The sequence below is a fragment of the Nonomuraea sp. NPDC005983 genome, from assembly GCF_040614375.1.
GTDB lineage: Bacteria > Actinomycetota > Actinomycetes > Streptosporangiales > Streptosporangiaceae > Nonomuraea.
In genome coordinates this window covers 55,737-97,550 of record NZ_JBEXUP010000014.1, presented here as the reverse complement: position 1 = coordinate 97,550, position 41,814 = coordinate 55,737, and the positions used below count along the sequence as shown (strand labels likewise).

37 protein-coding genes and 1 pseudogene (1 of these 38 cut by a window edge) are annotated in these 41,814 nt (G+C 71.9%); 18 read left to right on the top strand and 20 right to left on the bottom strand.

From position 1 onward, the window contains the following. The 4 genes and pseudogenes from ABZ297_RS09840 to ABZ297_RS09825 all read left to right on the top strand — a co-directional run. Positions 1 to 777 (top strand): M56 family metallopeptidase (locus ABZ297_RS09840; protein WP_355342243.1); only part of this gene is annotated, 777 nt, incomplete at its 5' end. A gap of 84 nt (positions 778 to 861) precedes the next feature. Next, complete coding sequence (locus ABZ297_RS09835; RefSeq protein WP_355342240.1) at positions 862 to 1,581, top strand: thioredoxin domain-containing protein; 720 nt, start codon at positions 862 to 864, stop codon at positions 1,579 to 1,581. Next, positions 1,562 to 2,113, top strand: a complete 552-nt coding sequence (locus ABZ297_RS09830) for a vitamin K epoxide reductase family protein (protein WP_355342237.1) — start codon at positions 1,562 to 1,564, stop codon at positions 2,111 to 2,113. The genes ABZ297_RS09835 and ABZ297_RS09830 overlap by 20 nt, the downstream gene beginning before the upstream one ends. After that, positions 2,041 to 3,180: pseudogene (locus tag ABZ297_RS09825) on the top strand (FAD-binding oxidoreductase); the annotation flags it as partial. The gene ABZ297_RS09830 and the pseudogene ABZ297_RS09825, both read left to right, overlap by 73 nt. Positions 3,181 to 3,263: 83 nt before the next feature. Here ABZ297_RS09825 and ABZ297_RS09820 read toward each other — a convergent pair. Continuing rightward, positions 3,264 to 3,677 carry a hypothetical protein gene (locus ABZ297_RS09820; RefSeq protein WP_355342234.1) on the bottom strand — a complete coding sequence of 138 codons (414 nt, stop codon included), beginning with the start codon at positions 3,675 to 3,677 and terminating at the stop codon, positions 3,264 to 3,266. A 128-nt stretch (positions 3,678 to 3,805) separates the two neighbouring features. Here ABZ297_RS09820 and ABZ297_RS09815 point away from each other — a divergent pair, with 128 nt between their 5' ends. Together ABZ297_RS09815 and ABZ297_RS09810 are read left to right on the top strand one after the other, a co-directional pair. Further along, on the top strand, positions 3,806 to 5,302 hold the full coding sequence (locus ABZ297_RS09815) for a metallophosphoesterase (protein ID WP_355342231.1): 1,497 nt from the start codon (positions 3,806 to 3,808) through the stop codon (positions 5,300 to 5,302). A gap of 20 nt (positions 5,303 to 5,322) precedes the next feature. Next, complete coding sequence (locus tag ABZ297_RS09810; RefSeq protein ID WP_355342228.1) at positions 5,323 to 6,909, top strand: bifunctional 3'-5' exonuclease/DNA polymerase; 1,587 nt, start codon at positions 5,323 to 5,325, stop codon at positions 6,907 to 6,909. 73 nt (positions 6,910 to 6,982) lie between these two features. Here ABZ297_RS09810 and ABZ297_RS09805 read toward each other — a convergent pair whose 3' ends face one another. From ABZ297_RS09805 to ABZ297_RS09780, 6 genes are all read right to left on the bottom strand, one after another. Next, positions 6,983 to 8,251: an MFS transporter gene (locus tag ABZ297_RS09805; protein ID WP_355342225.1), complete on the bottom strand. Its 1,269-nt coding sequence runs from the start codon at positions 8,249 to 8,251 to the stop codon at positions 6,983 to 6,985. 263 nt (positions 8,252 to 8,514) lie between these two features. After that, positions 8,515 to 8,793 carry an MOSC N-terminal beta barrel domain-containing protein gene (locus tag ABZ297_RS09800; RefSeq protein ID WP_355342222.1) on the bottom strand — a complete coding sequence of 93 codons (279 nt, stop codon included), beginning with the start codon at positions 8,791 to 8,793 and terminating at the stop codon, positions 8,515 to 8,517. A gap of 55 nt (positions 8,794 to 8,848) precedes the next feature. Continuing rightward, entirely contained in the window at positions 8,849 to 10,999 is a 2,151-nt protein-coding gene (locus tag ABZ297_RS09795) for a protein kinase (protein WP_355342219.1), read from the bottom strand. Between the two features lie 148 nt (positions 11,000 to 11,147). Next, entirely contained in the window at positions 11,148 to 12,551 is a 1,404-nt protein-coding gene (locus ABZ297_RS09790; protein ID WP_355342216.1) for a DUF1116 domain-containing protein, read from the bottom strand. After that, entirely contained in the window at positions 12,548 to 13,870 is a 1,323-nt protein-coding gene (locus ABZ297_RS09785; protein WP_355342213.1) for an FdrA family protein, read from the bottom strand. Before ABZ297_RS09785 ends, ABZ297_RS09790 begins: the two co-directional genes overlap by 4 nt. Before the next feature lie 145 nt (positions 13,871 to 14,015). Further along, the gene (locus tag ABZ297_RS09780; RefSeq protein ID WP_355342210.1) at positions 14,016 to 14,990 is read right to left on the bottom strand and encodes a DUF2877 domain-containing protein; all 975 of its coding nucleotides are present in this window, start codon (positions 14,988 to 14,990) and stop codon (positions 14,016 to 14,018) included. Positions 14,991 to 15,120: 130 nt separating this feature from the next. Between ABZ297_RS09780 and ABZ297_RS09775 the strand changes: the two genes are divergently transcribed. The 8 genes from ABZ297_RS09775 to ABZ297_RS09740 all read left to right on the top strand — a co-directional run bounded on the left by ABZ297_RS09775 (position 15,121) and on the right by ABZ297_RS09740 (position 24,482). After that, entirely contained in the window at positions 15,121 to 16,809 is a 1,689-nt protein-coding gene (locus tag ABZ297_RS09775) for a PucR family transcriptional regulator ligand-binding domain-containing protein (RefSeq protein ID WP_355342207.1), read from the top strand. Between the two features lie 11 nt (positions 16,810 to 16,820). After that, positions 16,821 to 17,030, top strand: a complete 210-nt coding sequence (locus ABZ297_RS09770; protein ID WP_355342204.1) for an RNA-binding S4 domain-containing protein — start codon at positions 16,821 to 16,823, stop codon at positions 17,028 to 17,030. Between the two features lie 470 nt (positions 17,031 to 17,500). Next, positions 17,501 to 18,880 (top strand): solute carrier family 23 protein, encoded by a 1,380-nt coding sequence (locus tag ABZ297_RS09765; protein WP_355342201.1) that lies wholly within the window; start codon positions 17,501 to 17,503, stop codon positions 18,878 to 18,880. Then, positions 18,877 to 19,794 (top strand): FAD binding domain-containing protein, encoded by a 918-nt coding sequence (locus ABZ297_RS09760; protein ID WP_355342198.1) that lies wholly within the window; start codon positions 18,877 to 18,879, stop codon positions 19,792 to 19,794. The genes ABZ297_RS09765 and ABZ297_RS09760 overlap by 4 nt, the downstream gene beginning before the upstream one ends. 13 nt (positions 19,795 to 19,807) lie before the next feature. Beyond that, a complete protein-coding gene (locus tag ABZ297_RS09755; RefSeq protein ID WP_355342195.1) occupies positions 19,808 to 20,449 on the top strand; it encodes a (2Fe-2S)-binding protein in 642 nt (213 codons plus the stop codon). Continuing rightward, the gene (cutA, locus tag ABZ297_RS09750) at positions 20,446 to 22,794 is read left to right on the top strand and encodes an aerobic carbon-monoxide dehydrogenase large subunit (RefSeq protein WP_355342192.1); all 2,349 of its coding nucleotides are present in this window, start codon (positions 20,446 to 20,448) and stop codon (positions 22,792 to 22,794) included. The genes ABZ297_RS09755 and cutA overlap by 4 nt, the downstream gene beginning before the upstream one ends. Positions 22,795 to 22,893: 99 nt before the next feature. Beyond that, positions 22,894 to 23,952 carry a leucine-rich repeat domain-containing protein gene (locus tag ABZ297_RS09745; protein WP_355342189.1) on the top strand — a complete coding sequence of 353 codons (1,059 nt, stop codon included), beginning with the start codon at positions 22,894 to 22,896 and terminating at the stop codon, positions 23,950 to 23,952. A 92-nt stretch (positions 23,953 to 24,044) separates the two neighbouring features. Further along, the gene (locus ABZ297_RS09740) at positions 24,045 to 24,482 is read left to right on the top strand and encodes a hypothetical protein (RefSeq protein WP_355342186.1); all 438 of its coding nucleotides are present in this window, start codon (positions 24,045 to 24,047) and stop codon (positions 24,480 to 24,482) included. 50 nt (positions 24,483 to 24,532) lie between these two features. Here ABZ297_RS09740 and ABZ297_RS09735 read toward each other — a convergent pair whose 3' ends face one another. The 6 genes from ABZ297_RS09735 to ABZ297_RS09710 all read right to left on the bottom strand — a co-directional run bounded on the left by ABZ297_RS09735 (position 24,533) and on the right by ABZ297_RS09710 (position 30,798). Continuing rightward, the gene (locus ABZ297_RS09735; protein ID WP_355342183.1) at positions 24,533 to 25,468 is read right to left on the bottom strand and encodes a hypothetical protein; all 936 of its coding nucleotides are present in this window, start codon (positions 25,466 to 25,468) and stop codon (positions 24,533 to 24,535) included. Next, positions 25,465 to 26,931, bottom strand: coding sequence for a PQQ-dependent sugar dehydrogenase (locus ABZ297_RS09730; RefSeq protein ID WP_355342180.1), 1,467 nt, complete (start codon positions 26,929 to 26,931; stop codon positions 25,465 to 25,467). The genes ABZ297_RS09735 and ABZ297_RS09730 overlap by 4 nt, the downstream gene beginning before the upstream one ends. Before the next feature lie 128 nt (positions 26,932 to 27,059). Continuing rightward, entirely contained in the window at positions 27,060 to 28,112 is a 1,053-nt protein-coding gene (locus ABZ297_RS09725) for a calcium-binding protein (RefSeq protein WP_355342177.1), read from the bottom strand. Between the two features lie 21 nt (positions 28,113 to 28,133). After that, positions 28,134 to 28,928, bottom strand: coding sequence for an ABC transporter ATP-binding protein (locus ABZ297_RS09720; protein ID WP_355342174.1), 795 nt, complete (start codon positions 28,926 to 28,928; stop codon positions 28,134 to 28,136). 2 nt (positions 28,929 to 28,930) lie between these two features. Then, positions 28,931 to 29,950, bottom strand: a complete 1,020-nt coding sequence (locus tag ABZ297_RS09715; protein WP_355342171.1) for an ABC transporter substrate-binding protein — start codon at positions 29,948 to 29,950, stop codon at positions 28,931 to 28,933. Positions 29,951 to 29,958: 8 nt separating this feature from the next. Next, complete coding sequence (locus ABZ297_RS09710) at positions 29,959 to 30,798, bottom strand: ABC transporter permease (protein WP_355342168.1); 840 nt, start codon at positions 30,796 to 30,798, stop codon at positions 29,959 to 29,961. A gap of 136 nt (positions 30,799 to 30,934) precedes the next feature. Here ABZ297_RS09710 and ABZ297_RS09705 point away from each other — a divergent pair, with 136 nt between their 5' ends. Further along, positions 30,935 to 31,951, top strand: coding sequence for a LacI family DNA-binding transcriptional regulator (locus ABZ297_RS09705; protein WP_355342165.1), 1,017 nt, complete (start codon positions 30,935 to 30,937; stop codon positions 31,949 to 31,951). A gap of 6 nt (positions 31,952 to 31,957) precedes the next feature. Here the strand turns inward: ABZ297_RS09705 and ABZ297_RS09700 are convergent, their stop codons facing one another. From ABZ297_RS09700 to ABZ297_RS09675, 6 genes are all read right to left on the bottom strand, one after another. Next, the gene (locus ABZ297_RS09700) at positions 31,958 to 32,236 is read right to left on the bottom strand and encodes a hypothetical protein (RefSeq protein ID WP_355342162.1); all 279 of its coding nucleotides are present in this window, start codon (positions 32,234 to 32,236) and stop codon (positions 31,958 to 31,960) included. 64 nt (positions 32,237 to 32,300) lie between these two features. Next, entirely contained in the window at positions 32,301 to 33,782 is a 1,482-nt protein-coding gene (fumC, locus tag ABZ297_RS09695; protein ID WP_355342159.1) for a class II fumarate hydratase, read from the bottom strand. 2 nt (positions 33,783 to 33,784) lie between these two features. Further along, positions 33,785 to 35,515: an NAD-dependent malic enzyme gene (locus ABZ297_RS09690; RefSeq protein WP_355342156.1), complete on the bottom strand. Its 1,731-nt coding sequence runs from the start codon at positions 35,513 to 35,515 to the stop codon at positions 33,785 to 33,787. 150 nt (positions 35,516 to 35,665) lie between these two features. Next, positions 35,666 to 36,547, bottom strand: a complete 882-nt coding sequence (cydB, locus tag ABZ297_RS09685) for a cytochrome d ubiquinol oxidase subunit II (RefSeq protein ID WP_355342153.1) — start codon at positions 36,545 to 36,547, stop codon at positions 35,666 to 35,668. A gap of 10 nt (positions 36,548 to 36,557) precedes the next feature. Then, positions 36,558 to 37,901 (bottom strand): cytochrome ubiquinol oxidase subunit I, encoded by a 1,344-nt coding sequence (locus ABZ297_RS09680; protein ID WP_355342150.1) that lies wholly within the window; start codon positions 37,899 to 37,901, stop codon positions 36,558 to 36,560. A 266-nt stretch (positions 37,902 to 38,167) separates the two neighbouring features. Continuing rightward, complete coding sequence (locus ABZ297_RS09675; RefSeq protein ID WP_355342147.1) at positions 38,168 to 39,136, bottom strand: polysaccharide deacetylase family protein; 969 nt, start codon at positions 39,134 to 39,136, stop codon at positions 38,168 to 38,170. 110 nt (positions 39,137 to 39,246) lie between these two features. Between ABZ297_RS09675 and ABZ297_RS09670 the strand changes: the two genes are divergently transcribed. The 3 genes from ABZ297_RS09670 (at position 39,247) to ABZ297_RS09660 (ending at position 41,724) form a co-directional block, all read left to right on the top strand. Further along, the gene (locus ABZ297_RS09670; protein ID WP_355342144.1) at positions 39,247 to 39,963 is read left to right on the top strand and encodes a carbon monoxide dehydrogenase subunit G; all 717 of its coding nucleotides are present in this window, start codon (positions 39,247 to 39,249) and stop codon (positions 39,961 to 39,963) included. A 54-nt stretch (positions 39,964 to 40,017) separates the two neighbouring features. Continuing rightward, positions 40,018 to 40,914, top strand: coding sequence for a hypothetical protein (locus ABZ297_RS09665; protein ID WP_355342141.1), 897 nt, complete (start codon positions 40,018 to 40,020; stop codon positions 40,912 to 40,914). 129 nt (positions 40,915 to 41,043) lie between these two features. After that, positions 41,044 to 41,724, top strand: coding sequence for a DsbA family oxidoreductase (locus tag ABZ297_RS09660; protein WP_355342138.1), 681 nt, complete (start codon positions 41,044 to 41,046; stop codon positions 41,722 to 41,724). A gap of 44 nt (positions 41,725 to 41,768) precedes the next feature. Here the strand turns inward: ABZ297_RS09660 and ABZ297_RS09655 are convergent, their stop codons facing one another. Then, positions 41,769 to 41,814: the 3' end of a helix-turn-helix transcriptional regulator gene (locus ABZ297_RS09655; RefSeq protein ID WP_355342136.1), read on the bottom strand. It continues 254 nt past the right edge of the window; the window shows 46 of its 300 coding nt (coding positions 255–300); the start codon falls outside the window, past its right edge — the gene reads right to left on this strand; its stop codon occupies positions 41,769 to 41,771.

Below are 41,814 nucleotides of genomic sequence, written 5' to 3'. Positions count from 1 at the left end.
GGCCTGGTCGCGGCCGCGACGCCGCTGGCGGCGGCGTTCCCGCACGGCATGCACACGCTCGGGCACCAGGTCGTCGACGGGCGCGGGCTGGCCGGGCTCGGCCCCGCCCACGTCGCCGCGCTGGCCTGGTCGGTCGGCCTGATCGCCTGGCTGCTTGTCCACACTGTCCGCACCGCGGCCACGACCGTCTCCGAGCAGCGGCGCCAGCGGCTTCTGGTGGACGTCCTCGCCGACCGCTCCGCGGAGCACGACGCCTTCGTGCTGCCGAGCCGGGAGCCGGTGGCCTACTGCGTTCCCGGCCCCGAGGCCCGGATCGTGCTGAGCCGCGGCACCCTCGACCTGTTGAGCGGGCGGGAGCTGGCGGCGGTCCTCGCACACGAGCGCGCGCACGCGCACGGGCGGCACGACCTGCTCCTGCTGCCGTTCGTCGCGCTCGCGCGGGCCTTCCCCTGGCTGCCCGTCGCGCGGGCGGCGAGGCAGGCCGTGCCCGTCCTGCTGGAGATGCTCGCCGACGACCGGGCCCGCCGCGACCACGGTGACCGTGTGCTGGCGAGCGCCATCGTACGCATGATCACACCGTCGTCCGGCCCGTCGGCGGCGACGCCGGGGCTGGCCGACTCCGGGGTGGTGCAACGCGTGGAGCGGCTCCTGGGCGCGCCGGTCGCGGCGCCCCGATGGGTGCCCGCGGCCGCCTACTCCACCTCGGGGCTGCTGATGAGCGGGCCGGTAGCCGTCCTCACGGCCCCGCTGGTGTGCGGCCTCGTCTGGCCCGGCTGACAGCGGTTCACCGCGATCCCGGTATGACCACGCGCCCAACTTCTACGCTGTGTAGAATTTGGGCCGCCCTACCGAGGAGAGGTCGTGTCGGAACAACAGCAACGCGCCCAGGCCCGGCGTGCCAAGATCGAGGCCCTGCAGGCCCAGGACCAAGCCCAGGACAAGCGCAGGCGCGGCATCGCCCTGTCGCTGTCGGCGATCGGGGCGTTCGTCGTCGTGCTCGCCGCCGTGCTCGTCGTCGCCAAGGTCGGCTCGACCACCGACGAAGGCGGCGCCCAGGTCGTCCGCCCCGACAGCCACCGCCTCCAGACGGCCGCCGACGGGAAGGTCACCCTCGTGGAGTTCCTCGACTTCGAGTGCGAGGCATGCGGCGCGGCCTTCCCCGTGATCGAGCAGCTGCGCGAGCAGTACACCGGCAGGGTCACCTTCGTGGCGCGCTACTTCCCCATCGCCAGCCACTTCAACGCCGAACGCGCCGCCCGCGCGGTCGAGGCCTCCGCCCAGCAGGGCAAATTCGAGGCCATGTACCAGCGGATGTATCAGTCGCAGAAGCGCTGGGCGGAGAAGAAGACGCCGGCCGACGAGCTGTTCCGGTCCTTCGCCCAAAGTCTCGGCCTGGACATGGCCACCTGGGAGAAGGCCTACCAGGCGCCCGCCACCCTGACGCGCATCAACAAGGACGTCGCCGACGGCAAGGCGCTCGGCGTCGAGGGAACCCCCACCTTCTTCCTCAACGGCAAGAAGATCCAGCCCCGCTCCACCGACGACATCAAGGCGGCCATCGATGCTGCGCTCGCCGGCTGACAGCGCCGCGCCGGCGGCCGAACCGGTCGACGAGCGCGGCTTTCCCCGGCTGCTGCCGCGGTTGATGCTGGTCGGCGGCCTGATCGGGCTGGCGGCGGCGTTCGTCCTCGCGGTCGAGAAGATCGCGCTGCTGAAGAACCCCGGCTACGTGCCCAGTTGCAGCATCAACCCGGTGCTGTCGTGCGGCTCCGTGATGACCACCCCGCAGGCGGAGGTGTTCGGCTTCCCCAACCCCTTGCTGGGCATCGCCGCCTTCGCCGTGGTGACGACGGTCGGGGCGGCCCTGCTGGCCCGAGCCGAGTTCCCGCGCTGGTTCTGGCTCGGCCTGCAGGCCGGGGTCACCGCCGGGGTGGTGTTCGTGCACTGGCTGATCTACCAGAGCCTCTACGTCATCGGGGCGCTCTGCCCGTACTGCATGATCGTCTGGACGGTGACCACGGGCTCGCGGCCTCCCGCGCCGGACTGGACGGGGTCGTCGCGCTCGACCTCCAGCGCCTGGACCGGCTCCTGTCGCTCGACACCGAGTCGATGACCGCCACGTTCGAGCCCGGACTGCGCGCACCCGACGCCGAACGGCTGCTCGGCGAGCACGGGCTGACCCTGGGGCACTTCCCGCAGTCCTACGAGTACGCCACGCTGGGCGGTTTCGCCGCCGCCAGGTCCAGCGGGCAGGCTTCGGCCGGGTACGGGCGCTTCGACGACCTGGTCGTGGCCCTGACCGTCGCCACCCCCGAGGGCACCCTGGAACTGGGGCGCGCGCCCAGGTCCGGGGCCGGGCCCGACCTGCGCCAGCTCATCCTCGGCTCCGAGGGCGCGTTCGGGGTCATCACCTCGCTGCGGCTGCGGCTGCGGGTGCGGCGCGCGCCCGCCGAGCGGGTGTACGAAGGGTGGCGGTTCGGGTCGTTCCAGGAGGGTTCGGCCGCGCTGCGGGCGCTCGCCCAGGACGGCCCGCTACCCACCGTGCTGCGGCTCTCGGACGAGACCGAGACCATGATCGGGCTCGCCAGGCCGGACGCCATCGGCGGCGGCGACACCGGCTGCCTGGTGATCGCGGGCCACGAGGGCGCGTCCGTGGCGGGGCGGCGCGAGCAGGCGGCGGCCGTGCTGGAGCGGCTCGGCGGAGTCCCGCTCGGCCCCGAGCCGGGCGCGGCGTGGGAGCACGGTCGCTTCTCCGCCCCCTACCTGCGCGACTCGCTGCTCGCCGTAGGGGCGACCGTCGAGACGCTGGAGACGGCCGGTTTCTGGAGCAACCTGCCCAGGCTGTACGACGCGGTACGGCTCGCACTGCTCGGGGCGCTCGGGTCGCCGCTGGTCATGTGCCACATCTCGCACGTCTACGAGACAGGGGCGTCGCTGTACTTCACCGTGGTGACCGCCCAGGACGAAGACCCCGTCGCGCAGTGGGCACGCGCCAAGGAGGCGGTGAACGCGGCCATCGTCGAGGCCGGGGGGACCATCTCGCACCACCACGGCGTCGGCCGCGACCACAGGCAGGCGTACGCGGCCGAGGTGGGGCCGCTCGGCGTGGAGATCCTGCGAGCGGTCAAGGCGCGGCTCGACCCGGCGGGCATCCTGAACCCCGGCGTGCTGGTGCCCTGAGGCGCCCGCCGCCTCTGTGCCCCCTGTGCCCCCTGTGCCCGCGTGCTCCCCGTGCTCCCTGTGCTCCCCGTGCCCCCGCGTGGCTAGCCGGGTGGGTCCACCGCCTTCGCCGCCTCCGTGGCGGCCTCGGCGGCCTCGCCGAACCTCTGCAGCGCCTCGTACACCTCCGCCAGCGTCGACAGGCAGGTGACCAGCGGCGCGCCGCGCGCGGGGCGGGCGAGCGCGACCGCCTCCAGCGCGAGCGGCAGCGCCTCCTCCGCGCGCCTGCGCCTCAGCAGCAGCCTGGCCGTGGTGCGCAGCGACCGGACGAGCAGCTGCGTGTGCTCGGCCGGGTCGCGCGCCGCCAGATCCCTGCTGAGGGACACCGCCTTCATCGCGTTCTTCATGGCGCCCTGCCCCCAGCGCGGCTGGGTCTGGGCGTACGCGAGCAGGCCCTCGACCTGCTCCACCCCCGTGGTGCTCCGCCGGGTCGCATCATCCGATCCGTTACGGGCCATAGCAGCCCCCTTCGCGGCGACAACCGCTTGCTTGGGGCGTGAGGCTACACCATGGTGAACCTTCTGTGTTCCTAACGGTACGGAGCGTTCATGGTGTGTGCGCCGAAGATCGCGGCCAAGATAGGGACATGGTGGAAGTAACGGCTGAGCGCGGAAAGCAGCTTTCGTCCCGGGTGTCGGAGGAGGGAGCAGGCTGGTCCTGCACGCAGATCGGCACGTTCGCCCAGCTCAGACCCGGCAGGAAGGGCTTCACCTGGTTCAACGCGCGCACGCTCTGGAGATCGCGCAACGAGATCCTCTCCGGTCTGTTCGGTGACCCGTCCGGGCAGGTGCGCCGGCGGTGGGTGGCCGAGCAGGAGGCGCGCGGCGCCGACCCCGGCTTCCGCATCCGCCCCGACGTCGGCGACAGCTTCGACTTCCTGCTGCTCGGCGACACGGGCGAGGGCGACGCCTCCCAGTACGCGGTCGTGCCCGGCCTGCTCAAGGTGGGCGATGGCACGTCCTTCGCGGTCATCGCCAGCGACGTGCTGTACCCGGCGGGCTCGGGCAACGAGTACGGCGACAAGTTCTTCCGCCCCTACCAGGACTACGACGCGCCCATCTACGCGGTCCCCGGCAACCACGACTGGTACGACGGGCTCGGCGGCTTCATGCGCGTCTTCTGCGACGCCCCGCCGCTCAGGCCGAAGCCCGAGCGCGGCTTACGCGGCCTGCTGTGGCGCAAGCCCGAGCCCATCGACGAGCGGCGGCTGGCCGAGGCGCGCAAGCTCAGGAGCCGGCCGTCACAGCAGGCCACGGAGCAGGCCGCGCAGCCGGGGCCGTACTGGGTGATCGAGTCGGACAGCCTGCTCGTCGTCGGCGTCGACACCGGCATCAAAGGGACGATCGACCGTCAGCAGGCCGACTGGCTGCGGCGCGTCTCGCGCGACCCGCGCCCGAAGATCCTGGTCACCGGCAAGCCGATCTACACGCGCAACGAGTACAAGCCGTCCCCCCTGGAAGGCGGCGGCACGATCGACGACATCATCCGCGACCCCGCGCACCGCTACGTGGCCGCCATCGGCGGCGACGTGCACAACTACCAGCGCTACCCGGTCAAGGTCGGCGACCGGGTGATCCAGTACATCGTCTCGGGCGGCGGCGGCGCGTTCATGCACGCCACCCACACCATCCAGCGCGTGGACGTGGCGGGCGTGCACGAGGACGACTTCAGGTGCTACCCGCTGCGCGGCGACTCCCTGTCGTTCTACAGCCAGCTCTACGCCAAGCGGCTGCGGATGAAGTGGATCTACCTCACCCCCGACGAGGCCTCCTGCATCATGTCGGAGCAGATCGGCAACGACCCGGTCCGGCCGCTCGGCCAGGTGAGGATCACCCGCCGGATGCGGTGGGCGGCGCGGCTGCTCGGCTCCTGGCCGATGCCGTTCAGGCTGCCCGTCGCGACGGTCTTCCACCGCTACCTGTCGGAGCTGTCCGACTGGGACACCCCGCCGTTCTTCAAGCAGTTCCTGCACCTGTCGGTCACCCCGGAGACGCTCAAGGTGCGCTGCTTCGCCGCCACCGGCTGCCGGACCCAGGAGCTCGACCCTCCGCTGGAGGACGAGGTCAGCATCAGTTTGTCGTAGCCGTTTGGCACGCTTGGGGCGTGTACGTAGTGGTGGCGGGCGAGACAGTGCTCGAGACGGCGCTCGCGCCGGGCGGGCCGGCCAGGCGACCGGAAGACCTGGCACAGGCCGTGCGAGAGCTGGAGGCCGGGCGGCCCCCGGGCAGGCGGTGGGTGTGGGCCGACACCCGCGAGGCGTACCCGCTGCTGCTGGCCGCCGGCGTGCGCGTGTCGCGCTGCCACGACCTCGCGCTCACCGAGGGGCTGCTGCTCGCCTGCGAGGGCCGCTTCGGCGAGCCGCGCTCGGCCAGGGCTGCCCACGCCCGCCTGCACGGGCTGCCGGTACCCGACGAGCAGCCCAGCATGCCCGGCACGCTGTTCGCGCCCGAACCCCTCGACGCCGAGGCGGTGGCCGAGGTGCTCGCCGACCAGTTGCGGCGCATCGACGCGCTGCCGGAGCCCGGCAGGTTCAGGCTGCTGGTCGCGGCCGAGTCCGCGGGCGCGCTGATCGCGGCTGAGATGGGCCACGACGGCATGCCGTGGCGGCGCGACATCCACGACGAACTGCTGACCGAGCTGCTCGGTCCGCGGCCGGTGCACGGCATGCGGCCCGCCAAGCTGCAGGCGCTGGCCGACGAGGTGTCGGCGGCCTTCGGCCACCCCGTCAACCCCGACTCGGTGCAGCAGCTCGTCAAGGCGTTCAAGACGGCGGGCGTGGCGCTGAAGACGACCCGGTCGTGGGAGCTGAAACAGGTCGACCACCCGGCGGTCGCGCCCCTGCTCGCCTACAAGGAGCTGGCCAGGCTGCACAGCTTCCACGGCTGGGTGTGGGCCGACCAGTGGGTGCGCGACGGGCGCTTCCGTCCCGAGTACGTGGTGGGCGGCGTGGTGTCGGGGCGCTGGGCCACCAGCGGCGGCGGCGCGCTGCAGATCGCCAAGTCGATGCGCAGGGCCGTGGTGGCCGACGACGGCTGGGCGCTCGTCGTCGCCGACGCCGCGCAGCTGGAGCCGCGCGTGCTGGCCGCGATGGCCGGCGACGTCGGCCTGGCCAGGGCCGCCGGCGAGATCGACCTGTACTCGGCGCTGGCCAGGTCGTTCGGCGGCGAGCGCGGCAACGCCAAGATCGCGATGCTGTCGGCCATGTACGGCGGCACCAGCGGCGACGCGTCCAAGCTGCTCGCGGTCATGCGCCAGCGCTTCCCGAAGGCCTACCAGTTCGTCGAGGACGCGGCCAAGGCCGGCGAGGACGGCCGGCTCGTCCGGTCCTGGCTGGGGCGTACCAGCCCGCCGCCGTCCGAGCGGTGGAAGGAGCTCGTGTCGGGGCCCGAGGGCAGCAGGGCGGCCCGCGACCGGGGCAGATTCACCCGCAACTTCGTCGTGCAGGCCACCGCCGCCGAGTGGGCGCTGGCGCTGATGGCGGTGCTGCGCGGGCTGCTGCCCGCCCCGTCCAGGCTGGTGTTCTTCCAGCACGACGAGGTCATCGTGCACTGCCCGCTCGACCAGGCCGAACAGGTCATCGCCGCGGTGTCGGCCGCTGCGGCGGAGGCGTCCAGGCTGCTGTTCGGGCCGACGCCGGTGCGCTTCCCGATGGAGGCGGTCGCGGTCAGCTGCTACGCCGACGCCAAGTGACCCCGGTCCGTCGCACGCCGGTCAGCTGTGCGCCGGGTGGCCGGCGGTCGGTTCGGCGCCTGGTGACCGGCCGTCAGCCGCCGGTCCGGCGCCAGACGAGCAGCAGCCAGAGCCCCGCGGCCGTCACCATCACGCCCACCGTCACACCGAGCACGCCGTACGACAGGATGCCCACGATCGCGCCCGCGATGATCGTGCCGGTCGCGCCGCACACGTTCATGATCAGGTCCGACAGGCCCTGAACGGCCGGGCGGCGCTCCAGCGGCACCGACTCCGACACCAGCGCCGAGCCCGCCACCAGGCCGCACGACCAGCCCAGCCCGAGCAGGACCAGGGCCGCCGTCACCTGCCAGACCCGGTGCCCCGCCGTCCCCGCCAGCGCCGCCGCGCTGAGCAGCAGCGCCATGCCCATCAGCAGCACCGGGATCTTGCCCGCCTTGTCCGCCAGCCAGCCCGCCACCGGCGACATCAGGTACATCCCGGCGATGTGCAGGCTGATCACCAGGCCGATGACGTCCAGGGTCGAGCCGTCGTGGTGGAGCTTGACCGGGGTCATGGACATCACCGACACCATCGCCGTGTGGCTGACCGCGATCATCACCAGCGCCCTGCGGGCCATCGGAGTGGTGCGCAGCGTCTGCCAGGCGTCCCGCACCGTGCGGGTGCGCCTGCCGGTGTCATGCTGGGTGCCGTCCAGCTCCCTGGCCAGCTTCAGCGGGTCGGGACGCAACCCCACGATGATGATCACCAGCGACAGGGCGAACGCGAGGGCCGCGAACGCGAACGGGCCGGCCTTCTCCGCCAGGCCCGCCTGTATCCCCAGTTGGTCGGCGGGTTTGGCCAGGTTCGGCCCAGCGACGGAGCCGATCGTGGCGGCCCACACGACCAGCGACAGGTGACGGGCCGCGTGCCCCTGCGGTGACAGGTCGGTCGCGGAGTAGCGCGCGGCCAGGTTGCCCGCGCTGCCGCCGCCGACCAGCACCAGCCCGGCGAGCAGCAACGGCCAGTTGCCCATGCTGATCGCGGCCACCGAGATCGCGCACCCGGCCAGCGCCGCCACGTACGCCAGAGCCAGGCCCGCCCGCCGCCCGCCCCCGCTGGACGCCTTCGCGGTCGGCAGGGCCAGCAGGGCCGCGCCCAGGACGGTCGCGGTGCCGGCCAAGCCGCTGATGACCGTGGACCCCGACAGCTCGTCGACCACCACCGAGCTGAGCGCCAGGCCGACGGCCACCCCCACTCCACCGACGATCTGCGCCGCGGACAGGACGCTGAGGGTCCGGCGCTGGATGCTGCGGATGCGATCTGCAGGGGAGATTGGGGGCTTTGTGGGGGTGCTGGTCACCCGTGAAGTCTCGCATAGTCCCCGAGATCCACCCAAAGGCGACAGCGAGCCCCCCACGAAACCAGCCCGCTCGCCCCGTGAGCCGCCCCTGGGCTGGTGCTTGTGGCCGAGGGGCGTCTTCGGGGGAGGACGGTGGGCGCGCCTCCGAAGGAAGCCGGCGGTGTTCCGGGGAGGGGCCGGGGCGGCTCTGCGGGCTGGCGGTGGTTCCGAGGGGGAAGCCGGTGAGGACGGCTCGGCAGCGAGGCGGCGGTGGGTCTCCCGGGTCAGAGGACGGTCCAGATGGCGACCGTCCTGCGTTCGGCGGTGGGCACGACGCGCAGGGGCGCGGCGTGCGGGCCGGTGAGCGTCAGGGTGTCGCCGTCGAGGTGCGGCAGGCAGGCCAGCATCCTGGGCACCTTGCGCGCCGTCAGCATCTCGCCGTGCTCGTCGGTGACGACGTACCGGCGGTCGCCGGCCAGCCCCCACGGCTGCACCTCGGCCTCGTCGACGTCGTGACCGCTGGTGGACTTCACCGGATAGAAACGGATGCTCGCCAGCTTCATGCGGCCGACCGTACCGCACGGTCACCCCGGCGAATCGGGCGCTTTCGCGGGACGGTCAGCCGGGCCGGTGGAAGGTGTCGAAGAAGACTCTGCGGGTCTGCGCCTGGTCGTCCCACTTGAGTTCCGGCATGTCGAAAGTGATCTTGAAGGCGGTGCTGTCGTCGATCGTGACGTGCCTGGTCAAAGCGTGCATCGGGACGCCGTTGGCGAGCGTGTAGGTGTACTCCCAGTCGGCGGCCTTCCAGGTGCGGTAGCGGGCCCGCTGGAGCTGCACCTGGATGTAGCCGTCGACGCGGCCGGCCGCCTCCTCGCGGCCCAGCTCCGACAGGCCGCCGTCCGGCTGCGGGGGCGCCTGCTCGACCGTGATCTTGATGCCGGAGTCCTTGGGGCCGGTGAAGGTGGTCCTGCCGCCCGAGGCCGCCGCCTTCCAGTTCGCCGGGACGGCCACCGAGAGCCCGGCGGGCGTGTGCTTCTTGTAGCCCTCCGGCGGGGGCGACGCCTCCGGCTGCGCGGCCGCGGCGCTCGTGGGGGAGGTGGACGCGCCGGTCTTCGGCGCGTGGGAGCCGCCGGAGGTGGCGAACAGGACCACCGCCGTCACCGCTCCGGCCGCGGCGATCCCGGTCACGATCAGGCGGATTGTCGGCCGCCCGTCGCGCAGCCAGCCGCCCGTGTCCGGGCTGCGCCTGCCCTTGGTGGCCCGCTCGGCCTGGCCGGACCTGCTCGAGGTGCGCCGGTGGTCGAGGTCGCGTGCCAGCTCGCGAGAGTGGTCACGCAGGTCGTCCGGGGACGCCATCGGCCACGGGGTGGCTCGGCTGTCACCGCCCAGCGGCAGGATCGGCTTCGGCTCCGGCGGCGCGGTGTGCGGGACGGGCAGCGCGTCCACCACGGGATGCGGCGCCGACGGGCTGCCGGACGGCGAGCTCTCCGGATGCGGGGAGTCGCCGAAGGAGGCGGTCTGCGGTCCCGTGGAGGCGCCGTGGGGGGAGTTCGACGGAGCCGGGCCGGTGGGGGCGCCGAAAGGGGAGAAGCGCTCCGGCGGCGAGGCGGCCGGGCGGTCCGGCGGGTCGAAGGGGGGCTGCTGGGGTCCGGAGCCGCTGCCGAAGGCGTCGAAGCCGGCCGCTCGGGGCGGCCTGCCGGCGCCGGTCCCGTCCTGCACGCTGTCGTACGCCGCGTGGCCGGCCATCGGGTCGTACGGGACCCGCACCGGCCCCGAAGGCGTCTCCACGATCCGCGAGGGCATCGGCCCCGACGGCTGGTCGAGCGGCGGCAGCAGGGCGGCCGGTGTCGAGTCGGTCCGCGTCGGCAGCGACGACGGCGCCTCCGTCCCGCGCGGCCGTACCGAGCCGTGCGCGTGCAGCACCCGCTCCAGCAGCTCCGCGGCCTGCTCCGAGGTCAGCCGCTCGACGGGGTCCTTGCGCAGCAGCCCCTCGATCACCGGCAGGAGCGCGCCCGCCCGCTGCGGCGTGATCGGCTCCTGCGTCAGCACCGCGCCGAGGACGGCGATCGCGTCGGGCCCCTCATAGGGCGGACGTCCCTCGACCGCCGCGTAGAGCGTGGCCCCGAACGACCACAGGTCCGCCGCCTGCGTGATCGACTGGCCCGACAGCCGCTCCGGCGGGACGTACGCCGGCGACCCCATGAGCAGCCCGGTCTGCGTGATCGTCACGTCGCCCTCGATGGCGGCGATGCCGAAGTCGGTGAGCACCACCCGGTCGGCCGTGAGCAGCACGTTGCCCGGTTTGACGTCACGGTGCAGGATGCCGGCCGCGTGCGCGTGCTGGAGCGCCTCCAGCACCCTGATGCCGATCTCCGCCGCCTGGACCACCGGCAGCGGCCCGCTCTGCCGCACCGCCTGCTCCAGCGACCAGGCTTGTACCAGCTCCATGACGATCCACGGCCGGCCGTCCTCCTCGACCACGTCGTGGACGGTCACGATGCTCGGGTGCGTCAGCCGCGCGGCCGATCTGGCCTCCCGCAGCATCCGCCGATAGGCGACCTGTTTGCCCGCGTGGTCCAGCCCGAAGGGCAGGATCAGCTCCTTGACCGCGACGTCACGGGCGAGCAGCACGTCGTGGGCGTGCCACACCATCCCCATGCCGCCCCTGCCGACCGGCGACATCAGCCGATAGCGCCTGCCGATCAGTCTCCCCTGGCTCTGCGGAGCGCCGCCCTCGGCGCCTGGGCCGTGGAGCAAGCGGTCGGCCATGTCCCGTCCCCATCCTCAGCCGCGCCGGTCACACGCGCCGCCGCGCGATCCTTCCAGATTATGAGGTTCGACACGATATGGCAGGTGATTCAGGAAGGGAAGCTGACCATCCCTTGACAATCACCTTGACCTGCTGAAACGCGCTTATTCAAAGGGGCTGCGCGGCCGAATCGGCGAGCGCGAGCAAGGCGCTCGTGAACGCCTCGGCAGGCGGGTTCACCAGGCCCGCACCCACCTGCCCGGTCCCCGCGACCCGCCCGGCGATTCCGGTGTTGACCACGGGCAGCAACCCCGTCCTGGCCACCAGCGTGACGTCGATGCCGACCGGTGTGCCGCGGAAGCCGAGCCCGGGAATCTGATATGCGGGGTGCTCGGCCAGCGTGATCTCGTACATCGACCGCGTCGCCGCCATCGCGTCGGACACCTCCCCGCCCACGAACCGGACGATGGCCGGAGCCGCCGCCATGGCGAACCCGCCCAGCCCGGACGTCTCGGTGATCGTCGAGTCGCCGATGTCTGGATTCGCGTCCTCCGGCCCGTACGCGCCCAGGTAGAGCCCGTCAGGGACGCCCGCGGGGCCCGTGAACCACCGCCCGCCCAGCCCCGACACCTGCACGCCGAAGTCCGTGCCGTTGCGGGCCATGGCCACGACCAGCGACGAGCCGGGCACGTCCCTGGCAGCGTCGGTGCTGACCTTGCCCGCGGCCATCCCGGCGTTGAGAAAGAAGTGGTCGTTGCCGTTGACGAAGCGCAGCACCTCCGAGGCGCTGCCCGGCGCGGCGTCGACCACCGCGGGGGCCAGCTCGCGCAGCAGCAGCGAGGTGGCCGCCCGGTTGCGGTTGTGCAGCTCGTCGCCCATCTGCAGGGCCTGCGCGATCAGCGCGCGCAGGTCGATCGGCCCGGTCAGCGCGAGCGCCGCCGACAACGCCGGGCCGAGCACCTGGTCCATCCACCGCAACCGGTCGATCACCTCCGGGCCGTAGGCGCCGTAGCGCAGCACCTTGCCCAGGCCCTCGTTGAGCGAGCAGTACGCGGTGCCGCCGTGTTCGGCGTCGCGCACCTCGAACATCCACATCGACGGGCTCACCACGCCCGCCATCGGGCCGACGGTCGCGTGGTGGTGACACGGTTCCAGGCGCACCCGTCCGGAGGCGAGCCGTGCCTCGGCGTCCTGCTCGTCGTCCGCGTAGCCCTCCAGCAGCATCGCGCCGACGAGCGCGCCGCGCAGCGGGCCCGACGCGCGCTCCCACTCGATGGGCGGGCCCGCGTGCAGGAACGTCCGCCCGGGCAGGTCCAGGACGTCCGACGCGCGCCGCACCCCCACCAGCTGCGGCAGCGCGGAGGTGAGCCTGCTGACGGCCAGCGCGTTCGCCTGCTCCCGCCGCGGGTCGGCGAGCACCGCCGCCAGCGCCTCGCCCGTGCCGGGCAGCGGCGGCCGCCACGCCACCGGAACGGTCTCCACGGCCTGCGCGTCGAGCGCCTCCTGGAGCAGCCCCGCGCCGACCGTGATCACGCGGGGTGCGGACGCGAGCAGCCGTCCGGGTGCTGTCACAGCAGGCTCCTCGCGTGACGGGCCGCCTCGGCGTTGGAGGTGAAAACCGTCGCGCCCGCCTCGCGGAACGCGGCGGCCTGCCGGTGCAGGTCCTGGGGGTCGCCCTCGGTGCCGACCAGCGCGACGACCACCGTGGCCGGGGCGCGGCTGATCGCGTGGGCCAGCGACGCCGCCGGGTCGGGATCGGCGCCGTGGCCGAGCACGACGTCCATCAGCACCACGTCGCCGGGCTCCGTCGCGGCGAGGGCTTCGAGCCGCAGCGTCGGGTCGATCATCGGATGCGCCCGGCCCCTGGTGTAGGCGTCGTCGCCGTAGTCGACGAACTCGCCGCGTCCGGCGATCAGCGCCGCCTCCGAGCACAGCGTCCCGCCCGAGTAGACGCCCCTCAGCCGGCCCCCCGCCTTCTTGCCCGACCAGCCCGGCCACGCCGGCCACGCCGGGACCGACCTGCCGAGCGTCCGCAACGCCTCCTCCGCCGCCTCCGTCAGGTCCTTCTCGCCGACGAACGCGGACACGACCGGCGTGCGCAGCGTCTCCACCACCTCCCGGACGTGCCGCGCCACCTCGGGCGCCGGCGGCTTGGAGACGAGCACGATCAGCGCGGTCGCCGGATCGTCGTCCAGCATCCGCAGGGCGCGGACCGTGGACCGGCCGCCGACCTCGGCGGACAGGTCCCTGCCGCCGACGCCGAGCACGTGGCTGACCCCCGTCCCCGCGAGGTCCAGCAGGGAGGTCACCTGCTGCGCGCCCGTCCCGGAAGCCGCCACCACGCCCACCGGCCCGGGACGCAGCACGTTCGCGAAGCCCAGCCCGGCGCCCGCGATCACCGCGGTGCCGCAGTCGGGGCCCATGACCAGCACGTCCCGCTCGTCGGCCAGCGTCTTGAGCAGCACCTCCTGGGCCACGGGGACGCCGTCGCTGAAGATCATCACGGGCAGTCCGGCCTGGATCGCGTCCATCGCCTCGCAGAAGGCGTGCTCGCCGGGGACCGACACCAGCACCAGGTCCGCCGGACGCCTGGCGGCCGAGCGGGTGGTGAGCGGCGGCTGCTCGGCCGCCTCGCCCGTGGACCTCGACAGCCGCGTCAGGTGGTCGTCGAGCTCGGCCACCGCCGCCCCGGCCTCCTGGCCGCGCAGGGCCACGAGAAGGTCGCCCGGCTCGGCCTCGGGAAGGGCGAAGCCGAGGTCACGGGCGAGGGCGAGGTTGAGCTCCGTGGCCATGGCGACGATCGCCACGTCCACGCCGGGCAGGCCGGAAAGCTGCCTGCTCACCCGCATGAGCGTGACCGAGTCGTGGTAGACGCCCCGCCTGAGCGACACGACGTCGGACGAGACAGCCCCGCCGCGAACGCCGCCAGACCCGCTCACCGAGGCCCCCACGGACACCGCTCGGTGATCTTGCCCCTTCGTGCACGCCACCCGGCCCGCGTCGTCCTGACCCGTCGCGCACGCCGTGCGGGCCGCCTCATCGGGGCCCGCCGAGGGCGAGGACCGCGGACAGGCCGATCGCGATGCCCTGGGCCAGGTCCGCGCCCGAGGTGTGGCCCAGACGGTGCAGGCGGCGCAGCGCCGGTTCCAGCGCCTGGCCGCCGGTGAGGCCGCGCAGCACGGCGATCACCTCCGGGCTGGCCTCGCCCCGGGCGGCGCAGTGCAGGAGCGTCGCCGAGATCGCGGTGGTGCGGGTGCGGGCGTCGTAGGTGACGGCGGCCGCCAGCCAGTCGGCCAGCCAGACCGCCCGGCCCGTGCCCGCCGCCCTCCCGAGCTGCCGCAACGTCACCAGCAGCCCGGCGAGGACGTCGTCGCCGCTCGGCGTCAGCCCGGGCCCCAGCCCGACCAGCTGCTCCGCCGCGCTCACCGCCCCCAGCAGCCACCCCTTCGCGCAACTCTCCGCCAGCGCCTCGACCACGCTGTTGCCCACCAACCCGGGGACCTGCCAGGCGCCCCCTTCCCGCTGGCAGCCGCTCTCGGGAGGCTTCTCGCGATGCGGGTCCGGGCCGCTCCCGGGGAAGCTCTCCCTCCGCTGCGGGGCGGTCCGGGGCTCTGCCTCGGCAGTCAGGAGCTCCAGGTGGTCGAGGGACGCCGCCAGCCGCGCCCGGGCGACCTCGCCCAACGGCGGCGCGGGGTCCCACCAGCGTCGGGCGCGCAGGCTCAGGGGCCCCAGCTCGACCGTCCCGTCGCCCACCAGGGCCTCGTCACCCACCGTGACCCGCGGAAGGCCGGTCGACAGCAGAACCGAGTTCGGCAGGCGCGTCGCCTCGCCGGTGATGACCGCGAGCACCGACGGCTCGAGATCCGTCCTGACCTCGAGATACACCCCCGCCGGGAAGGCGGCGAGCACCCTGGCGGGACGGCGCTGCGACTCCAGGACGGGCCGCGTCGCGGCGCTGGCCGCACCCGTGACACGCGTGCGCGCCCGCCTCACGTGAGTACCGACGGTCACGGAACCTCCCTACCGACCCTGGACCTGACCGTAGAACGGCCCCGCAACCCTCCGTACGGAGAAATTTGCCAACAGTCAGCGGGAAGGTTGGCTCTTCCTGACAGACCGTTTCTGGGGTCACAATCACCCCATGGAGCCCCCCGTCCGACTCGCCAGCACCGGCACGATCATTCACGGCGTATCCGTCGGCGAGGTGCTCGGCGTCTCGACCCTGGCGGACGCCCAGCTGATCGCGGGGGAGAGGGGGCTCGGCCGCATCGTGCAGCGCCTCAACGTGATGGAGGTGCCGGACATCCTGCCCTGGGTGAAGCCGCACGAACTGCTGCTCACCACCGGCTACCCGCTGCGTAACACGCCGCAGTCGCTCGGCCGCCTGGTCGCCGACCTGGACGAGCGCGGCCTGGCCGCCCTGGGGATCAAGCTCGGCCGCTACGTGGACGAGCTGCCGCCCGAGATGGTCGAACAGGCCGACAGGCTCGGCTTCCCGCTGATCCTGCTGCCGAACGACGTCGGCTTCGACGACATCCTCAACCAGGTGCTCACCGACATCCTCAACCGGCAGGCCGCCGCGCTGGCCCGCGCGGAGGAGGCGCATCGGGCGCTGGTGCAGGTCGTGCTGGCGGGCGGCGGGCTGAACGAGGTGACGGCCGAGGTGGCGGGCCTGCTCGACGTGGCGGTGGCCGCGGTCGACGGCGGCGGACGGGTGCTGGCCGCGGCCGGACCGCCCGAGCATGTGGGCGCCCTGCGTGAGTCGGTCGCCCACGCGGGCCCGCCGATCACACCGGCCCGCCCGCTCTCCGCCAGACCAACCCGCACCTCGGCGGGGTACGAGGCCGCCGCCTCGGCAGGGGCCGGCGAGACCGTCCCCGGTGTGGCGGGTCGCGGGCGCGATTTCGTCTCGGTGCCCGTCGTCGCGCAGGGCCACCACCACGGCCGCATCGTCGCCTACAGCCCGGCCGGCGCCATCCGCGACAGCGACGTCGGCATCCTCGAACGCGCCGCCACGGTCGCCGCCCTCGTCGTCACCACGCAGGAGGCGGTCAACGCGGTCGAAAGCAAGTACCGCGCCGACTTCCTGCGTGACGTCCTCACCGGCAGGGCGGGCACCGCCGAGCGGATCACCGCACGGGCCAGGGCGTTCGGCTGGGACCTGCAACGACCGGTCACCGTCCTGGTGGCCGAGTTGGACCCCGACGGCGACGAGCGCAGCGCCCAGGACCGGCTGGTGTCGTGCTGGACCGCCGCGATGCGCCGCCACGACCCGCGCGGCGCGGTGGCGGGGTTCTCCCACGAGGTGGTGGCCGTGCTCGACGCCACCGTGGACGCCGCCCGAGTCGCCAAGGACGCCGCCTCCGCCTTCGCCGACATCCCGCCGGCCACGTTCTCGACCGGGACGTCCCGCCCGTCGCCCGGCGTCGACACACTGCCGGAGGCGTACTCGCAGGCGCTGAAGGCGGCCAGGGTCGGACGCCAACTCCACGGCCCCGGCGCGGTCGCCCACTTCGACCAGCTCGGCGTCTACCGGCTGCTGTCGCTGGTGAACGACACCGACGAGCTACACGCCTTCGTCCGGGAGACGCTCGGGCCGCTGGCCTCCGACGACGACGCGGAGAACGCCGACCTGCGCCGCACCCTGCAGGTGCTCCTGGAGACCAATCTGAACGTGGCGGAGACGGCCAGGCGGCTGCACTTCCACTACAACACCCTCCGCTACCGCATCGGGAAGCTCGAACGGCTGCTCGGCAGCTTCACCGAAGACCCGCACCTGCGGCTCAACCTCACCCTGGCCCTGCACGTGCTGCGGATGCGCGGCATCTAGGCTTGGGTGCCGTGGACCTGGACTTCGAACTGCAATCCGACTACATCCCGCTGTGTGACCTGCTGAAGTACTGCGGCATCACGGAGACGGGCGGCATGGCCAAGCACCTGATCGCCGAAGGGCTGGTGTCGGTGGACGGCGAGCTGGAACTACGCAAAACCGCCAAGATCCGTGCCGGTCAGGTGGTCACGGGCGAAGGATTCTCGATCCACGTGGCGTAGCGAGTCTTACGACGCCGCCGATGTGGCGCGGCCTGGCGAGCGTACGCGGAGAAGAAGTCGTCGTCGGCTCCGACGGGGCGAAGTACTACCGCCCGTCCCACTGGTTCTGACGGAGTGGCTGACGGCCAGGCGCGTTCCTGGCGTCGCGGTCCTCCCGTCATCCGAAGGACCGCGACCGGTGACGGCGCAGAGGGAGATCGCTGGGGGAAATGGGAAATGTGCGAGAGGGGAGGTCTGGTCAGGGAGGGAGATTTGGCAGATCATGCCGGTGTAGCGGCACGCCGACCGACCTGATGTGCCCGCAACGACCCGGACCGACGCTCTGACGACACCAAGCCCGACGAACACCAAGCCCGACGACGAAGCGCAAACGACGACGAAGCTCGAACGACGAGGCTCGAACGACAGCACCGTGCAAGGGGCGCCTGCGGGGCGGTGCTCGAACCGGTGGCCCGGAAAGAGGGGCTTTCATGGTTTTGGGGTGGACCAAACACGGCGACGGCAAGCACCTGGCTCCCGGAGAGGTCGTCAGGCCGGACGAGCGGCTGACCTGGCCGCGCATGGTGGGCTTCGGCGCCCAGCACGTGGTGGCGATGTTCGGCGCGACCTTCGTCTTCCCGCTGGTGATGGGGCTCGACCCGAACGTCGCGATCATGATGTCGGGTGTCGCGACGATCCTGTTCCTGCTGATCGTCCGCGGCAAGGTGCCGAGTTACCTGGGCACCAGCGCGTCGTTCGTGGGTGGCGTGCTCGCGATCAGGGCGGTGTTCGGCGGCGACACCGCAGGAGCGGACGCCATCGTCACCGGCGCGATCCTGATCGCCGGATTCGTGCTGTTCCTGGCGGGGCTGGCCGTGCACGTCATGGGCGTCCAGATCATCCACCGGATCTTCCCGCCCGTGGTCACCGGCGCGGTGGTCATGCTGATCGGGTTCGGGCTGGCGTACGTGGTGGCCGACGTCTACTGGCCGCAGGACCAGTGGATGGCGCTGGTCACGATGCTGGTGACGTTCGTGCTCGTGGTGGCGTTCAAGGGGTTCGTCGGGCGCATCGGCATCCTGATCGGGCTGGTCGCCGGGTTCGCGCTGTCGTGGGTGGCCGACCGCCTCTTCGGACAGGTCCCGGCCTACTCCGACGGGACGCTCAAGATCCCGGCGCATCCGCGGGTGGACCTGTCCAAGATCGGCGACGCCCCCTGGATCGGGCTGCCCGACTTCCACCTGCCGGACTTCAAGATGTCGGCGGCGCTGCTCGTCCTGCCCGCCGTGATCGCGCTGATCGCGGAGAACATCGGCCACGTCAAGGCCGTCGGCGAGATGACCGGGACGGACGTCGACCCGTACGTCGGGCGCGCGGTCGCCGCCGACGGCGTCGCCACCGTGGTCGCCAGCGCGGTCGGCGGCTCGCCCACCACCACCTACGCCGAGAACATCGGCGTCATGGCCGCCACCAAGGTGTACTCGACCGCCGCGTACTACATCGCGGGCGTGATCGCGATCCTGTTCGGGCTCTGCCCGAAGTTCGGGGCGCTGGTGTCCGCCACGCCGTCCGGCGTGCTGGGCGGCGTCACCGTCATCCTGTACGGCATGATCGGCCTTCTCGGCGCGAAGATCTGGATCGAGAACCGGGTGGACTTCGCCGACCCGGTGAACATGGTTCCGATCGGCGCGGGCATCATCCTGGCGATCGGACCGGTGAAACTCTTGATCAGCGGCGACTTCAGGCTCGAGGGGATCGCGCTCGGCACCATCGTGGTGGTGGGCGGCTACCACCTGCTGCGCGCCATCGCGGGGCCGGCGCCCGCGGCGGCGGTGCCTCCGCCTGCCGGAACCGGGGGCGACGCCGGGTGAAGCCGCCGCCGTTCGAGCACCACGCCCCTCGCGAACTGGGCGAGGCCCTGGACGTCCTGGCCAGGGTGGGGGCGCGCGGCAAGGTGCTCGCGGGCGGGCAGAGCCTGATTCCCATGCTGAACATGCGGCTGGCCGCGCCGGAGCACCTGGTCGACATCAACCGCGTCGCGTCGCTGGCCACGGTGGAGGCCGGCCCGCTCGGCGTCACGGTGGGCGCGATGGCCAGGCACACGCAGGTCGAGCGGGCCCGGGCGCATCCGCTGCTCACCCGGGCGCTCCGGCTGGTCGCCCATCCGGTGATCCGCAACCGCGGCACGGTGGTCGGCAGCCTGGCCCACGCCGACCCGGCAGCCGAGCTTCCCGCCGTGCTGGCCGTGCTGGGCGGTTCCGTCCGGCTGGCCCGCGCGGTCCGCGCGACGCCGGGGGCGGGCGGCGGCGCGGTCCCGGCAGCGGGTGAGGGCGGGGTCGCCGTCCGGGACGTGGGCGCGGCCGAGTTCTTCGTCGGTCCGATGGAGTCGGCCGTCGAGCCCGGCGAGCTGGCCGTCTCGGCGTTCTTCCCCGCGCTGCCCGAGCGGTCGGGGAGCGCGTTCTGCGAGGTGGCCAGGCGGCACGGCGACTACGCGCTGGCCGGGGTGTGCGCGGTGGCCACCCTGGACGAGGACTTCCACCTCGCCGCGGCCCGCGTCGCCTGCATCGGCGTGGGCCCGGTGCCGCTCGTCGTGGACGTGAGCGAGCTGTGCGGCAACCGGCCGTCCTCGGGCGTCGCCTGGGCGGAGGTGGCGCGGGCCGTCCAGGACCGGACGGAGCCGGAAGGCGACATCCACGCGAGCGCCGCGTACCGCCTGCACCTGGTCGGCGTGCTCGCCGAGCGGGCGCTGAAAGAGGCGGTGGCCGACGCCATGACCGGACGGTGAGAGGGAGCGGACGGTGGAGCGCGAGATCACGCTGGTGGTGAACGGCACGGTGCGGCGGGTGCGGGTGCCCGGGCGGCGGCTGCTGTCCGACTGCCTGCGCCAGGACCTCGGCCTGACCGGCACCCACGTCGGGTGCGAGCACGGCGTGTGCGGGTGCTGCACAGTCCTGCTGGACGGCGAGCCGGTGCGCTCCTGCCTCACGTTCGCCGTCAGCGTGGACGAGTGCGAGATCACCACCGTCGAGGGCCTGGCCCGCGAGGGAGCGCCGTCGCCTGACCTGAGGAGCGAGGGAGCGCCGTCGCCTGGACTGAGGAGCGCAGGGAGCGCAGCGACCGGAGCGACGAGGGAAGGCGACGGGTCTCAGCGACCGAGCCGCCTCCACGGAGTGGAGGCCATGAGCGCAGCCATGAGCCCAGTGCAGCGCGCCTTCGCCGAGTGCCACGGCCTGCAGTGCGGCTTCTGCACCCCCGGCTTCCTGTGCACGGTGACGGCCCTGCTCAGGCAGAACCCCGCGCCGACCGACGAGGAGGTCCTGGAGGGCATCTCGGGCAACCTGTGCCGGTGCACCGGCTACCAGAACATCGTCAAGGCGGTGCACCGCGCGGCCGAGCTCCTCGCGGAGGAGGCCCCGGCAGGGCAGGGTGAGCGGCGATGACGACCAGGTTGTTCGGCGAGCCCGTCCAGCGCAAGGAGGACCCCAGGCTGCTCACCGGGCAGGGCCGCTACGTCGACGACCTGGGCCGCGACGCGCTGGTGGCGGCGTTCGTCCGCTCGCCGCACGCGCACGCCCGCATCCGCGACATCGACGTGTCGGCCGCGCTCGACGTCGAGGGGCTGGTGGCCATCTACACCTGGGAGGACCTGCCCGAGCGGGTGGGCCGCCCGCTGCCGTTGCTGATTCCGCACCCCGCGCTCACCCACGGCCGCACCGCCCACCCCCTGGCGAAGGACGTGGTCAGGCACGTCGGCGAGCCCGTCGTCATGGTCGTCGCCACCGACAGGTACCTGGCCGAGGACGCCTGCGCGCTGATCGAGGTCGACTACGAGCCACTCAAGCCGGTCGTCGGCCTGGAGGAGGCGGCGCACGGCGCCACCCTCGTCCACGAGGACGTGCCGGGCAACGTGGGCGCGCACCTGGTGCAGGAGGTGCCGTCGCCCGCCGGGCTGGGCGCGCGCGAGGTGATCGAGGCCGCGCCCCACACGCTGGCGTTCCGGCTCGACATCGAGCGCAGCGCCAGCATGCCCCTCGAAGGACGCGGCGTGCACGCCCGCTGGGACGGCACGGACCTGCGCGTCCACTCCAGCACCCAGACCTCCACCAGCGTCAGGATGGCCGTCGCGGCGGCGCTCGACCTGCCGCTGCCGCACGTCGAGGTGATCGCGCCGGACGTCGGCGGCGGGTTCGGCGTGAAGATCGTCCACCCGTGGCCGGAGGAGGTGCTGGTGCCGTGGGCGGCGATGGTGCTCGGCCGCGAGGTCAAGTGGACCGAGGACCGGCGCGAGCACTTCATCGCGTCGGCGCACGAGCGGGGGCAGGTGCAGCACGTCCGGGTCGGGTTCGACGACGACGGGCGGGTCCTGGGGCTGGACGTGACGATCCTGCACGACCACGGCGCCTACACCCCCTACGGGATCATCGTCCCGATCATCACCTCCACCCAGTTGCTGGGCCCGTACAAGATCGGGGCCTACCGGGTCGAGTTCACCGCCGTGTACACCAACACCGTGCAGGTCACGCCGTATCGCGGGGCCGGGAGGCCGCAGGGCGTGTTCTGCATGGAGCGGACCATGGACAAGATCGCCCAGTACCTGGGCAAGGACCGGGCCGACGTCCGCGAGACCAACTTCATCAGGCCGGACGAGTTCCCCTACGACCAGGGGATGATCTTCCAGGACGGGCGTCCGCTCATCTACGACAGCGGCGACTACCCGCGGATGCTCCGTCTGCTGAAGGACCTCATCGGCTGGGACGACTTCCAGCCGGGCGCGAACCGGGGCATCGGCCTGGGTTGCTACGTCGAGGGCACCGGCGTCGGCCCGTACGAGGGCGGGCACGTGCAGATCACCTCCGACGGCCGGGTGCACGTCTCGACCGGGCTGACCTCGCAGGGGCAGGGGCACGAGACCGTCTTCGCCCAGATCGCCGCGACCGAGCTGGGCGTCCCCATCGAGCGGGTGTCGGTGGTCACCGGCGACACCCGCAGGTTCGGGTACGCGGTGGGGACGTTCGCGTCCAGGGCGGCCGTGGTCAGCGGCAACGCGATCGCGCTGGCCTGCAGGAAGGTCCGGGAGAAGGCGCTGCGTATCGCCGCCGACGCGCTGGAGGCCGACCCGTCCGACCTGGACATCGCCGACGGGCTGGTGCACGTGGTCGGCGCGCCCACCGCGTCGATCCCGCTGTCCACGGTCGCGGTGCTGGCCAACCCGCTGCGTTACGCGTTCGACGAGGAGACGGCCAGGGCCACCCAGTTCGCCGCGCCCGCCGCGCCCGACAGGCCGCCCGTCGCCGAAGGCGAGGAGCCCGGCCTGGAGGGGCGCGACTACTACTCGCCGATCAGGTCCACGTTCGCGGCGGGCATGCACGCGGCGATCGTGGAGACCGACCCGCTGACCGCCGAGATCAGGGTGGTGCGGTACGCGGTCGTGCACGACTGCGGCAGGCTGATCAACCCGATGATCGTCGAGGGGCAGATCCACGGCGGGGTCGCCCAGGGCATCGGCGGCGCGCTCTACGAGCGGATGGTGTACGACGAGCACGGCCAGCTGGTCAACGCCTCGTTCATGGACTTCCTGATGCCGTACGCCACCGAGATCCCGCCGATCGAGACGGCCCACCTGGAGACGCCGTCGCCGCTGAACCCGCTGGGCGTCAAGGGGGCGGGCGAGGCCGGGGTCATCCCCGTCTCGGCGGTGATCGCCGCCGCCATCGAGGACGCCGAGGGCATCGAGATCAACCGGATGCCGATCTCACCGTCCGAGCTGTGGGAGCTCAGAGGCTGACGGGGAGGCTGACCGGGGCCGTCGTGGTCACGGGCCTTCGAGGGGCACGGACCGGGTGGAAAGGGGCCTGCTCACGGCTGTCATGGCAAGATCTGCGGCATGGTGAACCCTTTCCTCCGCGATGGCGAGCTGCGCGCCCCCGGTGCGGGCCTGACGGAGCTGCCCGGCCCGCCCGCCGACCTCGACGGCGTCCGGCTGATCGACCTCGCCTGGAACCGGCTCACCGAGCTGCCCGCCTGGCTGGGCGGCCTGACGTCGCTGACCGAACTGCGGCTCGACGGCAACCGGCTGGAGTCCGTGCCCAGCCTCGCCGGGCTCACCTCGCTGCGCGCCCTGCACCTGGACGGCAACCGCCTCACGGCCTTCCCCGGCTGCCCGCCCTCGGTGGAGGAGCTCTTCCTGTACGGCAACGCCCTGGAAACCCTCCCCGACCGGCTCGGCGGAGACCTGCGCCACCTGGCAGCCGGCGGCAACCGGCTGACCGAGGTGCCCGGCTCGCTGTGGAAGCTGGACCGGCTGGAGTCGCTCAACCTCGCCGAGAACGACCTGACCGAGGTGCCTGCCGCCATCGGCGGGCTGACCCGGCTGCGCATGCTCGACCTCGGGCACAACGCGCTCACCGTGCTCCCGTCCGAGCTGGGCGAGCTGGACCTGACCGACTACCTGTACCTGAGCGACAACCGCTTCGCCGAGGTGCCCGCCGCGCTCGGACGGCTGGACCGGCTCGCCTACCTCAACCTCACCGACAACCGCCTCACCGGGCTGCCGGAGTCGATCGGCGGGCTGGCGTCGCTGGTGGAGCTGCGGCTGTACGGCAACCGGCTGGAAGCCCTGCCCGGCTCGATCGGGCGGCTGGGCCGGCTCCGGGAGCTGCACCTGCGCGGCAACAGGCTGTCCGCGCTGCCGGCGTCCCTCGCGGACCTGGGCGAGCTGCGGCAGCTCGACGTCCGCGACAACCATCTCGCCGCGCTGCCCGATCTTCGCGGCCTGGCCCGGCTCACTCACCTCGACCTGCGCAACAACCGCCTCAGGACGCTGCCGGAGAGCCTGGCCGACCTGCCTGCCCTGGAGAAGCTCGACCTGCGCTGGAACAAGCTCGACGGCGACCCCCGCGTCCTGCGCGTCCTGCGCGAGCGGGGTTGCGTCGTGCTGTGCTGAGCGCGTGCTGTGCTGAGCGCGTCCTGCGCGGCGCGCCGAGAGTTCCCCGCGGACGGCTGAACCGGAGGCGGCGGGGCTGCGTATCTCGGCACATGACGACATTTCCACGCCTGATCGGCTCTGTGGTGGTGCTCGGCCTGGCCGTGGCCTGCTCACCCGGCACCGCCAGCGGCGGGAACACCGGCGGGGGCGGCGGGAAGGTCGCCGACGCCGCCCAGCAGGCGGCGCCGCTCTCCGTCGAGCAGCTCTCCGCGAAGGTGGGCTGCAAGCCGCGCATGCAGGTCAACGCCGCCGACATCCGTACGGGCTACTGCAGGACCGCGGATGGGGAGTTCTTCGTCACCACGTTCAAGACCCAGGCGGGCAAGGACGCGTGGATGGACATCGCGCCCGAGTACAACCCCCACCTGGTCGGCAACCTCTGGACCGTCCTGTCCAGCCGGAAGGTCCTGGAGTTGCTGAAGGAGCGCCTGGGCGGTGACCTGCATCTGAAGGACCACCGGACCAACAAGATGCAGACGGTCCGCTGACAGGCGGGCTGGGACGATCCGGGGCGTCCCAGCCGCACCCGCGTCGGCGATTAGCGTCTGGTCGTCAGCTCGTACTGCGCATGGACCTCCGCCGGCGACACCACCCTGTCCAGGAACATCAGGCCGTCCATCCGGCAGTTGCAGGGATTGGTCTCCCTGGTGTTCTGCGGATAGCTGCCACCGATCTTGATGCCCCTGGGGTCGGACTGCGAGGTGACGTCCGGTTCCGGTGGGCCCTCGACGCCCCACGGGTCGCCCGCGAGCGTGTAGAAGCCGTCGAGCGGACGTCCGTTCTTGTAAAGCCGCATCGTGGCGTTGTCGTAGTCGAACGAGGCGGCGAGGAACACCCACTGGCCCTGCGGCAGCACCGTCTGCCACGGGTCGCCGGCGGCGAAGGTCTGGGAGCTGGAACCGTCCACGCGCCTGCCGAGCGCGACCACGCGCAGCTCGCCGTTCACCGTGATCAGTTCGAGCAGCGCCCGGACGTCGTGCCCCTGCGAGGTGCCGGTGAGCACCCCGGCCAGCCCGATCGCGCCGTAGAAGTCGCTCGGGTCGGCCGAGTTGGAGTTGGGGCTGGGATTCTGGCCGGTCATCTTGAACCAGCCCATGACGGTGGCGCCCTTGACGCCGTTGAAGGCGTGCAGGGTGGGCACGCCCGTCTCCGAGTACACCCCCGCCTTCCAGTCGTCGTTGCCCGCCACGGTCGGGTTGACCTGCTGGAGCTGGATCGAGTGGGTGCTGCCCCGGTAGGCGCCGTCCTGGACGCGCATGTCCGCGCCGCCGTTGATGAGCGTGATGTCCGTGCCCGAGCGCCCCTGGTCCCGCTCCCGCGCGGCGTCGTCGGGGGCGGGGTGCTCGAAGTCGTAGTACGCGACCAGGTTGCGCTGCAGCGTGGGCAGGACCTCGGGCCGCGACCGGGCCTGTGCCGGGCTGGAGGCCATGACCAGGACGGCGGCGACGACCGGAGAGAGGTACCGGAGCCTCATCGCGGGCCCATCCGGGCGTCGGTGATCTTCCAGATCTTGCCGTTGGCCTTCGACAGCAGGTACAGCTCGCCCGCACCGTCCCGGCCGAAGCGCAGGTCCACCCGGGTGTCGCCGGCGAGGTCCCGCATGGTGACCTGCTTGCCGGTGCTGTCGAACAGCTTCGGCTCGTAGATCGTGGCCCGCTCCGGCAGCCGCTCCTGCCTCATCTGGGCGGCCAGGGTGAAGAACACGCGGCCGTCCACGATGTCACCGAAGACGTACTTGCCGAACAGCAGCGGCAGGCGCAGCCCGCGGTAGACGAACCCGCCGGCGATCGCGTGACCGCTGTCGGCCGTGCAGCTGTGGCCGGGAGGCGGGTCGTGGTCGTAGGCGGCCACCGGGTAGGTGTAGCCGAACTGGGCGTCGTCCGCGGGCAGCGTGTACAGGTGGCAGCGGTCGTCCTTCCTGAACTCGAAGGCGCCCTCGCGCTCGCTCCACCCGAGGTTGTCGCCGGAGCGCACCTCGTAGACGGCCTCGACGGCGTGCTCGCCGATGTGGCCGAGGTACAGCTTCCTGGTCATCGGATCCCAGCTGAAGCGGTGCGGGTCGCGCATGCCGTACGCGTAGATCTCGCCGATCGCGCCCGGCTTGCCGACGAACGGGTTGCCGGACGGGATGCCGTACCTGCCGTTGGCGCTGTTCGTGCCCGCCGGGTCGATGCGCAGCAGCTTGCCCTGCGGGGTGCCGAGGTTCTGCGGCTCGGCGGTCGACGAGCCGCGCCCGCCGTCACCCGAGGCGACGTAGAGCAGGCCGTAGTCGGGGTCGCCCGGGTGGGCGGTCGGGTTGAAGTCGATCTGCTGGATGCCGTGGACCTGGCCGTTGAAGCCGAGCCTCAGCACCTCCCGGTGCGTGCCGCTGAAGGTGTCGGCCTTGGGGTTCGCGGCCGTCCACTCCGTGATCACGCCGTGGAACCTGGTGTCGGTCTGCGGGGTCAGGTCGGGCGTCTTCGAGGTGAGCGCCGCCCCCCACTCGGTGTGGACGGTGTAGAACTTGCCGTTCTTGGCGAACTGCGGATGGAAGGCGACGTAGCCGAACCCGGCGCCGAGGCCCCGGCCGGAGATGAAGTCGGGCGCGAACGTCTCGGCGACGTTCAGGTACGGCTCCGGCCGGCCGTTCTTGAGCAGGTAGAGCTCGCCGTTGAGGTCGTTGACGAACTGGCGGCGGGTGCCGTCGGGGATCTCGCCGATGTTGTTGATCCGGGCCCAGCGCATCAGCCGCTGGTCCGTGGGCGCCGGGATCGGCTCGCTCTTGGGGAAGGCGGCGATCTCGCGGAGGGTCAGCGAGAGCCCGGACGCCGTGGGCTTCTCGGGGATCGGGTCGTCGAGCGCGGTGCCTGGCGGGACGTCCGCCAGTGCGGTCGCCTGGGGCACGGACAGTGCGGCGACCATGAGCGCGGAGAGCAGAAGACGTAAACGCTTCGACATCCTGTTCACCACCGGGGGGTTGGGCGGAAAGCGCTTACCGGCGACGGTAGGAGCAGTCCTCACGATCGTCAAGTAACAAAAGTGACGCTTGACGACTGGACTGACAGCCTGTGCCGGCCGGCGCGGGGTCAGGGTTGTTCGGTCAGTTCGGTGTCGTTGCCGGGGCCGCCGGTCAGGACGTCCCGGGAGGAGTCGCGGTAGAGGTGGTCGTCGCCGTGGCCGCCGTTGAGCACGTCAGCGTCCGCGCCGCCGTACAGGCTGTCGTCGCCGTCGCCGCCGAGGAGGACGTCCCTGCCGTCGCCTCCGCACAGGACGTCGTCGCCGCCGAGGCCGCGGATCAGGTCATCGCCGCCCAGGCCGACGATGACGTCCGGGCCGGGCGTGCCCGTCAGCAGGTCGCGTCCGGGCGTGCCGATGATCGTGGCGGGCAGGCCGCCGCAGATCGGGGTGCCGGTGACCTTCATGTCGCGCATCCGGCCGATGTTGTCGAAGGAGCCGAAACCGACCCGGCCCGAGCTGAACGTCCGGTCCGTGGCGGTGATGAGCGGGGTGGGGGAGTCGTTGACGAACACGGAGATCCGGCCGGTTCCGGCGCAGTGCCGGACGCGCACCTTGTGCCACTCCATATCCGTCACGGCGGGCGGCGCGCCGACGTGGCCGTTCCACTGGTCGTCGATCCGGAGCCGGTCGGCGTGGTTCACCACGAAGATGCCGTTGTGCGGGTAGATGGTGTTGTCCTGAGAAAGGTGGACGTAGTAGAACTCCGTGTCCGACCGGTAGCCGAACACGATGATCACGTCCCGGTTGCTGACGCTCGTCGGCGTGTCCAGGCGCACCTCGGCGTCGATCTGCACCGAGCCGAACGCCGGGCCGCTCTTCAGCACCGCGTACTCGAACGGACGTCGCGGTCCTGGCCGCGACACCCCGGCCTCGGCCAGGATCACCTGGTCGCCCGGGAACTGCCACTTCGACGGCGTCACCGGCGCCCAGTTCCCGCCGGCGTTGACGCCGTCCACCACCCCCTGGCCCACGTCGCAGTCGGCCTGGGCGGACAGATCGGTCTGCGCCGGCGGGTCGGCCTGCGCCCGCGCGGCCGGGACGGACGCGGCGGTCAGGGCCAGGACCAGGACCAGGGTGGTCAGCGTGAGGGTGGAGGAGATCAGACGGCGTAACGCGTGCATCGGGATCCTCTCTGCGGGGCGTCAGTCCCTGTGCGTAGCGGCTCCTAACAGGTCGCGGATGTGGCCGGTGGCGGACGAGAACGCGGGCTGCGACATCGTCGCCGCGTAGTCGCGCGAGGCGGGCAGGTCCACCTCGATCACCTCGGCGATCGTCCCCGGCCGCGGGGTCATGACCACGACCTGGTTGCCCAGGTAGACCGCCTCGGCGATGGAGTGCGTGACCAGCAGCACCGTGGTGCCCGTCTCGCGCCAGATGCGGTGCAGCTCGACGTTCATCTGCTCCCTGGTCAGCGCGTCGAGCGCGCCGAACGGCTCGTCCATCAGCAGGACGGGCGGGCGGTGCAGCAGCGCGCGGCAGAGCGCCACCCGCTGCTGCATCCCGCCTGACAGCTCGTACGGCATCGCGTCCTCGAACCCGGACAGCCCGGTCATCTCGATCAGCTCGGCCGCCCGCGCCGCGGCCTCCCGCTGCGGCATGCCGCGCATCTCCGCCTGGAGCAGGATGTTCCTGCGCGCCGTCCGCCACTCCAGCAGGGCGGCGCGCTGGAAGACGTAGCCGATGTCGGGCCGCGGCCCGCCGACCGCCTCGCCGAGCAGCCGCACCGCGCCCGTGGACGGCCTGATCAGCCCCGACACCAGCTTGAGCAGCGTGGACTTGCCGCACCCCGACGGGCCCACGATCGAGATGAACTCGCCGGGCCGGACGTCGATCGACACGTTCTCCAGCGCGAGCACGTCACGCTTCTTGCTCCGGAACCGCACCGCCACCTTGTCGATCTCGACGGCCGGCCTCTGCTGGGTCGTCTGCTGGGGCACGGTCATCCCTTCGGCGCCACGCTGGAGTCCCAGTAGGCGTTCGGCGCCTGCGGGTTGGAGACCAGGCCGGCCTGGGCGAAGGTGTCGATCGTCTTCTGCCAGTCGGCCTCGGTGTTCACCCCCGGGGGCTGTCCCTGGGTGGCGTCCGTGTGCAGCAGCGTGGTGGTCGTCTTGAACTGGTCGGCCAGCACCTGCGCGGGCGGTAGCTGCTCCGAGGCGCCCGCCATGGCGTCCACCGCGGCCTGCTGCGCCTTCTCCGCCGCCGCCCACGCCTCGCTGGTGGCCGCGACCATCCGCTTGGCCAGGTCGGCCTTGCTCTGCAGGAAGCTCGACGAGGTGAGCAGCCCGTTGCTGTAGTAGTTCAGGCCGAACTCCGAGAAACGCAGGTACGACACCGGCTTGCCGGCCTTGTTCTGCATGGTCGGCCCCTGGTCGGAGGCGTAGCCGAGCAGCGCGTCCGTCTGGCCGGAGATCACCGCCGCGATCTTGCCGGCCGGGTCGGTGTTCTGCATCTTGACGTCCGTCTCGGACATGCCGTTCGCCTTGAGGAAGACCGGGAACGTCTTGGTCAGCGCGTCACCGGCGGTGGAGGCGATCGTCTTGCCCTTGAGGTCGGCGGGCTTGGTGATGTTCTTCTCCTGGAAGAACTGCACCGAGGCCGGGGTCGTCTGCAGGAAGACGCCCAGGCTCTTCACCGGCACGCCCTGGCTCACGCCGCCGAGCAGCGCGGGCGTGTCGGCCCAGCCGAAGTCGGTCTGCCCGGCGCCGGTCGCCTGGACCGTCTTCTGCGAGCCCTGCCCGGCCTGGATGGTCAGGTCGATGCCGTGCTTTTCGAAGATGCCCTGCTTCTTGCCGTAGTAGAACGGCGCGTGCTCGCCGTACGGGTACCAGTTGAGCGTGAGGGTGACCTTGTCGAGTTGCTTGCCCGACGAGCTGGTGGTCTTCTCCCCGTCGCCGGAGCCGCACGCCGTGGCGAGCAGGAGGAGGGGAACCACGCCGGCGATCAGCATGCGAGTCTTCATGGGGGTCCTCAGAAGGTGACGGTGACGGCGTCGCCACGGCGGCTGGCGTGCCAGGGGAGCAGCAGCCGCTCGGCGATCTCGACGGCGACGAAGAGCACGACGCCCAGGAGGGACATGACGAGCAGTCCCGCGAAGAGCATCGGCGTGTCGATGTTCCCGTTGGCCTGCAGGATGACGGAGCCGAGGCCCTCGTTGCCGCCGACGAACTCGCCGACCACGGCCCCGGTGACGGCGAGCGTCACGGCCACCTTCAGTCCGGAGAACAGGAACGGCAGCGACGCGGGGAACCGGATCTTGGCGAACGTCTTGGCCGGGCCGGCGCCCATGGTCGAGGCGAGCTGGAGCATCTCGGGGTCCACCGACTTCAGGCCGGTGACCATGGAGATGACCACGGGGAAGAACGCGATCAGCACCGCGACCACGATCCTGGGGGTCAGCCCGAACCCGAGCCACACCACGAACAGCGGGGCGATCGCGATCTTGGGGATGACCTGCGCGAACAGCAGGAGCGGGTAGAGGGTCTTCTCCACCTCCGCCGAGGCGACCATCAGCACGGCCGCCGCGACCCCGACGACGACGGCGATCGCGAAGCCGAGCACCGTCTCGTAGGCGGTCACCAGCGTGTGGTGTCCGAGGTAGCCGGACTTCTCGGCGATCAGCTGAAGTGTCGTTCCAGGCGACGGGACGAGATACCGCGGCGCGATCCCGAACTCGGTGATCGCCCACCAGACGGCGTAACAGGCGGCGAGTAAGGCGAACGGCCGCCAGGAGCGTTCGAGTAGTTCCACCGTGCGGTCGCGCGAGCCTGGACTCTCGCGCCGCACGACTCCGTCAACGGTCTGTACCACGATCGAAGGTCTCCCTCCATCGCGTGCCATCAGGCCAGATGCGAGAAAGCGCTATCTGAAAGCGCTTTCCTGTGGTACGGTAGCCCCGCTCGGACGAGCGGTCAATGGTCGTTAACTTCCTGTTACAGGAGGCCGGGTGACCGAACGCACTCACGTGACTCTCCAGGACGTCGCCACGGCCGCCGGGGTCTCCCTCGCCACCGCGTCCCGCGTCCTGAACGGCACGGCCCGAGTGCGCGAAGACCTGCGCGGCCGGGTCGAGGCCGCCGCGTCGCGGCTCGCCTACACGCCCAACGCGCACGCCCAGGCGCTGGTCAGGGCGTCCAACGAGACGGTCGGCGTGATCTGCCACGACGTCAGCGACCCGTACTTCTCCGGCATCGCCAGGGGCGTCATGCGCGCCGCCGCCGACCGCGACCTGCTGGTCATGCTGGCCAGCACCTTCCGTGACAGCGCGCGCGAGATCGCCTACGTCTCGATGCTCCGCGCCCAGCGGGCCCGTGCCATCCTCCTCATCGGCTCGGGCTTCGAGGACCGGCGCTGGGAACGCGCCATGGACGTCGAACTGCGCCCCTACCTGAACGCCGGCGGCCGGGTCGCCGCGCTCAGCAGGCACCGCAGCCTCCGCGTCGACACCGTCCTGCCGGAGAACCGCGAGGGCGCCGCCGCCCTGGCCAGAGCCCTCCTGGCGCTCGGGCACCGGCGCTTCGCGATCCTGTCCGGCCCGGCCCGGCTCAGCACCGTCGTGGACCGGGTGGGCGGCTTCCGCGACGCCCTGACCGCCGCGGGGCTGGAACCGGCCGAGGTGGTCGAGGGGGCGTTCACCCGGGAGGGCGGCTACGAGGCGGCCCGCACCCTCCTGGCGCGCGGCCTGACGGCCACCTGCCTGTTCGCCACCACCGACGTCATGGCCGTCGGCGCCCTGGCGGCCCTCCGCGAGCACGGCCTGTCGGTTCCGGGCGACGTCTCGCTGGCGGGCTTCGACGACATCCCCGTGGTGCGCGACCTTACCCCGCCGCTCACCACGGTCGCCCTGCCGCTGGAGCAGATGGGCGAGCGCGTCATCGCCCTCGCCCTGCGCGACGGCCCCCGCTCCCGCCGCCGCATCGAACGCGTGGCGGGCACGGTGATCCTCCGCCAGAGCACCGCCTGAGGCGCGTCAGAACTCGAAACAGCGGGCGAAGGAGGCGAAGAACGCCATCGCCGCGACGAGGAAGGAGATCGTTGCGACAGCGATCGCGAGGAGGATCGACATCGCCACGCCGGGCTTGAAACCGAGGATGAGAGCCGCACCGATGAGCGCCGTGCCGAGGGCGTGCCCCGCCACCAGCAGGGGGAAGATCCCGTAGCTGTCGCACCGGCCGACGAAGAGCCCCACCGCCAGCGCGACCAGGCCCAGGCCCGCCAGCCCGAGCAGCTTCGGCGTCCATCGCCTCATCAGTGGCTCACATCCCTCTCGACGTCCGTCCCAGACGGTTCGACGTAGGGGAGGAGCGGAAGGTTCAGCCGCGTCGGCGTTGCCCGGCGCCGTCGCCGGCCACGCCCGGCTCGGTGAGCCGCTCCGGATCGACGACTCGCTCGTAGAGGGCCCGGCTGACACCGGACTTGAGCGCCGCCTCCTTGAGCGTGAGGTTCTCGTCGAGCGCGCGGTGCGCGATGCGCGCGGCCCTGTCGTAGCCGATGACCGGGCTGAGCGCCGTCACCATCATGATCGACTTGTCGACGTTCTCCGCCAGCCTCGCCTCGTCGAGCCGCGCGCCCTCGACGAGGTACGTGCGGAAGTGGTCCATCATGTCCGCCAGGATCCGCGCCGAGTGCAGGACGTTGCTGATGATGACCGGACGGAAGGCGTTCAGCTCGAAGTTGCCCTCCGCGCCCGCCATCGAGACCGCGCTGTCGTCGCCGATCACCTGGATGGAGACCATCAGCATCGCCTCCGCCTGAGTCGGGTTGACCTTGCCCGGCATGATCGAGGAACCCGGCTCGTTCGACGGCAGGATCAGCTCGTGCAGCCCGGTGCGGGGGCCCGAGCCGAGCCAGCGCATGTCGTTGGCGAACTTGAACAGCGACACCGCCAGGGCGCGCAGCGCCGTGGAGACGCGGACGAGAGCGTCGCACGAGGCCTGCGCGGCGAACTTGTTGGGCGCGCTGACGAACGGCTGCCCGGTCAGGTCGGCGAGCTGCGCGGCGACCTCGTCGCCGAACGCGGGCGGCGCGTTCAGCCCGGTGCCGACGGCCGTGCCGCCGATGGCCAGCCGGTACAGCCCGGCGAGGGTCTGTCTCAGGTGGTCGGCGGCGTCGTCGAGCTGGGCGACGTAACCGGACCACTCCTGGCCGACCGTCAGCGGGGTGGCGTCCTCCAGGTGGGTACGGCCGATCTTGACCGCGTGCTCCCACGCGCTGCTCTTGGCGGCGGCGGCGTCGCGCAGCCGGCCCACCGCCGGCAGCACCTGGCCGTCGATCGCCCGCACGGCGGCGATGTGCATGGCGGTGACGAACGTGTCGTTGGACGACTGCCCCATGTTCACGTGATCGTTCGGGTGCACGGGGTCCTTGCTGCCGAGCCGTCCGCCGAGCAGCTGGATCGCCCGGTTGGAGATCACCTCGTTGACGTTCATGTTCGACTGGGTGCCCGAGCCGGTCTGCCAGACGTACAGCGGGAACTCGCTGTCGAGTTCGCCCCGGATGACCTCGTCGGCGACCCGGACGATCACGTCGGACTGCCACCGGGGCAGGCGGCCCGCGCGGCCGTTGACGATCGCCGCTGCCTTCTTGATGTAGCCGTAGGCGTGGTAGACGGCCTTGGGCATCCGGTCGTCGCCGATGTCGAAGTGGATCAGCGACCGCTGCGTCTGCGCGCCCCAGTAGTGGTCGGCGGGCACCTGGATCTCGCCGATGGAGTCGCTCTCGGTACGGGTGCCGGTGGAGTCCAGGCCGATGGGGACGTCGTGGATCCGGGGCGCCGCCCGGTGCCGGGTGGTCATCGTCACTCCCCCCGGACCGGCCGGTACTCCGGCTGCCACATCGCGTCCTGGACCTGCTGGACGGGGTCGTGCAGGTCGGCGCGGGCCAGGTTCTCCTTCGCCGCCTGCTTCGCGACCGCGACGGCGACCGTGGCCGAGACCTCCCTGAGGTTCTCCACCTGCGGCAGCAGCGACGCGCCGGGAGAGGAGACGTCCACCAGCGCGCTGACCGCCTCGGCGGCGGCCAGCAGCATGCCGTCGCTGACCCTGCGCGCTCGCGACACGACCGTGCCCAGCCCCAGCCCCGGGTACAGCAGGGCGTTGTTGGCCTGGGCGATGGCGTGGGTGACGCCGTGGTAGGTGATCGGGTTGACCGGGATGCCGGTGGCGATCAGGGCCCGTCCGTCGGTCCAGTGGATGAGGTCGTCGGGCATGGCCTCGATCCGGTCGGTCGGATTGGAGATCGGGAAGATGATCGGCCTGTCGACGCCCGCCGCCATGGCCCGGACGATCTGCTCGGTGAAGGCGCCGTGCGCCGTGGAGGTGCCGAGCAGCATGGTCGGCTTGACCCGGTCGACGACCTCGGCGAGGCCGATGGCGCCGCCGTCCCTGCTCCAGCCGGCCACCTCGGCGGCCGGGCGGGCGTACGGTACTTGGAAGTCGCGCAGGTCGGACAGGTCATCGGTGAGCAGGCCCTGCTTGTCGACCGCCCAGATCCGGCGGGTGGCCGCCTCGCGGTCGAGGCCGTCGCGCGTCATCGCGTCGCGCAGCTGGTCGGCGATGCCGATGCCGGCCGTGCCCGCGCCGAAGACGACGATGCGCTGCTCGCGCATGGGGGTCGCGCAGGCGCGGGTGGCGCCCAGCATCGCCGCCAGCACGATGGCGCCGGTGCCCTGCATGTCGTCGTTGAAGGTGGGGATCCGGCCGGTGTACCGCTCCAGGATGCGCCGGCCGTTGGACGGGCCGAAGTCCTCCCAGTGCAGCATCGCCTGCGGGAACAGGCGGGTGGCCACCGAGACGTAGGCGTCGATGAACTCGTCGTAGCGCTTGCCCCGCACCCGCGCGTGCCGCTCGCCGACGTACAGGGGGTCGTTGAGCAGCGCCTCGTTGTCGGTGCCGACGTCCAGCGCGACGGGGATGACCCGGGCCGGGTCGATCCCGGCGGCGGCCGTGTAGACGACCAGCTTCCCGGTGGCGATGCCGGCGCCGCCGCCCACCCCCCAGTCGCCGATGCCCAGGATCTCCTCGGCGTCGGAGGCGACGATGAGGTCCACCTCGTCGGAGTCGAGGCCGTAGTTGCGCAGGTCCTGCTCGATGCCGTCGACGTGGTCGATGGACAGGTAGACGCCTCGGGGCCGGCGGTACTCGTGGCTGTAGCTCTTGATCGCCTGGGCGACCGTGGGGTCGTACACGATGGGGAGCATCTCCCGCAGGTGATCGGCCAGCAGCCGGTAGAACAGCACCTCGTTGCGGTCTTGGAGCGCCGTCAGGAAGACGTTCTTCTGCAGGTCGGTCGGTTGCGCCAGGTACTGGACGTAGGCGCGGCTCGCCTGCTCGTCGAGCGTCTCGATCACCGGCGGGATCAGCCCGTCCAGCCCCAGGCTCTCCCGCTCCTCGTGGCTGAACGCGGTGTCCTTGTTCAGCAGCGGGTTGTCCAGGACGGCCAGGCCGCCTTCGGAGGTGAGGTATCCACCCTGGTCCTCCGTGTATCCGCGGTGCCTTCCGTTCGCGTGCCTGTGGTGGCTCGTCGACATCGCCATCTCCTGCCATCTGTTGGAACGGCTTCTGGGACGAGGAGAGCGAGGCGGTCTCTGTCAGGCTCTCCCAGGCCGCGACGCGCGGGCAACCAAGTGGCGACAAAGACCCCTTTGCTGGCCATCTCGGGCCGACCTGCTCTGCCCGCTCTAGCCGCGGGCCAGTGCCACGCGCTTGCGGAACACCCAGTACGTCCAGCCCTGGTAGACCAGGACGAAGGGGAGGGCGATCAGGCCGATCCAGCTCAGCATCGTCAGCGTGTACGGGCCCGAGGCGGCCTCGGTGAGGGTCAGGCCGGGCAGGGGCGCCCCGCGCAGCTGGGCGAAGACGGCGACCGAGGTCAGGACGATGGCCCCCGCCGTGGCGGTGAACGCCCAGCCCTCGCGGCGGCGCCAGATGAGCGCCGCTCCGGCGGCCAGGGCGGCCACCGCGGCCAGCGCCGGGACGGAGCCGAGCCGGGAGAGCGCCACCACGGCCAGCGGAACCACGACGACGGTCGTGGCCAGGGCCGCCGTGCGGGCGCGCCGGCGTACCGGGCCGTCGGTGCGCAGCGCCAGGAAGACGGCGCCGTGCAGCAGGCACACCGCCAGCGTGAACGCCCCGCCCACCAGGGACGCGACGACGCTGTCGTACAGCAGGTCGGCGAAGACCGCGCCCCAGAGGAACGCCGGGAGCGCGCTGCCGATCACGATGCCCAGGTCGCACCAGAACGGGTTGTCGACCTTGCCGCGCCACTCCAGGCCGACGCCGCGGACGATCAGGCCCACCAGGATGAGCATGATCGGCAGGTAGAACGTGCTGAACAGGCCGGAGTACCAGACCGGGAAGGCGGCGAACATGGCGCCGACCGCGGTGATGAGCCACACCTCGTTGCCGTCCCAGACGGGGCCGATGGTCTGCAGGCTCTGGCGGTGCTCCGCGCCGTTCCTGCCCACGAACGGGGCGAGCAGGCCGACGCCGAAGTCGAAGCCTTCCAGCACGAAGTAGCCGGTCCAGAGGAAGGCGATGATGACGAACCACAGGTTGATCATGGTCTGCACCTCAGTACATCAGGGACGGTTCGAGCTTCTCGGCCGCGGGGACGGGCTCGACTTCCTCGGGGCCCTTGCGGACGTGCTTGGTCAGCAGCACACCCTCGGCCACCGCGAGGCCGCCGTACAGCACCGTGAAGACCGTCAGCGAGATGGCGACCTCGGCCAGGCTCACGCCGGGCGAGACGCTGGCGGCGGTGAGCAGTTCGCCCGTGACGGTCCACGGCTGGCGGCCCACCTCGCTCAGCAGCCAGCCCGCGGTCACGGCGAGCAACGGCAGGGGCAGGGCCAGCAGGAGGATCCTGGCGAACCAGTCAGGAACCGCCCGCCTGCGCCGGGTCAGCCAGAGCCCGAGCACCGACAGCGCGACGGTCGCCAGCCCGAAGACGATCATCAGGCGGAAGGACCAGAACACCACGGTCGGGTCGGGACGGTAGTCGCCGGGGCCGAACTGCCGCTCGAACGTGCGCTGCAGGTCTTCCGTGCCCTGGACGGTGGCGTTGAAGTCGTTGGTCGACAGGAAGCTCAGCACCTTCGGGATCTCGACGCCGGGGACGATCGAGAACGGCGCGCCCGCGGTGTCGTGCTTCAGGCCCTCGGCGGCGGCGAGCTTCATCGGCTGCTGCTCGTAGGTGAGCTTGGCCGAGGTGTCGCCGCTGACCGCCACGACGGCCCCCGCGATCGCCGTCATGACCAGCGCCGCCTTGGCGGCGCCGCGCCACATGTCCTGCCTGGTCTTCAGCAGCCAGTAGCCGCTCACCGCCAGCACGAACCCGCCCGCCACGATGAAGGCCGAGGCGACCACGTGCGGCACCTGGGCGAGCGCCGTCGAGTTGGTCAGCACCGCCCACAGATCGGTCATCCTGGCCTTGCCGTCGACGACCTCGTAGCCGACCGGGTGCTTCATCCAGGCGTTCGCGGCCAGGATGAAGTACGCCGACACGTTGGACCCGATCGCGGCCGCCCAGATGCAGGCGAGGTGCACCTTCTTCGGCAACCGGTCCCAGCCGAAGATCCACAGGCCGAGGAACGTGGACTCCATGAAGAAGGCCAGCAGCGCCTCCAGGGCCAGCGGCGCGCCGAACACGTCGCCGACGAAGGTGGAGTACTCGCTCCAGTTCATCCCGAACTGGAACTCCTGGACGATGCCCGTGACCACGCCCATGCCGAAGTTGATCAGGAACAGCTTCCCGAAGAACTTCGTCAGGCGGAGGTAGTGCTCCTTGCCGGTCCGGTGCCACGCGGTCTGCAGCCCTGCCACGAAGATGCCCAGGCCGATCGTCAGTGGCACGAACAGGAAGTGGTAGACGGTGGTCACCCCGAACTGCCACCGCGCAAGATCAAGTGCGTCCATATCCCCAACCCCGGTTGTTAGCTCTACAGGCTGTAGTGCATCTACTTGAAGTAGTACTACAGGTCGTAGAGCAACGCGATGCGATCTTTGTCACACACGCATGCGTCTCTTTTCGGTGGTCTCACGATGGCCCAGGTGAACGGGCCGCCGCGTCAGCCCGCGGGTTGATTCCCCCGTACCTCCCGCGGCGGACTCACCCCCGGCTCCACCTACAACCGCCCGGGCCGCGCCCCCTCTTGGGCGCCTGGTTCTGTGTGGGGCCGGCGTCAGCGTGCGGTGGCGGCATCCAGGTACGCCTGGAGGTTGCCCAGCTCGAAGCCCCGTCGCTTGATCTTGTTGACCAGGACGCGGAAGTCCCTCGACAGGTTGGGCCGGAAGTGGAGCAGCAGGATGTCTCCTGGGCGCAGCTTCTTGTCGGGCACCTGGTAGGCGATCTTGCCGCCGGGCTGCACCGTGGCCGTCCAGAGGAGGACGGACGTCAGCCCGCAGCTCTTCGCCGCCCTCAGCGTGTCGGTGTTGTAGTTGCCGAACGGCGGCCTGAACAGGGTCGGCCTGACGCCCAGCTCCTTCTTGATCACCTGTGAGGATCCGCAGATCTCCCGCCGCTGGGCGTCGTAGCCGAGCAGGCGCAGGTTCGGGTGGGTGAGCGTGTGGTTCTCGACGGGCGCCCCGGCGTCCTTGAGCGACCGGAAATATCCCCATTTCCCGGCTCCGACGTACCGGCCGGGTCCGCCTGCCGGGTCGGGCGTCCCCTTCGCCTCGACCGCGTCGCGCATCGCGAACACCGTGATCGGGATCCGTCCGTCGCGCACCTGCTTGACGAACCCCGGGTCCTGCTCCCAGCCGTCGTCGATGGTCAGGAAGACGACCTTGCGCTTGGTCGGTATCGAGCTGATCACCGGGGGCAGCGGACCGGGCTGCGCGATCCGGCCCACCTCTCCCTCGCGTGGCAGCGCTCCCGGCGGTCCCTGCGGCCTGCGCGCGGGTGCCGTCGCGCTGGGGGACGCGGCCGCGTCCCGGCTGTTCTCTCCCTTCGGCGGCTCGCTCGCACACCCCACCATCAGCCCCGCGGCCATCACCACGACCGCGACCCCGGCAACCGCCCGCACCGCACCGGCCGCGTCCGCCGCGCCGGGGACGCCTCCGTCGGCCGTGGCGGATGTTCCGGCGGACGCGTGTGCGGCCCCGTGTGTCGCTTCCGTCGCACCGTGCTCTCTGGTTCGCCCCCTGAACATCTGCCCCATTTTGCCAGCTTCGATCACCGCGGCGGCTGCCTGATGATGGATCGCCCATCTGGCAGGTGTTGCCCTTAGTGACGGTGGGGGTCGCTGCTTAGAGTGGCGGTGTGAAGGTCGCAGGCAGTGCCGTGATCGGCGTCGAGAGAGATCGCGTGTGGGCGGCGCTCCAGGATCCAGGGGTGCTGGTGCACACCATCCCGGGGTGCGAGCGCTTGGAGGAGACGGGGCCGGACACGTACCGGATGACGGTGAACGCCGGGGTGGCCTCCCTCAAGGGCGTCTACCAGGGGGAGGTCGTGCTGGCCGAACCGCTCGCGCCGGAGAGCTTCGTGCTGCGGGCGCGCGGGCAGGGCGCCCCCGGCACGGTGGACGCCACCGTGCAGGTGCGGCTGAGCGAGGTCGAGGGCGGGACACGCGTCGACTACGACGCGGACGCGGTGGTCGGGGGCATGATCGGCGGTGTGGGCCAGCGCATGCTCGGCTCCGTCGCCCGCAGGACGGCGGGCGAGTTCTTCGCCGCCGTGGAACACCACCTCCAGGCCCCGGCCGTCGTCGGAGCGCTGGAGCATGTCGGCTCCGCCAACGGTGTCCTCCCGTCCGGGGAGGCGGTGCCCGAGACGGTGGGCGCGGTGGCGCCGGGAGCCGGTGCTGGGCCCTCTGCGCCGCTGGGCGCTCCCGCCGCCGGGCCCGTGTACGAGCGCCAGGCCAGGCGCCACACCGAGACGCGGCCCTGGGTGATGTTCGCCTCGTTCGGCATGGGCGCGGGCGTCGCGCTCACCGGCGTGGCAGTGGGCTGGCTGCTCGGACGCGCCAACCGCCCCTAAAAGACGATTTCACGGCTCTCGCGGAAAAGGATCTCCCGGCGTAGCGTGGCACATATGCGGCAGGCACATGCTGAAGACGCGCGGACCGAGGCCAGGCGAATCGTCCGTAACCTGCTGGGGGAGGAGCACCCCACCGCCGACACCTTGATCGCCGCGACGCGTCCCGTCCTCGGCGACGACCGGACGGAGCGCTGTCTCGGGCTGGCGCTTGGCGCCTCGCTCACCAGGCGTTCCACCGAACTGGCCGCCGTCGCCGCACTCCTGGTCGGCGCGCGGGAGCTGGGCGCGTCCTGGTGGGGACGTCCGAGGGGCGGCAAGCTGCCCGCGCCCGACGAGGTGCTGGGCACGGCCGTCGCGATCGAGCCATGGACCGACCTGACCGCGCTGGAGATGCTGGCCGCCTGGATCGCCGACGACGCCGCCGACGAGCTCTGGGGCCGGCCGGTGGCCGAGGTGGACCTGAACTCATGGCAGGCCGAGGACCGCTTCGTCCTGCCGGCCGGGGTGAGGCCGGGGCAGCGGCTGGTCGTCCACTTCGACGCGGGCGGACGGCTCGACGCGGTGGTGACCCGCCGCCAGGACGACGAGCTCGGCTCCAACCTGGACTTCCACTCCTTGCGTTACTCCCGTCCGGCCGAGGCCCAGTGGAGCTGGGGCGTCGCGGCGGGGCTCGGCCCGCACCGGCTGCCTGGCGAGGACCCCGACCCGTACGCCCGGGAGGTCGCCGCGGCGGCGGTCGGCGTCCTGCGCGCCTGGGCGATCCGGCACGGCGCCACCCACGAGCAGCTCGGCGAGCGGTGGCAGACGGCCGGCGACGTGGTGGCCGCGATCGAGCGGGTCGACTGGATGTGGCGCAGCGGCGAGTGGTTCGGCTGGTGGCGCGGAGCCTCGGCACTCGTGGACGACTCCGCCTACCTCCCGTACCGGCTGGAGGAACTGGCCGCGGGGTAGCGACTCGCGCGCGGACGGCCACCAGGGCCGGGCAGCTCGCGCACCCGGCACCGCTCGGCGGCCTCGCGCCGGCCGGTCGGCTGTCGAACGGGGACGCGGCCGTCCGGAATGGGGATGAAGGCCCGGTGGTTGCCATCAATCGTGAAAGTCGAAATATTTTCCGACGTCGCCTGCCCCTGGTGCTACATCGGGCACGTCCGCTTCGGCCGCGCGGCCGAGCGGTTCCGCGCCAAGGGAGGCACGCTCGAGGTGACCATGCGGCCGTTCCAGCTCAACCCCGACGCCTCTCCCGAGGGAGAGCCGCTCGTCTCCGCCCTGGAGCGCAAGTTCGGCGCGAACGTCGAGCAGATGAGCGCCCGGGTCACCGCGGCGGCCTCGGCGGACGGGCTGGAGGTCCGCTTCGACCGCGCCATCAGCGCCCCGACGTTCGAGGCGCACCGGCTGATCGAGGTCGTCGGCCGTCAGGGGCTCGGCCAGGAGATGGCCGATCGGCTGTTCCGCGCGTACTTCGCCGAGGGAGTGAACGTCGCCGACCCGGCGGCGCTGGCCGGACTGGCCGCCGAGGCGGGCGTGGACGACACGGGTGAAGGCGCGGCCGAGGTCCGCGAGCAGCTCGGCCGTGCCAGGCGGCTCGGCATATCAGGGGTGCCGTTGTTCCTGTTCGAGGAGCAGTTCGCGGTCTCGGGGGCGCAGCCGGAGGAGACGTTCGCCGCCGCCATCGACGAGGTGGCCGCGCGCACGGGGCAGACGCCGATCGTCCAGCTCACCGGTCAGGGGGACGGCTGCGACGACGGTTACTGTGCCGTCTGAGCGATGATCTCGTCGGCCGTCCAGGCGGCGGGCCGGGATCCAGCTCAGGCGGCGGGAGCACGGGGGGTGAGGCGGACCTCGACATCCGCG

Excerpts from the sequence above, each read along its gene's own strand:
- ABZ297_RS09830 (WP_355342237.1), top strand. The coding sequence starts at position 1,562 with ATGCTGCGCTCGCCGGCTGACAGCGCCGCGCCGGCGGCCGAACCGGTC.
- ABZ297_RS09820 (WP_355342234.1), bottom strand. The coding sequence starts at position 3,677 with ATGGCCCGTAACGGATCGGATGATGCGACCCGGCGGAGCACCACGGGG.
- ABZ297_RS09815 (WP_355342231.1), top strand. The coding sequence starts at position 3,806 with ATGGTGGAAGTAACGGCTGAGCGCGGAAAGCAGCTTTCGTCCCGGGTG.
- ABZ297_RS09800 (WP_355342222.1), bottom strand. The coding sequence starts at position 8,793 with ATGAAGCTGGCGAGCATCCGTTTCTATCCGGTGAAGTCCACCAGCGGT.
- ABZ297_RS09795 (WP_355342219.1), bottom strand. The coding sequence starts at position 10,999 with ATGGCCGACCGCTTGCTCCACGGCCCAGGCGCCGAGGGCGGCGCTCCG.
- ABZ297_RS09775 (WP_355342207.1), top strand. The coding sequence starts at position 15,121 with ATGGAGCCCCCCGTCCGACTCGCCAGCACCGGCACGATCATTCACGGC.
- ABZ297_RS09765 (WP_355342201.1), top strand. The coding sequence starts at position 17,501 with ATGGTTTTGGGGTGGACCAAACACGGCGACGGCAAGCACCTGGCTCCC.
- cutA (WP_355342192.1), top strand. The coding sequence starts at position 20,446 with ATGACGACCAGGTTGTTCGGCGAGCCCGTCCAGCGCAAGGAGGACCCC.
- ABZ297_RS09745 (WP_355342189.1), top strand. The coding sequence starts at position 22,894 with ATGGTGAACCCTTTCCTCCGCGATGGCGAGCTGCGCGCCCCCGGTGCG.
- ABZ297_RS09740 (WP_355342186.1), top strand. The coding sequence starts at position 24,045 with ATGACGACATTTCCACGCCTGATCGGCTCTGTGGTGGTGCTCGGCCTG.
- ABZ297_RS09735 (WP_355342183.1), bottom strand. The coding sequence starts at position 25,468 with ATGAGGCTCCGGTACCTCTCTCCGGTCGTCGCCGCCGTCCTGGTCATG.
- ABZ297_RS09730 (WP_355342180.1), bottom strand. The coding sequence starts at position 26,931 with ATGTCGAAGCGTTTACGTCTTCTGCTCTCCGCGCTCATGGTCGCCGCA.
- ABZ297_RS09725 (WP_355342177.1), bottom strand. The coding sequence starts at position 28,112 with ATGCACGCGTTACGCCGTCTGATCTCCTCCACCCTCACGCTGACCACC.
- ABZ297_RS09715 (WP_355342171.1), bottom strand. The coding sequence starts at position 29,950 with ATGAAGACTCGCATGCTGATCGCCGGCGTGGTTCCCCTCCTCCTGCTC.
- ABZ297_RS09700 (WP_355342162.1), bottom strand. The coding sequence starts at position 32,236 with ATGAGGCGATGGACGCCGAAGCTGCTCGGGCTGGCGGGCCTGGGCCTG.
- fumC (WP_355342159.1), bottom strand. The coding sequence starts at position 33,782 with ATGACCACCCGGCACCGGGCGGCGCCCCGGATCCACGACGTCCCCATC.
- ABZ297_RS09690 (WP_355342156.1), bottom strand. The coding sequence starts at position 35,515 with ATGTCGACGAGCCACCACAGGCACGCGAACGGAAGGCACCGCGGATAC.
- cydB (WP_355342153.1), bottom strand. The coding sequence starts at position 36,547 with ATGATCAACCTGTGGTTCGTCATCATCGCCTTCCTCTGGACCGGCTAC.
- ABZ297_RS09680 (WP_355342150.1), bottom strand. The coding sequence starts at position 37,901 with ATGGACGCACTTGATCTTGCGCGGTGGCAGTTCGGGGTGACCACCGTC.
- ABZ297_RS09675 (WP_355342147.1), bottom strand. The coding sequence starts at position 39,136 with ATGTTCAGGGGGCGAACCAGAGAGCACGGTGCGACGGAAGCGACACAC.
- ABZ297_RS09665 (WP_355342141.1), top strand. The coding sequence starts at position 40,018 with ATGCGGCAGGCACATGCTGAAGACGCGCGGACCGAGGCCAGGCGAATC.